A 57,671-nucleotide genomic window follows, 5' to 3' on the forward strand; every position below is an offset into this window, starting at 1 on the left:
TTTAAATGCGGAATAAGAATGTCGTTCAGGCAGGTAATAAAGCCCCACATAAAGAACAGTGTGGTAAGCGAGGCCAGTGCGAAACGGAAGTTACCCGCTCCATCGCCGACCTGGGTAGCTGCAACGCTTGGGCTGGGTGCAGTTGCCATCTTCTCTCCCCTTAAAATTCTTGCGTTTGGCAGTGCTGACCGCATTGGTGATTGACCTTTGACAGTTCTGCCACTAGATTAATGTAAGCGCTTTCATTTTTAACACTGCGTTAACCCTTGTCAACCTATTTTGCCCACGGAATGATGAGCACCATGGGCATAAATACAGGCAATAGCGCCGGGGCCGGGGTCGGTTTCAGGAACAGGACAACAATGACACAAATAATGCCTTTCACCCTGCCGGGTGATTCCGCCATGATGCAGCAAGACTTTTTATTTGGGGTGGCTACCGCGTCTTTTCAGATTGAAGGCGACATTCGCCATCGACAGCCCTGCATTTGGGATACCTTTTGCGCCACCCCCGGCAAGATTGCCGATGGCTCCGACGGCAAGGTGGCCTGCGATCACGTAAACCGCTGGCGGGAAGATGTGGGGCTGATTGACTCACTTGGGGTGGATGCCTACCGATTGTCCATCTCCTGGGGACGAGTGCTGCACAAAGACGGCAGCATCAACCGTGAAGGCATGGATTTTTACAAAGCCCTGCTCGATGAGCTTACCCTTCGCAATATCAAGGTGTTCGTGACCCTGTATCACTGGGATTTGCCGCAGCACCTTGAAGATAAAGGCGGCTGGCTGAACCGCGACACCGCGCTCGCCTTTGCCCAGTACACCCGCGCGGTGGTGCAGTCCCTGGGAGAGCGGGTTTACGCCTACTCGACCCTGAATGAGCCTTTTTGCAGTGCCTTTCTGGGTTACGAAGCGGGCGTGCATGCCCCTGGCCAACAAAGCCGCAAAGCCGGCCGGGCAGCGGCGCACCATCTGCTGCTGGCCCACGGTCTGGCGATGGCTGAAATCCGCCGGTTTGCCCCCCAGACCAAAGCGGGCATAGTGCTGAACTTCAGTCCCGCCTACGCCTTTGGCGACAACGAAGCTGACCGGAATGCGGCCCGTCTGGCCCATGAATATCACAATCTGTGGTACCTGATGCCGCTGATGGAAGGTCGCTACCCTGACATCATTGATGCACTCGACCCCGACCAAAAGCCGCCGGTGCTGCCGGGAGACATGGACATCATTCAAACCACCATGGACTACCTTGGCATTAACTACTACACCCGCAACGTCTATCAGGCAGGCGGCGATCTGGGTTTTGAAGATGTAAGGGTAGCCAATGTGCCCCGCACCGCCATGGACTGGGAAATCTGCCCCGGCGCCTTTACCGACTTGCTGAAAGATCTGTCGCGCTCCTTCAAGCTGCCCCCCATTTACATCACCGAAAATGGCGCCGCCGAAGACGATGTGCCACTTAACGGCGAAGTACACGACCCGATGCGACTCGACTATTTGCAATCACACCTGTTGGCAGTACACAGGGCAATAGAAGAAGGGGTTAATGTAAAAGGCTATTTCGCCTGGAGTTTGATGGATAACTTCGAGTGGGCAGAAGGCTACCGCAAACGATTCGGCCTGGTGTATGTGGATTACGACACCCAGAAGCGCACCCTCAAATCCAGCGCGAAAGCCTATCAGGGAATGCTTGCACACAGGCGCGCGCTGAGCCAAAAATAATAAAGGAGGTCGCCATGTTGAGCGTCAGAGAAAAAATTGCCTACGGGCTTGGCGATACTGCCAGCAATATAGTGTTCCAAACCGTCATGCTGTTTCTGACGTTTTTCTATACCGACATCTTCGGGATCTCCGCTGCTTTTGTCGGCACCATGTTTTTGGCGGTGCGCATTATGGATGCGGTGACCGACCCGCTGATGGGCTACCTTGCCGATCGCACCAACAGCCGTTGGGGCCGCTACCGCCCTTACCTGCTGTGGTTTGCCTTTCCCTTTGGTGCCATCAGCGTGCTGGCGTTTACCACCCCGGATTTGACCGAAAGCGGCAAGGAAATCTACGCACTCATCACCTATGCCCTGTTGATGCTGGCCTACACCGCCATCAATATCCCTTATTGTGCGCTCGGCGCGGCGCTGACCACCAATCCGGCCGAGCGGGTCTCTGTGCAGTCTTACCGTTTTGTGTTTGCCATGCTCGGCGGCCTGATGGTCAGTGCGCTCACCTTGCCTTTGGTGGATTTTTTCGGCCAGGGTGATAAAGCCAAGGGCTATCAACTCACCATTCTGGCCATGAGTATCATAGGCACAGTGATGTTTTTACTGTGTTTTATTGGTACCAAAGAGCGGGATTTCAGCACCGATGACAGCAGCAGCGACATGAAGGCCGCAGTCAAGGCGCTGTGGGCAAACGATCAGTGGCGGGTGCTGTCGGCGGCAGCCATCTTTTTGCTGACCGGGCTTGTGCTTAAATCCACCCTCGCCATCTATTACGTCAAGTACGTGCTTGGCCGTGAGGACATGATAAGCCTGTTCGTCACCAGCGGCGTGATAGGCAATATTTTTGGGGTTGGGCTAGCCAAGAAACTGGCCGACAAAGTCTGTAAGGTGAAGGCCTATATCCGCCTGCAACTGATAGCGGCCGCGCTGTGCCTGCTGGCCTGGTTTGTGCCCGGCGAGCAATACCTGCTGGCACTGGTGCTGTATATCGCCTGGAACTTCACCATCAACATGGGCACCCCGTTGTTGTGGGCCAAAATGGCAGATACCGTGGATTACGGCCAGTACAAAACCGGTGTGCGCACCACGGGCCTGGTGTACTCGTCGGTGATTTTCTTTATCAAGCTTGGCCTTGCCATTGGTGGCGCCCTCGCCGGTTGGCTGCTGGCCGCCTACGGCTATCAGGCCGATGTCAGTCAGAGTCAGCAAACCCTTGATGGCATGGTGCTGTGTTTTACCCTGTATCCGGCGCTCGCTTCAATCGCGGTTGCCTTTGTCATGCGACACTATACACTGGACAGTCAACGCGTTGCGCAAATCAGTGTGGCGCTGGAACAAAAACATTCAGGCACATAGCAGTTCAAGGAAAGCCAGCTCTTATGGCCACAATTTATGACGTTTCCTTCCTGGCAGGCGTGTCGCTGGCGACCGTCTCCCGGGTAGTCAACAACACCGGTAAAGTCAGCGAAAAGACCCGCCAAAAAGTCCACGATGCCATGGCGCAGCTGGACTACCGCCCCAACACCATCGCCCAGTCTCTGGCGTCCAATCGCTCCAACAGCGTTGGGGTATTGGTGTCCCAGCTCGATGGTCCGTTTTACGGCCCCATGATGCGGGAAGTGGAGTCGGCGCTGCGGGCGGCCAATAAGCACGTGATCATTGCCGCCGGCCACAGCGACGCCGCCCAGGAAAAAGAGGCGGTGGAGTTTCTGCTCTCCCGCGGCTGTGATGCCCTGATTGTGGATGCCGAAATCCTCTCCAATGAATATTTACAGGAGCTGTGCAGGGGCAAAACCCCGGTGGTGCTGATTAACCGTCATGTGGACGGCATTGAAGAGCGCTGTGTCCACCTGAACAACCTGCAGGGTGGCCTGCTGGCCAGCCGTCATGTACTCGCCCACGGCCATAGCCGCATTGCTTACATTTCCGGGCCGCTGTTTAAACTCGATGCCAGAGAGCGCCTCGAAGGGCATAAACAAGCGTTGGCGGAAAAGGGGCTTGAGTTTGATGATGCCTTGTTCTTCGAAGGGGATTTCCGTGAAGAAGGCGGCTTTGAAGGTATGGCGGCGCTGCTCGAGCGCGGCGTCCCTTTCAGTGCTGTGGTCTGTGCCAACGATCAGATGGCCTCAGGAGCTATCGCGCTGTGCCTTGAGCGAGGCCTGCGGGTGCCTGAGGATATCTCCTTTGTGGGCTTCGATAATATCCCCTTCCCCCGCTATATCTCGCCCAAGCTCACCACTGTGTGCAACCCCATCCAGGACATGGGCCGCATGGCCGCCAACTGGGTATTAAAAGAGGTTTACGATAACAGTGAGGTCAGCTTTCACCATCGCTTTGAACCCGAGCTGGTTGTGCGTGAATCTGTGCAGTCACCGAGCGCAACCTAGACAACAAATGAAAGCGCTTTCAATTTTTCAGGCGAGCCAAGGTGCTCGCCTGATTCATTAAAAAACAAAATAATTACAAAAACCTGCGCCAAGTTCGCTTGAATCTTCCCACCACGGCAAATAAACATTTTTTCAACAATTCAACTGAGAGTGGTTGACATAAAAATACCGGCATCATAATTTATGTAAGCGCTTACATTTACACTTGCAGGCGAAGTGGTATGCAAACCTGTAAGCTTTACAACAATAGCGTCCCGGGCTGCACTGCGGCCACGGGTCTCTGGGAGAGGAACCTGATGCGACAATTAGAATTCAAAAAATCAAAGCTGGCGACCGGGGTATCCCTGGTGCTGGGCTTGCTGTCTGCCCTACCCGCCATTGCCGAAGAAGCCCCTGCGGCTGAAGGCGATATCGAAGTTATCCAGGTCACCGGGGTGCGCGGTTCACAGGCCAAGGCCATGGAACTCAAGCGCCAATCTGCCGGTGTGGTTGATGCCATTTCCGCCGAAGACATAGGTAAGTTCCCCGACACTAACCTGGCCGAGTCTTTGCAGCGGATCACCGGTGTATCCATTGACCGAGTCAATGGCGAAGGCAGCAAGGTAACAGTGCGTGGCTTTGGCCCTGACTTTAACCTGGTGCTGCTCAATAACCGCACCATGCCTACTGCCCAGGTGGCTGGCGAGTCGACCCGCTCATTCGAATTTGCCAATCTGGCATCCGACGCCGTCAGCGGCGTGGAGATCTACAAAACCGGCAAAGCCGATATCAGCTCAGGCGGCATTGGCTCTACCATCAACATCCGTACCGCCCGCCCCTTCGATACCCGCGATCTGGTGGCCAGCGTTGGCGTGAAAGCCCATCACGATACCAGCGTGGAAGATGGCAGCTCCATCACCCCGGAAATTTCCGGTATTTTCAGCAACACCTTCATGGATGACACCCTGGGCCTGGGGTTCAACGCCTCTTATCAGAAGCGTGACAGCAACACCAAAAACGCCAATATCTCAGGCTGGCGCCAGAACATCGATGGTGAACTGAACCCCAACGCTGTGGTGGTAAACGAGAACAAAAACCCCTACGGCAACACCTTCTATGCCCGTAACATCGGCTTTGCCAGCCAGGACACAGAGCGTGAGCGCACCAACGCCCAGCTGGTGTTCCAGTACGCGCCATCCGATGCGGTGGAAATGACTCTGGATTACACCTACTCCAAGCTGTCTGACGTATCCAACACCGACACCTGGGGCCTGTGGTTCTCGGGTCCAGGTAACGCCACCTATGCCCATATCAACGAAAACGGCACCTTCGATTATGTGACCGAAGTGGGCGGCGACTATTCAGGCACCATGCATCAGAATGCCTCGGACAACATCAACAAGTCGCTGGGCTTCAACATCGAATGGCAAGCCACAGACAATCTGCAGCTGAGCTTTGATGCCCACAACTCCAACGCCAGCGCCGAAGGCACCCTGGGCAACAGCGCCGACAATGTCTTTTTCATCCTTGGTGCCCTGAACGTAGCCGACAAGACCTATGACGCCACCGGCACCGAGATCCCGCTGCTTAGTGCAAACTATGCCAGCCTCAACCCCAACGGTGAGCCGCACCTGCTGCCCGAGCACTATGCGTCCCTGTTTGCCGGGGTGCGCGCCGGTCGTAACGAAACCGACGTAGACCAGTATCAGTTCGATGGTCACTGGGTAAATGAAAACAACGACGCCCTGTCTTCAATCGACTTTGGTGTGTCTTTCACCTCCATGGAAACCCATGCGCAGGGCTCTTACACAGGCCCCATCAGCGCCGGCTGGTACGGTAACATGGGGCTGTGGAAGGATGATGTAAGCTACGTCGGTCTGGGCTCAGACTTCCTGTCTGATTTCAGCGGTGGCGGCAACGACATGCTGATCCCCTACTACTACACCTACGATCAGCAGGCTGCCATGGACAAGGCTCAGGCCCTGTATGATGTCCAGTACGTGGCTGCCCCCTGGCAGGACGACCACCTGATCAAAGAAGACACCGCAGCCGCCTATGTGCAGGTAAACATTGACAGCGAATTCAACAACATGCCTTTGAATATCGTTGCCGGTTTACGATACGAGCAAACCGATGTCACCGCCAGCTCCATGCAAAAAGAAGCGCAGCAACTGGTGTGGCTCAACCCCACCGAGTGGCAGACCGTCTATGCCGATGACTTCTCTTACAGCCATGAAACCCATGACTATAAAGAGTTTCTGCCAAACCTCGACATCAACCTAGAAATGGTCGACAACCTGATTGCGCGCTTCAGTTACAGCCGTACTATCACCCGTCCGACCCTGGGTTCAATGCGCGCTACCACCGCACTGACCCCCATTCCAAAAGTCGGTTCCCGTACCGGTTTCGCCGGTAACCCATCGCTGAAGCCGTTCAGCTCCAACAACATCGACCTGTCGCTGGAATACTACTACGATGACGCCAGCTACGTGTCTGTGGGTTACTTCAACAAGGAAGTGGAAAACTTCCTGATGAACACCATCGAAACCGTGAAATACGATCACCTGCGTGACCCTTATGTTGGCCCTGCGGCCGAGCAGGCCCGCGCCGAGCTGATTGCCAACAACCAAACCCCAAGTGATGAAGCCGTGTTCCAGTGGCTGATTGACAACGGTTACGGCAATGCCGACGGCCGTGTACCTCAGTCAGGTGCCGATCCTGTAGCCGACTGGAACATCAGCAAGCCAAACAACGTTGAAGATCTGAACATCAACGGCGTTGAGCTGGCCTGGCAGCACTGGTTCTGGGACACAGGCTTTGGTTTCGCCGCCAACTACACCCTGGTAGACGGTGACACCGAGTATGACGTGGAGCGCGTGGACGAGCAGTTCGCCCTGCCCGGCCTGTCTGACTCGGCCAACCTGTCGGTGTTCTATGAAAAAGAAGGTTTGCAGGCGCGTCTGGCCTACAACTGGCGTGACACCTTCCTGTCAGGCATGGGTCAGGCAGAAGCCGGTGGTCCTGCGCCTCAGTTCACCGAAGCCTATGGCCAGCTGGACGTCAGCGTGAGCTACCAGCTCACCGACAACCTGTCCATCTTCGCCGAAGGCATCAACGTGCTTGAGCAGGAAAAACGCGTCTACGGCCGTTACGAAGAGCAAATGCTGCTGGCGCAGCAGAACGCCGCCCGTTACTCCATTGGCGCACGTTACAACTTCTAATCCTTTGTGTACTGAAGTGGGAAAACCCCGGGCCAACACCGCAAGGTCGCGGCCCACGGGTGAGGTCTTTGCCGCGGCATCTGCCGCGGCTTTTTTTATCTTCGCCGCCAAGGCTGGTACACTCTGGGCAAAATCAGAAAGAGCCAACGCCACCGCGGACGGCTCCATTGCAATTGAGAGTGTCATGCAAGGAACATTGAGAAAAATGCGCACCGGGCTCGATGAGCAGGGCCTGGCCAGTTACCGCTTGCCGGTAGGCGATGCAGAAATCGCCCTTAACCCATTGATTGGCAAACCGCTTAAGCTTATCTATTCCGGCAATATCTACTGCTGCAACTGCGGTAAAAAGACCAAAAAGAGCTACTCGGAAGGTCACTGCTATGTGTGCATGCAAAAGCTTGCCAGCTGCGATATGTGCATCTTAAAGCCCGAAACCTGCCACTACGATCAGGGTACCTGCCGCGAGCCTGAATGGGGCGACAGCCACTGCTTTGTGCCGCATTTTGTGTATCTGTCCAACACCTCGGGGCTGAAAGTGGGTATTACCCGCCACACCCAAATTCCAACCCGCTGGATAGATCAGGGGGCCACCCAGGGCCTGCCAATCCTCAAGGTGGCCAGCCGTAAGATTTCCGGCCTGATTGAAGTGGAAATTGCCAAACACGTGGCCGACAAAACCCACTGGCAGGCCATGCTGAAAGGCAACAATGCGCCAATGGATTTGGCGGCCGAGGCGTCGCGTTTACTCGCCGAAGTGGCGCCGGTTATCGAGGCTATCCGCGCGGACTTTGGTCAGGATGCGGTGCAACTGCTGGGCACTGAAGCACAAGCCATTGATTTCCCGATTAATGAATTCCCGACTAAGGTAAAGTCTTTCAACCTCGACAAAGAGCCGCTGATTGATGCAGTACTGACCGGCATTAAGGGCCAATACCTGATTTTTGATAGCGGCGTTATCAATATCCGCAAATACACGGGTTACGAAGTCAGTTTCGAGTACTGAACAGAAACCTTGAGTGCTGAACTGAAATCTTGACTCAGCAATAAAAAACGCCGGGCAATGCCCGGCGTTTTTTTATTGCCAATCGGCTTTTCGGTCAGAACCGCACCCGCGCCCCCAGGGAGTAACGGCTGCCATACTGACGGGCAAACAGGAACTGCTCTTCAAAGCGGCCATAGCCCTGCTCGGTTTCGTTGTTGAGGTTAATGCCCTCAAAGAACACGGTCAGATAGTCGTTCACATCGTAGTTGATGCTGGCATCCAGCTGGCCAAAGGCCTTGGCATACTGCGGCGGCGCATCGGCTGAACCCTGGGACTGCCCCACCCCAATCAGGTAGCTGTCACGCCAGGCGTAAGTGAGCTTCACTGACAGACCATCTTTCTCATAAAACGCCTGGAAGTTGGCCGAATCGCCGATACCACTGAGAGGATTTTGCGGCGCCAGACTATAGGGGTCATAGGTCACATCCCCTTCGACGAAGGTCCCGTTTACCCCCACACCAAAACCGCTTTCACCGAACACATGCTGCAGTGCCAGCTCTATCCCCTGCACTGTTTTGCTATCGCTGTTAAAGGGGCTGGTGATATCCCATACAATCAGCGGATCTGTATCCAGCGGCACTATCTGACCATCAGCATTGCCGTGACCATTGGCTATCATCTGCGCAAAAATGCTGTTTTCGCTCACAGGCGTGCCGGCGGCCTCTAGCTGGCTGATGGCCTCCTGATAGCGTGGGCTGTTATAAACGTCGTGCAAACCGTCAATGGTTAGCTGGGTGGTCTTTTGCGACACATAGTTATCGGCGTACTTTTTAAACAGGCCTACCGATGCGTAACTGGCATCGCCATAGTAATACTCAAACGACAAATCCAGATTCACCGATTCCAGCGGCAGTAGCCCGGGGTTCCCCAAACTTCCGCGGCGGGCACCGATTTTAGGGCTGCCGCTTAAGCTTCTGCCAGCCACCATATCGCCAAGCAACGGCCGGGAAATGGTCTTGCCTGCCGAGAAGCGCACCACCACATCCTCCAGCGGCTCGGCGCTGATATCCAGCATTGGCAGCCAGACATCATAGTCGCCGCCCTGGGTGAAGTAGTTATCATCACCGCCGGGGGCATATTGCATGATCCACTCAGTGGGACTGGCCCACACCACCTGGCTCTCAACCCGCTGCTTCACTGTGCTTGAAGCGTCTGTCTGTTCGTACCTGAGGCCGAGATTCACAGTCACAGGAACATCACCAATATCAAAGCCCCATTGGGTGGCGAGATACAGCGCCAGGGTCTTTTCTTCCACCAGGCTGGAACTGTCTATGCCATCGAAATAGGGGTCGATAGAGTAATAGTTGTCTCCGGCCACCTCGGGGGTGATAAACGCAAGCTGCCTCGCCACCGCTTCATCAAAATTGAAGCTGTAGTAGTAATTGGGCATAAGCTCGCTGCCACCGCCACCGAGGGCATCCAAAAGCCCGGAAGCATCCTCAAGCACAAACATGGCATCGGGGAAGATTTCGGCGTAGGACGGATTAAAGCCCGGACCGCCGCGCAGCCCGCTCCAGGCCGTGGTACCCGAAATCGTCTGCTTGGTGTAGGCCGCACCAAAGTCCACCTTCACCAGATGCTCGCTGAACTCGGGATACCAGTTGCTGTTGAACTGCAGCTGCTCGATTTCGCTCTTGCCAGGAGAGTGAATAAACTGACTGAAGTTGGAGTCGATATCACCCGCATCCAACTGATTGGTGCCATTGTTCCAGTTAATCAGGAAGTGTGGCACTTCCCCCGAGCGATAATCATAGACTTTGGAAATCAGCTTATCTGAACCCAAAATCACCTGACCTGCGCTGCCAAGGCCGGTATCGGCACCATTATCGATTTCGTTTGAGGAGTTGTGGTAGTCCAGGGTGAAGCGCCAGGCTTCGTTGGGGCTCCAGTCGATATTCAGACCAATGGAGTCGGCATTCACCTCAGTGGTGCTGCGATTGGCGGTAAATGAGCCATCGCCACCGCGGATATCGGAGTAAAGCGCAGTGCCGTTGGCATCCAGCTCATAGCCAATCACGGGGGCGCCGTCGGTGGACGAGTTCCAGATACCCCAGCCAAATCCGTTTGCAGCGGTCAACGCCCGGGTCACCACATAATCGGCGGTCAGAACCAGGTTATCGGTGGCCACAAACTGCAGCGTAACCATGCCGTTGGTGCGCTCACGCTCTACGTCATTGATGCTGAAGTTCATATCCCGCGGGAAAAAGAAGGGGGCAACTTCATTACCCTCTGCATCTCTGAACAAAGACACCAGATTGCCTTCACTGCCGCGGGCGCGGTTATCGATACCCCGGTCGGCTGCCAGTGTTGGCAAACGGCCGTTGTCGGTTTGGGCAATCCAGCCCTGACTGTTGGCGGTTTGCTGCTGGAAATCACGCTCCTGATGGGATACGGAAACCATAACGCCAAAACGGTCGTCCATCAGGGTGTTACTGTAAATCGCCGCCAGCTCGGGCGTCACATCATCCCCAACGACATTGGACTCGTCGTAGATGCCTTTGGCTGAAAAGGTAAAAGCCTGGCCTGGGTTATCCAGCGGTTTGTGGGTAATGATGTTAACTGTGCCACCCAGGCCACCTGTGGGCACATCGGCGCGGGCGGTTTTCACCACTTCCAGGGTTTTTACGCCCTCGGATGACAGATTCTCAAGGTTGTATGAGCGGGTGTAGCCGGTGCCCGGCATCTGGCGCCCGTTAAGGGTGATAAGGTTAAACTCGGGCCCAAAGCCGCGCACCGTGATTTGGCTGCCCTCACCGTTGGCACGGCTGACCGTGACCCCGGTGATCCGCTGCAAGGATTCCGCGAGGTTGGTGTCGGGGAATTTCCCTAGCTCCTCGGCAGAAATCGCATCCACTACGCCATTGGCACCACGCTTTAAATCCATAGAGCGATACAAACTGCCCTTAATACCACGGATTTCAATCACTTCGATAACAGCTTCGCCGGCGTTGTCGTCACCTGCCTGCAGCTCATTGGCCTCGTCTGCGGCCAGGGCAAGTGGCATGGCACCCACGCCGAGAACCGCTGCCAGCACGGCGGACAACCGGTTACGCTTGAATTTCGTCTCTAACATAATTGCCTCGTATTCTTTTCGCTGTGGCCTTGCCGGGCGCATTCGTGGCCCGGCTGGCTTAACCCATTGATGGACTGAGGAGAAAGCTCTCCTTAAGGTGTGCCTATCAGCGCATTGTCGAGCCGAAATACAGCGCCGTTACCTGTGCCCCAGGCAGGGAACACCATCACCACATCGATGGCACTCGCATCCAGTCCCGCATCCGCCAGGGTTTGCAGCGGGAAGGTGTAGGTCTGCCATTGACCCACCACAGGCGCCACGCCTTCCTGACTGTCGGAAAGATTAAGCTCCACCGCCGTGGTGGCATCACCGGACTCAATCTTGAATTTCCACACAGACGTCGGGTCGCTCGGCGCCGACACCAGCTTCATCTCAAAGCGCACCACGCCACTTGCTACAGCTGCCGCCGCATCGTAATAAACGCCATCATCGGCAAAGAAACCCACCACGGTTGGCTGCGAGCCAATCACGTACTCGGCCACGGCGCCATGGGCAGCATCATCGGCTTCCACTGTAGGAGTTGAGCCGCCGCAGCAATCCCAGATGGACCAGGCATCGGCCACATTATCGGCAAACAGGGTCAGCGCATTCATGGCAGCGGCCGAACCCGGCTGATGAATTTTCACGTTATCGATGCGATACACAGCCCCTTCACCCTGTCCCCAGGCAGGAAACACCATCAGCACATCAATGGCACTCAAATCCAACCCGGCATCGGCCAGAGTCGATAAACGGAAGCTGAAGGTTTGCCACTCGGCACCCGGTGCCACCCCTTCAATGCTGCTGGTTAATGGCAGCTCCACCGCGCTGGCGGCATTATCAGACTCGACTTTGAACAGCCAGGGCGCATCGGCCACATTAGGGGCGCTCACCACTTTCAAATCAAACTGCACCACGCCGTTTTCATACAGAGACGATGCATCAAAGGGATTGCCACCTCCGCCAAGCTCAGTGCGATTGATAAAGCCCATCACTGTGGGGCTGGCGCCAATGCTGAACTCGGACACAATGCCGTGCTCAGCATCGTCGGAGACCACCTGAGGGGTAGAACCGCCGCAGCAGTCCCACAGCGGCCAGTCGGGGTTTTCGTTGTCAGTAAACACGGTCAGCGACGACAGACTGGCATCGGTGCGGGCAATCTTGACTTCATCGAGCAGGTATTCTGCGCCATTGCCAGTGCCCCATGCCGGGAACACCATCACCACGTCGATGGCCGACAAATCAAGGCCTTTTGCTGCAAGTTCAGACAGCGGGAAGCTAAAGGTTTGCCACTGGCCCACTGCAGGCGCAACGCCTTCACTGCTTGCCGTCAGCGGCAGCTCGACGGCGGTGGCGCCCTCGTTGCTTTCAGCCTTCATCATCCAGGTCGAGTTGCTGTCTGCCGGTGCGCTCACCACCTTCATGGCAAAGCTGAGTACGCCTGTGGCCTCAATCGGCGCCGCATCGAAGGGGCTGGGCACGCCGGCGGGGTCGGTAATAAAGGCCGAGCGGCTGATAAAGCCGTTAACCGTGGGGCTTTCACCAACCACAAAACGATATACGGCGCCCTTGTCGGCATCATCCACCAGGCTTGGGGTCGAGCCGCCACAGCAATCCCAGGCGGGCCAGTTGGGGTTGGGGGTGCTGTCAAAAATCAGCAGATCTTTTGGCGTGCCATCAGAAGGAGGCACAGGTACTGGCGCCTTACCTTCCACCAGCGCATCGTCTGGATTGTCGTAGCCCGGACGCACGGTTTCGCAGCCCTTGCCGGTATCCGGGTTGGCGGCGCACTGATAAACCCGCACAAAATCAATCTGGTACTTATTGCTTTCGCTAAAGGCACTGTCATCGATACCGGTCTCGTTCACCGACACAGGCCAGTTGCCGCCCACGGCAAAATTCACAATAAGGTGGAATTTCTCATCGAAGGGCGCATCAGACCAGCTCAGTGCCAGCTCACCGCTGGACTGATCGTAATACTCGGTAAACCAGCCCTTGTGGGCCAGACCCACAGCTTCGCCCTTGGCGTTATATCTGAGCTCCGAGCGGCGCTGGGTCGCATAGAGGTAATCGTCCACATACCAGCGAATTTCCCCCTGCTGCCACTCAATGGCATAGGTGTGAAAATCGTCTGCCGGATTCACCCCATCTGGCAATTGGTAAGCCTTGCCGGACTGCTCATTTTTGGGCCATTCGCGGCCATAATGCAGGGTGCCGTGCACATGGGCTTCACTGTTGCCATCAGCGTCGGCGGCCTTGAGATTAACAGCCTCGACGATGTCGATTTCACCGCTTCTGGGCCAGATGCCATAGACATTGTCGCTGGGCAGCATCCAAAACGCCGGCCAGCTACCCTGCCCCGATGGCAGCTTGGCGCGCATTTCGATGCGGCCAAAGGTAAAGTCTGCCTTGCCCTTGGTGCTGAGTCTTGCCGAAGTGTAGGGCTTTTCGGCGCCTTCCGGCGCTTTGAGCGCCACAATATTCAAGATGCCGTCGGCAACGTAAGAGTTTGCCGCATCGGCGGTATAGCACTGCGACTCCTGGTTACCGCCGCCGGCGCAGTCCACCTCATGCGCCCACTTGGCCGCATCTATGCTGCTGCCTTCAAACTCGTCGCTCCACACCAGCTCCCAACCGGTCGCGGGGCCTTCGAGGTTGACCGCATCCAGCTTGGTATCTGTGTTGGTGTCCCCTCCGCACCCCTGCAGCGCCGCCACCAGGAGTCCGAAGGAAAGGTATTTGGTCGTTCCAGAATTCTTCATCATTATCGGAGCCCAACCCACTGTGTTTTATGGATAAAGTTAGCTTTGTCAGCGCTACCTACTGCCGATGTTTCCTTCTGAAACCAAATGTAAGCGCTTACATTTGTATAAATTAAGTAAAGAAACTGTAAAGATCAACCAGAATTTTTAGCGGCAGTCATTCGCTCCGCCACCAAACCGCTGTCGCAGCACTGGCAAGCTCATAGGAAATCGGCCGCACTGAATCGCGAATGGCATGGCAAACGGCGGGATCGGCCTTAGGATTTGCTGACGGCTTGGTGAGTCAATGGCGTTAGTGATATGCGTCAGAGAGTCGTATCCGCAAGTGGCTGCGGTCTGCGCTGATGCAAACGCCCTGATGAAAATGCGCTTGTGAAAATGCGCATATGAAGAGATGTGTGGAAGAGAGCTATGCGGAGGAAGACAATACGGAGGAAATCGATACGATGGAAAAATGCGCTCAAAAGGCAAATAAAGCGACGTTTTTCAAATGCCACAAATACAAATGCCCGCCCCTGAAACAGAGCAGGCATTTTGGCGGAGCCAAGCTACAGTAAAAGGCGTCTTCAGAACCCTATCTGAGCTTATTCGGATTTATCTTTGTCGTCGTTCTTACCCATGATGTCCACATGGGCCTTTTTCGACATGCCAAGCAATGCCATTTCCTGGCTGCCCATGGAGTCGTAATTCAGCTCAATTTTCTTGAGTTTGGCATCGCCTTTTGGCACACCAATCACCCGGCTGGCGAGACCTTTGCTTAGCACACCCAGGTTATCCACCACTTTCACCGAACCGTCAGACATGTGCAGGCTGATCTTATGCAGATTCACTGTGCCCTGGGTGCATACCAGCTTGATATGGGTGACGTTCTTCTCGCCAAACTGTGGAGTAACCTCGTCGGTTTCCGATTTGTAGTTCACCACCTTATCGGCAATCTTGAACCATTCGGCAGCCATGGCTGGCATGGTTACCAGCGAAATGGACAGGGTCAGGGCTGCGGCGAAAATAGATGATGTTTTGCGTTTCAAAGACATAATTCCTCCTGAATGCGGGTATATCCCTTTAAATTCACCAAACCGGGAGTCAATTTCCCGTATCCGATCCTGTGAGAGTAATCCCCAACAGCGCAGATTACCAGTGGCCAAAGGTCGGTTTTCGCGCTGGCTCACATTTGCTTTAAGCCGCTGTAACTGCGGCACAATTTTTTAACCTTTGTAAATAATGTGAATGTATTATTGATAGTGATTATCATTCCCGAGATTTTTATAACGAAGGAATGAGAGATGAAGTACTCCCCTGTTGCCCTGGCCCTGTCCTCACTGGCGGGCCTCGCGACGCTCCCTGTGGCTGCCGAAACCCAAGCTCAGGCCGCTGACAACGCCCAGCCTGTCGAGCGCATGATAGTCACCGGCAGCCGTGTGCCCGAACGCCTCGATGAAGTGCCCTCCTCAGTAACCCTGGTGGACAGCGCAACTATCGCCACCGAAATGAGCATCAGCTCGGAGCTGCAAAATCTGCTGGCGGTGCGGGTACCGGGCATGTCCCCTGCCACCGGCACCTCAAGCAACGCAGGGCAAACTCTGCGCGGCCGTAAAGCATTGATTCTGATTGATGGCGTGCCGCAGTCCACCCCACTTAGAAATGGCTCGCTGGATATCCGCTCCATTGATATGAACGCCATCGAGCGTATCGAAGTCATCAAGGGCGCCACCTCGATTTACGGCAATGGCGCGGCGGGCGGTATCATCAACTACATCACTAAAAAGCCCGGCGCCGGTGGCGGCATCAATGGCACCCTGGGCGTGTCCAGCCGCTTCAGTGCCGTCAAATTTGAAGATAGCGCCGGCAGCCGAATCGAAGGTGCCCTCGACGGCGTCAGCGGCGATTTTGGTTATCTGGTCAGCGCCAGCCGCGAAGAATACGGCCTGCAGCGCGACGCCGAAGGCGATGTGCCCGGCTTGGTTTATGGGCTGTCGGAAACCACCTCACAAAACCTGTTCACTAAATTCCGCTTTGATTTTGATGATGAAAAATCACTGCAGCTTACCTACAACTATTTCGAGTCACAGCAGGATGCCGATTTGGTGGATGTGACCGGCAGCGTCAACACGGGTCAGAAAACCTATGCCATCAAGGCCGAAAATCCCTCGGCCCGCAAAGGTGTTCCCCAGGGGCCCGACGGCAACCACAACCTGATGCTCAAGTACGAAGATCTGGCGCTGTTTGACAACACCCGTCTGGCTATCGATGCCTACGGCCAGAAAATTAACAACGTGTTCTTCTATAGCGCCAGCCTCGCCAACCCCGAGCAGGGATTTGACGGCGGTCAGTCGATTATTCGCTCAGAAAAGCGCGGCCTGCGCGCCAACTTCAACTCAAGCTTTGAGCTTGCCAGCAGCGAACTTGACCTCATCTACGGCGTGGATTACCTGCAGGATGTCTCCAGTCAACCGCTGGTCGACGGCCGCATGTGGGTGCCGGAAATGGACATGCAAAATCTGGCCTTCTACCTGCAAACCAAGTGGTTAATCAGCGACGACTGGGTGCTTAAAGCCGGTGTGCGCCGGGATCAGATGACGATTGCAGTCGAAGACTATCAGACCCTGCGAGTCTGTCGAAGCCAGACCCAGTGCTCCACACCGGTGGATGTGCGCGGCGGCGATGTCGATTTTGATGCCACCACCTATAACATTGGCCTGAGATACAATGGCAGTGAGCTGCTCAGCCCCTTTATCAGCTTCTCTCAGGGCGCCGATGTGTCTGATCTGGGACTGCTGCTGCGCACCGCCACCGTGGACGATTTGGCCAAAATCCAGTCCCAGGCGGCCTTGATTGATAACTACGAAGTGGGCTTCTCCGGCGATTGGCAGGAGCTCAGTTACTCGGCAGCGGCCTTTATCAGCAAATCTGAGCTTGGCACCCGTACCGTGCTCAATCCGGCCACCGGCATTTACGAGCCGGTACGCGCCCCCCAGGAAATCAAGGGTTTCGAACTGGCGGCAAGCTATGCCCTCAGCGACGCGTTGACGCTCGGCGCCAACTACGCCTGGATGGAAGGCAAGGATACCGATCAGGATATTTACCTCGACGGCCAGGCCATCACCCCGCCGAAATTCGCCGCCTTCCTCGACTGGGACGCCTTCGATAACGCCCGCCTGTCGTTAAGCTGGCTGTATGTCGGCGACCGTAAGCGCTTTGAGCCGGTCAACGGCCAGTACACCGGCAGCCAGGGGCCGGTAGACAGCTATTCGCTGCTGAATCTTGCCGCCAGCTATCGTATGGATCAGTTGCTGTTTAGCCTCGGGGTCGAGAACCTGTTGAATGAAGACTATTATTCAGCGCGATCTCAAGCCTTTACCTTCCCCGGTTACAACACCAAGGGTTTGGGTACCACGGTCAATCTGGGCATGAAGTGGTCTTTCTGAGCCTGAGCAATATGTGAAAAAAGCAGCCCCTGGGCTGCTTTTTTATTTGCGTGTTGGCAGCGAGGTTTCTACCATGTGCGTCCAACCGGCAAAACCGAGCCCCAGAGACCAGCCAAGATGTCCGAACAGCAGGAAATTCAGGCCATCACCGATGAGACCCGCGCCTGGGTCACCAAGGTGATCATGAAATACAATATCTGCCCCTTCGCCCGCCGCGAAGTGGAGCGCAACAGCATCCGCTATCTGGTGTGTGAAGAAACCCGCATGGAGCACGTATTGCAAGCCCTGCTGGATGAATGCCAGTTCCTCGATGCCCATCCCGAAGTGGAAACCAGTCTCTTTATTCTGCCGCGGGGATTCGAGGGCTTTTACCTCTATCTGGATCTGCTTGGCATTGCCGAAGACCTGTTGGTTGAAGAAGGCTTTGAAGGCACCTATCAGTTGGCGAGCTTCCATCCTGACTATTGCTTCGACGGCGAGCCGCAGGACGATCCGGCCAACTTCACCAACCGCGCCCCCTATCCCACCTTGCATATCATCCGCGAGGAAGGCATGGCGGCAGCCCTGGCAAGTTACAACGAGCCGGAAAGCATCCCGGAGCGCAATATCGCTTTTGCCCGCCGCAAGGGCAGCGAGTTTTTTGTTCGCCTGCTGCAAGAGTGCAAAAAGCCGGACTGAGTCCGGCTTTTTCATGCTGCGCTCAACCCGCTGGCGGGCTTTGATGATGGTGCAACTCTTCATCCTGAGTGGCCAGCACCTTTTCATAGCCCTTGGGCGGCGGCGTCCAGCCGCTCAAACTGCGGCTGTGACCATCCATCCGGTCTTTGCCCATATCTTCCACCAGCGCCGCCTCAAGCTTCATAAACAGGTTCAGATAGCGCTCGCGCCGGTCAAGGTTGTCCCGCATCTCAAACCAGGCTTCGTACAGCTCGCCCGCATGGGCCTTCTCACGCTCCACCATGGCGGTTTTACGTTGCTCGGCAACAAAAGGATGCAACCCAAGGCGCGTCAGTGCCTCACCGCCCATATTCAGCGCCGAGTGGAAGGTTTCGCTCACCACCCAGTCGGCCCCGGCTTCGGTCAGTGCGTAGGTGTGGCCCCGGTCAAAGGCGCGCGCCAGAATCACCACCTGCGGATAATGATGCCGCACATGGCGCACAAGCTCAGTGGCGCCCTCCACATCATCAATGGCTACCACCAGCATCTTGGCCGACTCAATGCCTGCGGTGTGCAACAGTTCAGGGTTACTGACATCGCCGAAGAAACTCTTCATCTGAATGTCCCTGAGCCGCTCAACCTGAGCATATTCATGGTCCAGCACCACGGTTTTTACGCCATTGGCCCTGAGCAGACGATTGACTATCTGGCCGAAACGACCGATCCCGGCAATGATCACCGGCCCCTGCTCATCGATGGTGTCAGCCTGACGCTCATTGGCACTGCGGGTGACCCTTGGCAAAATCACCTTTTCAAACAGAATAAAGAGCCCTGGGGTTAAAAACATGCTGAGTGCCACCACCATCGACAGCAAGGCCCCAAGCTCGCTGCCAAAAATCCCCTGTTGCTGACTGTAGCCAAGCAGCACAAAACCAAACTCACCCGCCTGGGCCAGCGACAGCGCAAACAGCCATTTATCCGAGCCTGACAGATGAAAGATTTTAGCCAGCACCAACAGCACCAACGCCTTAATCAGCATCACCCCAAGGGCTAATCCCAGCACCAGCGCAAACTGTGACAGCAGCATCTCAAAATCGATGCCCGCGCCCACCGTGATAAAAAACAGCCCCAGCAACAAGCCCTTGAACGGCTCTATGGTGGACTCAAGTTCATGACGAAACTCACTGCTGGCAAGCACCACGCCGGCAAGGAAGGTGCCAAGGGCCGGTGACAGGCCCACCAGGCTCATCAGCGCTGCAATGCCAATCACCAACATCAGCGCAGCAGCGGTGAACACTTCCCGCAGGCCCGAGCGGGCCACATAACCAAAAAGCGGCCGGGTCAGGAAGCGGCCGCCAAATACCACGGCGGCAATGGCGCCAAGCACCACCAGGGCATTGGCCCAGCCCGGCAAACCTGCCACCAGCGACATATCCTCATGGCCGCTTTCGGCGACTGGGGCACTTATTGCCAGCAACGGCAAAATCGCGAGGATTGGGATCACTGCTATGTCCTGAAACAGCAGCACCGAGAAACCGCTGCGGCCACCTTCTGTTTTGGCAAGGCCCTTTTCATTCAGCGATTGCAGCACTATGGCTGTGGACGACATGGCGAGGATCATCCCGAGCGCCAGCGCTATCTGCCAGGGCTGACCGAGCGCCAACGCAAGCCCCGCCACCGCGCCTGTGGTAAGCAGCACCTGCAGTCCGCCCAGGCCAAGTAGCCGCTGACGCATCTGCCACAGCTGCTTGGCATCAAGCTCCATGCCCACCAAAAACAGCATCAACACCACACCAAACTCTGCAAAATGCTGAATACTTTGTGTTTCTTGCCCAACCAGCCCCAGCAGCGGCCCAATGGCGACCCCGGCGACCAGATAGCCAAGCACAGAGCCAAGCCCCAATCGCTTGGCCAGGGGCACCGCCAGCACGGCGGCGAGCAAGTAAACAAATGCCTGCAAAAAAATGCCTGTCATGACAAAGCCTCCCAGCCATTGAGCAGCCCCGCCGCTGCGGCTTGCTCATCCGGCAGCGCCCCTGCCACCAGTTTTTCAAGCAAGCGGCGCCAGCGCTCCAGGTGGGGCTCGAGCCGGTCTTCCTCCAGCGCCGAACGGGCGCCAAATATCGCAAACGGCGGCAGATAAGCCATGCCGGTGAGCGAGGCAGTTTGCTCAAGGGGTGACAGCAAGGTTCTGAGACCAAAATGGTTATAACCATCCGGACTGTAGGATGCTTCGCTGCCACCGGCACTGATGGCACAAAAAAACGGTTTGCCGTGCAGCTTGTCGCCCCTGGCGCCATAGGCAAAGTTGTATTCCAGCACCAGATCCTGCCACTCCTTGAGCAGCGACGGGGTGGAGTACCAAAACAGCGGAAACAGAAAAATCAGTACCTTATGCTTAAGCAGCCGCTGCTGCTCGGCCTGAATATCGATATTGAAGGTGGGATACTCAGCGTATAAATCCACACAGGTGACACCTGGGGTATCGCAGGCAATGCGGTACATTGGCAGGCAGACTTCCGAGCCTGTCTGCCCCGGATGGGCAAACAAGACCAGGACCGAATTGGATGTTGCTTGATTCATGAATGAAAGACCCCTGGGCATCTGCGTGCCCTCAACGGATTGGAGATGGGCTGACAATACGCCTCGTCAGCCCGAAAGCGGAATTACTTGAGCGAGTGCATGCCTATCATGTTGCCTTCAGTGTCTATGGCAAGGGAGATAAATCCATATTCGCCGATGGACATCTTGGCGCGCTGCACCTGGCCGCCCGCCCCCACTACCCGCGACTCCTCCATGGCGCAGTCGTCACAGGCAAAATACACCAGGGTACTGTTGCCGCCCGCATCGAAACCCGGCATATGCACCAGTGCGCCACTGGCGCCGTACTGGCTCATCTCAGACGGAAAGAACCACATTTCAAAGCCATTTTCATCGGGGATGGGGATTTGCTCGAGGCTGACGCCAAACACGGCCTCGTAGAATGCGCGGGCCCTGCCAATGTCATTCACATAGATTTCAAACCAGGAAACGGGATTTTTCGCCATTGGCTTCTCCTAATATGCGAGTGGCGCCGCAGCACAACACGGCTCTTCAACAGAATTTCCTTCCAAACAAGGATTCAGTTAAAGGGATTTTTACTGATAAAACAACCCCACTCGTCAAAGACACTCTGGCTACGCCTAATCTCAGCCACAAAAAAAGCCGGCACAGGCCGGCTTTTTCATCAGCAAAGGGTATCAGTTTTCGATCCCTTTGCTGCGCAGGAACTCATCGTAGGTGCCTTTGAAATCGGTCACACCATTTGGGGTGATTTCAATAATGCGGTTGGCCAGTGAGCTTACGAAGGCGCGGTCATGCGATACGAAGAACAGGGTGCCTTCGTACATTTCCAGCGCGTTGTTGAGTGACTCAATGGATTCCATGTCCAGGTGGTTGGTGGGTTCGTCCATCACCAGGATGTTGGGCTTTTGCATGATCATTTTGCCAAACAGCATACGACCCTGCTCACCACCGGACAGCACCTTGACTGATTTCTTGATGTCGTCGGCGCCAAACAGCATACGACCCAGAATACCGCGAACGGCCTGCTCGTCGTCGCCTTCTTTCTTCCACTGGCTCATCCAGTCGAATACGTTCAAATCGTTTTCAAAGTCACTGGCGTGATCCTGAGCGTAGTAACCGATAGAGGCGTTTTCAGACCAGTGGATAGTGCCTTCATCCTGTGGCAGTTCATGGATGAGTGTGCGTACCATGGTGGTTTTACCGGCACCGTTCTCACCGAGGATGGCAATGCGCTCACCCACTTCGGCAATCAGGTTGAAGTTTTTAAACAGCGGCTCGCCATCAAAACCCTTGGTCAGGTTCTCAACCACCAGCGCGTTACGGAACAGTTTCTTTTCCTGCTCGAAACGGATGTAGGGGTTAACGCGGCTTGAGGCTTTCACTTCGTCCAGCTTGATTTTCTCAATCTGCTTGGCGCGGGAAGTGGCCTGCTTGGCTTTGGAGGCGTTGGCAGAGAAGCGCGACACGAAGGTCTGCAGCTCAGCAATCTGAGCCTTCTTCTTGGCGTTGTCGGCCAGCAGGCGCTCACGGGCCTGAGACGCAGCCGTCATATATTCATCGTAGTTGCCCGGATACACACGCAGCTCACCGTAGTCCAGATCCGCCATGTGAGTACACACAGAGTTCAGGAAGTAACGGTCGTGCGAGATGATGATCATGGTGCTGTTACGCTGATTCAGCATGTCCTGCAACCAACGGATGGTGTCGATGTCCAGGTTGTTGGTTGGTTCGTCGAGCAGCAGCACGTCCGGATCGGAAAACAGTGCCTGCGCCAGCAGCACACGCAGTTTCCAGCCGGGCGCTACTTCGCTCATGGGGCCGAAGTGTTGCTCAAGCGGAATACCCACGCCCAACAGCAGTTCGCCGGCGCGGCTTTCGGCGGTGTAACCGTCCATTTCCGCGAACTCCATCTCAAGCTCGGCCACCTTGATGCCGTCTTCTTCACTCATTTCAGGCAAAGAATAGATACGGTCACGTTCCTGCTTCACGGCCCACAGTTCTTTGTGGCCCATGATAACAGTATCGATTACGCTGAACTCTTCGTAGGCGAACTGATCCTGATTCAGCTTACCCAGACGCTCGTTGGGATCCAGATGAACGTTACCGCCGGACGGCTCAAGCTCACCGGCGAGGATCTTCATAAAGGTGGATTTACCGCAACCATTGGCACCGATAAGGCCGTAGCGGTTGCCGTCACCGAACTTGACGGAGATGTTTTCAAACAGTGGCTTGGCGCCGAACTGCATGGTGATATTGGCGGTTGTGATCACGGGCTGGTTTCCGTTTGTCTGTAGGCCGAGGCAGGCGCCTGCGGCGAAAATCCCAAGGGTTAAGCATAAGCCTACCCTCTGATAAAGCGCGGTACTATAACACCCCTGCGTGAATTATCAACCGACTTGCGGCCGCACGCCAAATGCCGCCAATATAGTCGGGTAAAAAATAAAAATCGGCGCCTATATAAGGAGAAGCGAATGGTCCGGCTGGAAAAGATGACTGCATCAACTCGCCCCCTCGCCGAAGCGCTGGAAGTGGCCCCGGAGCAATTGCGCTTTGTGGGCACCATGGAAGAAATCCTCGCCATCGCCGGTGGCGCCATAGTGCCTGTGCTGGTGTGGCATCAAACTGACACTGCCACGACTGATACAGCCGAGACTGCAAACGGCGAACACCTGGTGGGCTTTTTTCTGCTGGATAAGGAATACAGCCTGGAGCATGGCTTTGCCAAGGCCAGCGATTTAGGTTTCAGGGCATTTCTGATTGATGTGCACCACCAGGGCAAAGGCCTTGCCAGGGCGGTAATGCAGGCGCTGCCGCAGTTTATTCAGGCGCGCTACCCGCAGTTTGGGCGCCTGGTATTAACCGTCAATCTTAAAAATATCCCAGCACGGGATCTTTATCTTAAAAATGGCTTTATCGACAGCGAAAGCCATTATCTGGGCGGCAGCGCCGGGCCGCAGCACATTCTTTATTTGCCGCTGGGTTAACCAAGGCGAGCACAAGGCATTTAGCACAAGGCACTTAGCACAAGGACTGTTTATGACAACAACGTCTGCCACCGAGCCGCAAACCGCGGTAACACAGGGCCATGGCCCCAGCCCCGATAACCCGTTTCCGATGGAAGGCTTTCCACAGGTGTGCTTTATCAAAAACACCATCAGCAATCCCAATATTCAGGTGGGCGATTACAGCTATTACGACGACCCAGAGGACAGCGCCAACTTTGAGCGCAACGTGCTGTATCACTTCCCCTTTATTGGCGACAAACTGATTATCGGTAAATTCTGCGCCATCGCACGTGGGGTTAAGTTCATTATGAATGGTGCCAACCACCCCATGGCGGGGGCAAGCACCTACCCGTTTTTCATTTTCGGCAACGGCTGGGAGCAGGCGGCGCCTGAGCCGGGGGAACAGCCCTTTAAAGGCGATACCGAAATCGGCAACGATGTGTGGATAGGTTATGAGGCACTGATTATGCCTGGGGTAAAAGTGGGCAATGGCGCCATTATCGCAAGCCGCTCAGTGGTCACCTCAGACGTGCCCGCCTATGCCATCGTTGGCGGTAACCCGGCCAAAATCGTGAAGATGCGCTTTGATGACCAAGACATTGCCCGACTTGAAGCTATCGCCTGGTGGGAATGGCCTGTAGACAAGATTTCTGCCCATCTGCTGGATATCAAAAATGGCAATCTTGAAGCCCTCAGCGCCGCGAGTTGCCAGTGGCGAACGCTTAAGGCGAACGCTTAAAATGCGCCAACTCAAAGGGCTAATGGTTGCTCCTTTGCAATCCCTTCCACCACAGCAGCGCCAGCATGATATCGACGCTGGCTCAAAACGCGCCCCACCACCAGGGCGCCGCGTCGCTCGCCAGCAGTAAATCGTAAACTCCGTGACCAAGCAGCGCCGCAGGCAGCACAGGCGCTTGCCTTTGTGACCAGAATGCCAGGGCCCCAAACACCAACGTAGCGACAAGTTCATGGCCCACCATAGTCCAAGCGCCCTGTTGCAGCGCTAAAGCCTCATCAAAGCCGCCAGCGGCAGACGTCACAAACTGAGCAAACAGGGCGAACAGGGCAAACACCAGGTGATAGAGCGGAAAGCTTGCCAGAAGCAGCACCCTCGCAAACGGGCGCTGAAGCGCTGAATGGCGGGCAAGCCAATATCCGCTGAGTATTCCTGTAAGAATGGCAAGCAGCATTGTCAGTCAACCAACTTACGGCTTTTAAGGCGGTTGGCATTGGTCACCACGGTCAGGGATGAGGCCGCCATGGCAGCCCCTGCCAGAACCGGGCTTAGCAGCACTCCAAACGCTGGATAGAGCACGCCCGCCGCCACCGGAATGCCGAGCACATTGTAAATAAAGGCACCAAAGAGGTTTTGGCGAATATTGCCAAGGGTGGCGCGCGACAGCGCAAAAGCATCGGCAAGGGCTTCAAGCCGCGGTGAAAGCAGGGTCAGAGACGCGCTCTCAATGGCGACATCCGTGCCAGTGCCCATGGCGATGCCCACATCTGCTTCGGCCAGCGCCGGGGCATCGTTAATGCCATCCCCCACCATGGCCACCACTTCGCCAGCCGCCTTAAGACGGGCAACATGCTGATGTTTTTCATCTGGCATCACCCCGGCAATCACTTCATCAATACCTACCTCGCGGCCAACCGCCTCGGCCGTATGCTGGTTATCGCCAGAAAGCAGCACCAAACGCTTACCCTGAGCTTTAAGGCGCGCCATCGCGGTTTTGGCATCGGGGCGAAGCGGGTCGCCAATGCCCAGCAAGGCCACCAGCTCGCCATCCCTTGCCACCAGCACAGGCGTCAACGCTTCAGCAAAAAGGGCATCAAGTTCAGATTCAAGGGCTTCAAGTTTTGACTCAAGGCCAAGGCGCGCCATTAAACGTGGATTGCCGATGTGCCACTCATGGCTGCCATCTGTGGCGGTGACCTTACCCATGAGGCCTTCGCCGGGCAGGTTTTGAAATTCGCTCACAGTAAGTGAAGGCGCATCCGACAGGGCCGCAAGCGCCTCTGACAGCGGGTGGCTGCTGTGGCGCTCAAGGCTGGCAATAACCTGTTTTATATGAGTTTCATCCCCTTTAAACCACAGGGCTTTACTTACCTTAGGTTTGCCCAGCGTCAGGGTGCCGGTTTTATCAAGCACCACTGTGGTAACCTTACTGGCCCGCTCAAGTGCTTCACCGTTTTTAACCAAAATGCCCATGGAGGCGGCGCGCCCTACCCCGACCATAATCGACATGGGCGTGGCAAGTCCAAGGGCACAGGGGCAGGCAATAATCAGCACAGTGGTGAGCACCACCATGGCATGAGACAACGCAGGCGCCGGGCCAACAAAGTACCAGATCAGAGCGGCAATAATGGCAATCGCCACCACCACTGGCACAAATACCGCCGAAATCGCATCAGTCAGCCGGCCTATGGGCAATTTGGAAGTCTGCGCCTCCTCCACCAAGGCGATAATTTTCGACAATCTACTGTCATCGGCCTCGGCGGTCACTTCAATGACCAGACTGCCATTGCCATTGACCGTGCCGGCAAACACGCTCTCGCCTGCAGTTTTGGCCACCGGCAGCGGCTCGCCCGAGAGCATGGACTCATCAAGCAGCGACTCACCTTCGATAACCTTGCCATCGAGGGCAATCCTGTCGCCCGGGCGCACCCGAATAAGGTCATTGAGTGCGATATCTTCAACCTTAACCCAGCGCTCAGTGCCGTTTTCAAGCCGCAGCGCCTCATCGGTTTTCAGCCCAAGCAGTTTGTCCAGCGCCTCGCTGGTTTTGCCCCTCGCCCGCGCCTCCAGCGCATGGCCAAGGTTGATAAGACCCAAAATCATCACGCTCGCTTCGAAATACACATGGCGACTGCCTTCGGGGAACGCCTGTGGCAGCAGCACCAGCGCCATGGAATAGAGCCAGGCTGTGCCTGTGCCCAAGGCTATGAGGGTGTCCATGGTGGCACTTTTGGCCTTTAATGAGCGCCAAAGCCCTTGGTAGAAGTGAGCACCGGTCAGCAGCATAGCAAAAGCTGTTATCAGCCCCACCAGTCCCCAGCCAAGGCGGGTGGCATCGTTCACCATCATCTCACCGCCAAAAAGTCCCCATAACATTAAGGGCACCCCGAGCCCCAGCCCCACAGCTGCCTGCCACAGTCTGGTTCGAAAATGCTGTCCATCATCGCTGACAGGCCTCGGCTGTGCGGTCAGGAGCTCGCCGGGGTAACCAACACCACTGAGCGCGACCGCCACTGCATCGGCGGATAAGCCTTTTACCCGCACCACCTTACGGGACAAATCGACCCGGCCTTCACCACCGGCTGAGCGCAGCGCCGCTTCTATCTTGGCCACACAGCTGGCGCAGCTCATCGAGGGCACGCTGAAGCGCAGTGCCGTGTGAGCGATTGCAGCCGCAGCCGAAGGCTCCCCGGCTGGCACCTTGCCGGCATCAAAGGCCATTTGGTCAGCATCGGGTGCCAACTCCGGCAGCGCTGCTGCCAAAGGTTCATCCATCATCGTTGCGGGATAGCCACCGGCTTCGAGCCGCGCCAGCACATCATTCACATCAATGGTCGACGCTGCACTGATATCGAGCCGCTTACTGGCGGGATCTGTGTGTATTTTCCAGCCTTCTGTGGCCAGCAGCGAGGTGATTTTTTTGCCGCAGCCGCCACATTTCATACCGGGCACGGTGAGATGTACGCTGTTCATATAGGCTCCTTAGGCGAACTTGCAACCGAAACTGAGTTTGCAGGTGAATTCGAGTTGGCTTCAGGTTAAAGTCTCCAGTAACTGGAGAGTCAAGCACAAAAATGCAGCGGACTTTTTAAGGGTTGCCGAAGAGGGATAACAGATGAAAATTGGCGACGTGGCCCGCATCACAGGGCTAAGCGTTAAGAGCATTCGCTATTACCACGATATCGGGCTGGTAACGGCCAACCGCAGTGACAACGGCTATCGGGTGTATGACAAGGCTACGCTGGAGAGCCTGCGCTTTGTGCATCAGTGCCGTGAAATGGGGTTTTCCATTGATGAGTGTCGCAGCCTGCTGGCACTGCAGCAAAATCCGGCACGGGCCGCCGGCGAGGTGAAGGCGCTGGCGGAAGTTCACCTGAGCACGCTGGCGGACAAAATCCGCCGCATGCAGGCGCTTCATAAACAGCTTGGTGAACTGGTTTCGCAGTGTCAGGGCGGCGAGCAAAGCAACTGCCCTATTCTGGCCTCACTTGCCACCGACAACTGAGGCGTAGCTTGAGATCTCAGCAGCCTAAATGCACAGCCGCTTAAGGGCTGACGGGCACAGATTCGGGGTTTTGCAGATTGAGTGCCGGTAAAGTATCGGCCGGGCTGAAACCAAATACCTGGCCATAGAAGCTGAGTTCGTACTCCAATGCCTTGATAAGACTCCCATCTTTCCAATGATTGTGGTTTTCATCGGCAAAGGTCAATAGTGCCACTGGCACCCGGTTTTTCACCAGCGCCTTGTGAATGTCAAGAGTCTGATTGGGTGGCACCACAGTATCCTGCAGCCCCTGCAACAGCAGCAATGGCTTGTTCAGATGATCGAGCTGATGGATAGGCGAGCGGTGACGGTACACATCTCTGTGGGTCGCAATTGGCCCAATGAGTTGATCAAGGTAGTTTTTCTCAAACTTGTGGGTTTCTCCGGCAAGCAGCTCCAGATCGCTTATGCCCGCACGGCTCACCCCAGCCTTAAAGGTGCCGTCATGGGCCAGTGCCGATAATACGGTCAGGCCTCCGGCGCTGGAGCCGGTAATAGCCATCCGGCTGCCATCGACCCAGCCTTTATTCACCAAAAAACGGGCAGCGTTGATGGCATCATCCACATCGGCCTTGCCCCAGTTTCCGTACAAGGATTGACGGTAGGCGCGGCCAAAGCCACTGCTGCCGCGGTAATTCAAATCCAGCACCGCAAAGCCGCGGCTGGTCCAGTATTGAATATCACTGCGATAGGCAAGGCTCGCCTTGGCAGTAGGGCCACCGTGCAACTTAACCAACAGTGGCGGACGTGAGTCCACCAGCCCTTTAAATGATGGATTACGTGGCCAGTAGAAGTATCCCCAGGCACGCATATTGTCGCCAGTGGCAAAGCTGATGCTTTGTGCCCGTGAAATGTACCTTGGATCGAGGGCGGCCAGCTCCGGGGTAAACACCAGCTCCACGCCACGGCCACTGACCCGGTAGATGCCTTTCTCAGTGGTGACCTTATTGCCAATGAAATACACACCGTCACGGCCACCGGTCAGCTGTTTGATTTCACCGAAGTCCACCGCAATGTCTTCGGCGGCGCCGGTATCCAGATGCAAGCGGATAAGCCCGGCTTCACCATTGTGAATATAGCTTGCAATGATGTTATTGTCGCCTTCAAAGGCATAATTGCGCTCACCGAGACGCCAGGCAGGTCCGGCAAAGTCCGCCGCCTTTTTCAGCAGCAGCTCAGGTTTGCCATCCTCTCCCAAGCGGTAAAGGTTCCACCAGTCATCAAAATCGGCAATAAAATACAAACGACCATCGGGGCCGAACATCGGCTGGGTAATGGCCACATTGCCCTCAGTGCCAGCGACGATTTTGGGACTGTGCAGCCGTCCTTTACGGTCAAGCTCACCAAGCCACAGGCGGGTGTTATCCCATGGCATGGCCGGGTTTTCCCAGGTAAGCCAGGCCAGCTGACTGTTATCGCTGTTGATGGCAGGCGAGCTGATAAAATCATGGCCCTCAACGAAGGTGTCGCCTTCTCCGGCAAAGTTCAGGTTGATGGTGACCAAACTCGCTACCGGGGTGCCGGGCTTGCGGTGATCTTCGCGCACACAAATAATGCGCGACCCCTTGGGGTAGGAAATACAGTCGCCATGGCGGGTGCCATTGGGGGTAAGTGCCAGAGGAGGCTGATTGGGGGCAAAGCGGTAAAAGAGTTGATCGCCCTTGGCGGACGCAAACAGGCTCTGGCCAATGCCAAGAAAATCGCCGCCGCCGTATTCGTGTACCCGACTGCCAACATCAAAGCCATCGGGCACTACCGCCGTGACCTTACCGTCGTTTTCCAGCCGCCGAATGGTGGTGGTGCCGCTGTTGCCGTCAAACAGGGAGAAATAAATGAGGTCACCAACGGCTCTGAGTTCAAGCAGCTCATCGGAGCTGGCATAGACGTCAGCAGCCAACAGCGGCGATGCCCAGGTGCCATATTGAGCCGCAACCGGCTCGAATTCAGCACTGACAGGCACAGCCAGCTCTTGCTTCGGCTCGCAGCCCAAAATCAGCCATGTCAGCAGAAACGCCAGCAGGCGCTGCCCGGTACTGAGCCTCATGTCTGTGCTTCCCCCCAAGTCTTCGCTTAGCGAAGTATAAACACCGGGCCGGTCAGCGTTTGAATTTAGTTAGAAACCAGCCCACTACATCTTTTTGTTGTTTGTCGCTCAGGCCAAAATACACGCACACCCAGGGCGACAACAAAAAATACCAGGGGATCACCCGGGTATCTCTGCCGCTGAGCAGCAGATAAAGAAAACCGCCGTAAATCACGACAACACCTGCATAACCTACCCAGAGCATCATCTTTCTGGTGTAGTTTTCCAACCTCGACATCTGCTTTAAGCCCTAGAACAATGACCCAGTGCAAGCGCTTTCGCCTTGCTTTTCAAGACGATTCTACGTCGAATTTCACCCGGCATTGTTCAATTTGGCCAAGCTGATGTCAACGTTATCGCTGAAAATAAAGTATGACAAAAAATAACGGCACCTGCGTCCGTGGACATCAGGTGCCGAAGGCTTTCATCGGGCGAGCAGCCTCATTACGAAGGCCTCACCCCGGCCTGGCGCTTAAAAACGCAGGCCGCCATCGATTTCGAATACCCGGCCGTTCACATAATCGTTTTCGATGATGAAACGCACGGTGGAGGCGATTTCTTCTGCCTGCCCCAGACGACCAACCGGCACCAGCTTCTCAAGACGCTCCAGCGCCTCGGGTTTCATGGCGGCGGTCATCTCGGTGGCAATCACGCCCGGTGCCACTGCCGCAGCGCGGATATTGTGGCGGGCAAGTTCTTTGGCCCAGCCCACGGCCATGGTGGCCACACCGGCTTTGGAGGCGGCGTAGTTGGTCTGACCCATGTTGCCGGAACGCGCCAGGCTGGAGATATTGACAATCACCCCGCCCTCACCGGTTTCAATCATGGCGCAGGCCGCTTCACGGCCGCACAGGAAAGTGCCGGTAAGGTTCACGTTAATTACCGACTGGAACTGCGCCAGCGACATGCGATCGCTGATTACGCCGTCTTTGGCTTTCACCAGCATGCCGTCACGCAGAATACCGGCGTTGTTGATCAGCACATGCACGGCGCCAAAGTCTTCAAGAATGTACTTAAAGCCTGCGGTCACATCTTCTTCGTCGGTGATATCCAGCGCGTAGCCCTGTACCTCGGTGGCATCGCCAATATCGGCGCAGGCACGCTCGAGGCGCTCCTGATCTACATCAATCAGTGCCAGCTTGGCACCGTGAGCGGCCAAGTCTTTGGCCATGGCCAGGCCCAATCCACCGGCACCGCCGGTGATGACCACTACCTTATCCTTCAATTCCATCTTGTATCCTTAGGCTCACTCGCCTTTGGCAAAGTGTTCAAAAATGCTTGAGAAGTCTCGCTTGCCGTTACCAGCGCGGGCATGGGAAACGTACAGACTACGTGCCAGCGCGCCCATGGGGGTGCTTGACTGGCTGCTGAGCGCCGCTTCCTGGGACAGCCCCAAATCCTTCACCATCAGGTCAACCATAAAGCCGCCCTGATAGCCCTTGGATGATGGCACTGTGTCCATCACACCCGGGCAAGGGTTGTATTTTTCCAGCGTCCAGTTGCCGCCGCTGGACACCTTCATGATGTCAGACAGCACCCTGGGATCGAGCCCATGGTCAATCCCCAGCGACAGCGCCTCGCTGGTGCCCACCATCAATACCGACAGCAGCATGTTATTACAAATCTTGGCCACCTGACCGGCGCCAGGGCCACCAGCGTGGAAAATATTGGCGCCCAAATTGCCCAGCACTACTTTGGCTGCCTCAAATGCGGTATCTGTGCCACCACAGATAAAGGTAAGGGTGCCCGCCGCCGCGCCTGCAGTACCGCCGGAAACAGGCGCATCGATAAACTCGAGCCCCTTGGCAGCAGCTGCTTCGGCCACAATCCGCGCGCTGTCGGCATCTATGGTGGAGCAGTCTATCAAGAGACAACCTGCTTTCACCACCTCAATCAAACCTTTAGCTGCATCTGTACCCAGGTAGAGGCCACGTACATGCTTACCGGCAGGCAACATGCTCACCACCACATCGGCGTCACTGGCGATATCCTGAGCAGAATCCCCGCTGCCCGCGCCCTGTGCTTTTAAAGCCTCAACGGCGGCGGGATTTAAATCGAATACCTTCACCTGATGGCCGGCTTTGAGCAAATTGGCCGCCATAGGGCCACCCATATTACCAAGGCCGATAAACGCTACGTTTGCCATACACTCACTCCTTGAAATCATCACCCAAGTGCGCACCGCGCCGCTCGGAAAAACCTCCACCGCTTAGCTTAGCCAGCGGATTAAAATCGATATTACAGATTGTCCAGTGGATGGGCGCCGCCCTCCCAGGGGGAGGTCAACAGCCGTTCCAGCACGTCCTCGGGCACCGAGGCCACATCGGCAAACTGCCACTTGGGATTACGGTCTTTGTCTATCAGCAGCGCACGCACCCCTTCGACAAAATCGCCATGGGCGCAGCAATTGACACTGACACCCAGCTCCCAATGGAAGCAATCATCCAGCGGCAATTCATCGCCGATAATCGCCTGATGCCAGATGATATGGGCACTTAAGGGGCTGCCAGCCAGGAAGGTGTCACGGGCACGCATAAAGTGCGGCGCGCCCTCTTCATCCAGTGCCTTGAAGCGCTGGGCTATGTCGGTCAACTCCCCTTCACACAGGGCCGAAATCGTCTCGTGATGGGCCTTTAAGAAACTCTCCTGCGCCGGCACCTCACGGGCACACAACACTGCTGACAAACGGCCGTGGTTGGCGCTGGCGTCCTCATCCCACATGACTTCGGCGAGGGCGTCGAGCAGTGGCTCTTTATCATCGCTGCGAAGCAGATAATTGGCAGTACCGGCAAACAGCGCATCGGCGCCATTCATTTGAAATGCCGTCAGCCCCAGAAACAGGCCGATTTTCTCTGGCATATGAGCCAAAAAGAAGGTGCCGCCCACATCGGGGTAAAGACCTATGGTAATTTCCGGCATCGCGATGCGGGAGCGCTCGGTAGCAATACGATGGCTGGCACCGGCCATCAGGCCAAGGCCGCCGCCCATGACTATGCCATCGCCCCACACCATAAGGGGTTTGCCGAATTCATGGATAAGATAGTCGAGGCGATATTCCTCTTCGAAAAACACCTTGGCCAGGGTATCGACACTGCCGGGGGCCTCTTTGCTGGCCTGATACAGCGCCCGCACATCGCCACCGGCACAAAAGGCTTTTTCACCGGCGCCGTCGAGCAGCACCATGGCAATGTCATCATCGGTTTGCCAGGCCTTCAACTGAGCATTCAGGGCCCACACCATATCCAAATCCAGCGCATTGAGGGCGGCTTCCACATTGAGGGTGGCCACACCTATTTGCTTGCCTGAGACGGTGCCCAGAGTCTGAAAAACAACTTTCTGTGTCATGCTGTCTCCTTGCGTATCAGCGTCCAAGGCATGGCCTCAGCGGTTTTTCCATACAGCGGCACGCTTCTCGAGGAAGGCATTAACCCCTTCGGCCTGATCTTCAGTATCAAAAAGTCCGATAAAAAGTTCACGCTCGATTGGCAGCGCCTGGGTACGCGGCATACTGCGACCACTTTGAATCAGCTTTTTGCACACCGCCACGGCCGACGGACTTTGTTTGGCTACCTTGGCGGCCAGAGCAATGGCGGCATCGAGCGCTTCACCGGTTTCCACCACTTCTTCCACCAGCCCAAGATTCAGTGCCTTGGTGGCATCAATACGCTCGCCGCAGAGGATCATGCGCTTGGCCCAGCCCTCGCCCACCAGCGCAGTCAGGTTTTGCGTGCCACCGGCGCAGGGCAACAGGCCCACAGTGGCTTCCGGCAACGCCATCACCGCCTGAATTTCGGCGATACGGATATCACAGGCCAGCGCCACTTCTAGGCCACCGCCCATGGCATAGCCATTGATGGCGGCAATGGACACACCACGAAACGCACTCAAGGTCTCGAACGCTTCACCAAAGGCCTTGGCCATGGTTGCAGCGTTGCCTTTATCACCATCGGCAAAGAGTTTTAAGTCGGCGCCGGCGGAGAAAAACTTCTGCCCTTCGCCGGTCAGCACCAGCGCATAAATCTCGCTGTTGTCATTAAGCTCGAGTACCTTTTCCTTCAGCTCATTCAGGCTCTCGCGGGTCCAGGTGTTGGCCGGTGGATTGCTGATGGTGAGAATGGCGGCGTTGCCTTCGATACGTTCAATCAAAAAAGCCATGGCAATAATTCCTTATTCTGTCGAAGTCTCGGGTCCAAATCAGAGAATGTCGTGGGCGTTTTCGTCCAGCAGGCGACGGGAGATGATAAGGCGCATGATCTCGTTGGTGCCTTCCAGAATTTGATGCACCCGCACATCGCGGAAATGACGCTCCAGCGGATACTCACGGATATAACCATAGCCGCCATGAATTTGCAGTGCAGCATCGCACACCGCAAAGCCGATGTCGGTGGCAAAACGCTTGGCCATGGCACAGTATGCGGTGGCTTCAGGGTCCTGGCTGTCAAGTTTAAAAGCGGCCAGACGCACCATTTGACGGGCAGCCACCAGCTCGGTGGCCATGTCGGCAAGCTTGAACTGCAGCGCCTGGAAGGCCGCCAGAGGTTTTCCAAACTGTTTGCGCTCGTTCATATAAGCGATTGAACGCTCAAGAGCAGCCTGTGCCGTGCCCACAGAGCAGGTCGCGATATTGATACGGCCGCCATCCAGGCCCTTCATGGCAAAGGTAAAGCCCTGGCCTTCATCGCCCAGCAGGTTTTGTACCGGCACCCGCACGTTTTCAAAGGTAATAAGGCGGGTTGGCTGGGCATTCCAGCCCATCTTGTCTTCGGCCTTGCCGTAAATCACCCCTTCGGCATCGGCGGGAATGGCGATGGCAGAAATGCCCTTGGGACCGGCTTCGCCGGTGCGGCACATCACCACCAGAAGCTCGGTGGCACCGGCGCCTGAGATAAACATCTTGCTGCCGTTTATCACATATTCGTCGCCCTCACGCACCGCCTTGGTGGTAAGCGAAGCGGCATCACTGCCGGCACCGGGTTCGGTGAGGCAATAGGACGCGAGCTTGGCACCCGTGGTTAAAGCCTCGGACCACTCGGCGCGAAACGCTTCAGTGCCCCAGGTCGTCACCATCCAGGTGGCCATATTGTGAATGGTCAACATTGCGGTGGTGGCGGTACAACCTTTTGAAAGCTCTTCAAAAATGATGGAAGAGTCGAGCCGTGACAGGCCCATGCCACCTTCGGACTCGGGTGAGTATAGTGAGCAAAAACCCAGCTCACCGGCCTTTTGAATAACGTCTTTCGGGAAATGATGTTCTTCGTCCCACTTACCGGCGAAGGGGGTGAGCTCATCTGCGGCGAACTGGCGGGCAAGTTCGGCGAACTGGCGTTGATCTTCGTTTAAATTGAAATCCATCTTGACTGCTCCCGTGACTCTGGGGTCACTTCATGTGATGGCCGGCGATAACGCCGGCCTGCCTGTTTTTAAGTTGCTGTCTTGTTGTCTGATAGGTCTGCACCAACCCCGGCGCTTAGCGCAGGGCGATGGTCATATTGGGGCCATGGGGAATATCGTCTTCAAACCAGCGACAGGTGATGGTCTTGGTCTCGGTAAAGAAACGCACCGCCTGCTTGCCATAGGCGTGCTGATCGCCGTAGAAGCTGCCTTTCCAACCGGTGAAGGAGAAAAATGGCAGCGGCACAGGGATAGGCACGTTAATCCCCACCTGACCCACTTCGATTTCGTGCTGGTATTTACGGGCGGCGGCGCCACTGGCGGTGAAGATAGAGGTGCCGTTGCCGTAGGGTGATTTGTTCACCAGCTCAATGGCCTCTTCCAGTTCGTCCACTTCCATGCAGCACAGCACAGGGCCGAAAATTTCTTCTTTGTAGATGCTCATGTCGGTGGTGACCTTGTCGAACATGGTAGGACCAACCCAGTTGCCGGACTCATAGCCTGCAACGGTGAAATCAGAGCCATCCAACAGACACTCTGCGCCCTCGGCCTTGCCCTGGGCGATAAGTTTCAGCACCCGCTCTTTGGCGGCAGGGCTGATAAGCGGGCCGTAACCTGCGTCTTTATCATCCCACAGACCCGGACGCACCTTGGAAAGCGCCTCTTTAAGCTCGGGGATCCACTCTTTGGCGGCGCCCACAAATACGGCCACAGATATCGCCATACAGCGCTGACCGGCAGCGCCCACTGAGGCGCCCACCAGGTTATTGATCACCTGCTGCTTGTTGGCATCCGGCATGATCACGCAGTGGTTCTTGGCACCGGCAAAGGCCTGCACCCGCTTTAAGTTATCGGTCCCCGTCTTATACACGTACTGGCCCACACCCACAGAGCCCACAAAAGAAATGGCCTTTATATCAGGATGGGTCAGCAGAATGTCCACAGCACTCTTGTCGCCATGAACCAATTGCAGCACGCCCTTGGGGGCTCCTGCCTGTTCAAACAGCTCGGCCAGACGCTGAGGGGTCATGGGGTCTTGCTCGGAAGGCTTGAGCACAAAGGTGTTACCGCAGGCGATGGCAAGCGGGAACATCCACAGCGGGATCATCGCCGGGAAGTTAAATGGGGTAATACCGGCGCACACGCCCAGCGGCTGGGTGTAGGAATAGGTGTCGATTTTACGGGCCACGTTTTCAACGGTTTCGCCCATCAGCAGCGAAGCGATATTGCAGGCATGCTCGGCCACTTCAATGCCGCGCCACACATCGCCTTTTGCATCTTCAAAGGTCTTGCCGGTTTCCTTGGCAAGAATGGTGGCCAGTTCGTCGTGGTGCTCTTTGAGCAGCGCCTGATAGCGCAGCATCACCCGGGCACGCTCTGACACAGGTACTTCCTTCCAGCTTTGGAACGCCGCCTTGGCACTGGCAATAGCGCCATGCACTTCGTCATCGCTGGCACAGCGCACCTGGGCAATCGGCTGATTGTTGGCCGGGTTGGTGACTGTAATTACCCGTTCACCTTGTCCCAGGGTGAACTCGCCATCGATGTAATGCTTAACTTGTGTGGTCATATCGCTTCCTTTTGAGGGTCAGAGGTCGCGGCGCGCCTTATAGGAATTATGAATGGCTGCGCCCGCTCGCTCCTGATGTCTTGTTGATTGCTGCTTGCAAGAGTCCTGAATAATTACACTTCGATGGCCATGGCAGTGGCTTCGCCGCCGCCGATACACAGCGAGGCAACGCCACGCTTAAGGCCTCGGGCCTTAAGGGCGTGAATGAGGGTCACCAGTACCCGGGCACCGGAGCAGCCGATGGGGTGACCAAGGGCACAGGCACCGCCATTGACGTTTACCTTGGCGGCATCGAGCTGAAGTTCGCTGATGGCCAGCATGGTTACCATGGCGAAGGCTTCATTGATTTCAAACAAATCCACCTCATCCTTGTTCCAGCCCACATTGGCCAGCAGCTTGTTCATCGCGCCAACCGGCGCTGTGGTGAACATGGCGGGCTCCTGAGCGTGGGTGCTGTGGCCCTTGATAGTGGCAAGTACGCTCAAGCCCAGGGCATCAGCCTGTTCACGGCTCATCAGCATCAGCGCGGCGGCGCCGTCGGAGATGGAGGATGAGTTGGCGGCTGTGATGGTGCCGTCTTTGGCGAAGGCCGGACGCAGAGTAGGAATTTTTTCGGGGCGGGCGTTGCCTGGCTGCTCGTCAACTTTCACTTCCACATCGCCTTTGCGGCTGGACACAATCACGGGTACGATTTCTGCTTCAAAAGCACCTGAGTTGATGGCGGCATTGGCTTTTTCCAGTGAGCTTAACGCAAAGGCGTCCATCGACTCGCGGGTCAGGCCATAGTCGTCGGCTGTCTTTTGGGCGAACGTGCCCATGGCACCGCCGGTGTAGGCGTCTTCAAGGCCATCGAGGAACATATGATCCAGCACCTTGCCATGGCCCATGCGCATGCCACCACGGGCCTTATCGAGCAGGTATGGCGCCTGACTCATGCTTTCCATACCACCGGCAATCACCACATTGGCGCTGCCTGCTTTGATAAGGTCATGGGCCAGCATCACGGTTTTCATGCCCGAGCCACACACCTTGTTGACTGTGGAAGCACCCACAGACAGCGGCAAACCGGCACCCAGTGCAGCCTGACGCGCAGGCGCCTGACCCAAACCTGCGGGCAGCACGCAGCCCATCAGCAGCTCGTCGACTTTGTCAGCAGCAATGCCGGTGTCATCCAGCAGGGCTTTCACTGCGGTGGCGGCCAGTTTGGGTGATGCCACCTCTGACAAACTGCCCTGAAAACCGCCCATGGCAGTACGCTTTGCCGCGACAATGACGATATCCGATACGCTCATTTTCTGACTCCAATTGCTTGTCGTGCCCGATCCAAAACAACGGGCAAATGTGATTGCTGTCGCAGTTTGCGACCCGATGCATTGAATGTGACGTTTACGCGAACGTAAAGCAAGTGGAAATTGGTCTAAGATTGCGCTTTTTCTGGCAGAGGCTTTGTCACTCTGGATTTACACCCGGGGTTGCTGTGGCGCGGCGAAGGAGAGCAGATAAACAAAAAGGCCGGTATTCACCGGCCTTTTTGTTTATCTATCAGGACCTTTCGCCCTCTTCCCAGGGGGTAATGGCGCTCATGTCCGACAAATCATAGGGCGTCAACTGGTACACATAGTAGTTAAGCCAGTTACTGACCAGCAGGCTGCCATGGCCATGCCAGCGGGCCACCGGCGCCTGGGCCGGGTCGTCGTTGCGAAAGTAATTTCTGGGAACTTCCGGGTCGATACCGGCAGCCAAATCCCGATGATATTCATCACTTAAGGTGGATTTTTGGTATTCGGGGTGACCAATCACAAACAGATTGCGATTATCGCGGCTCAGCACCAGATAGGCACCAGCCTCTTCAGATTCGGCCAGCACCTGCAACTCAGGATGAGCATGCAGCTCGGCCACCGGAATTTCGGCATAGCGGGAATGGGGCGCGAAAAACTCTTCATCGAAACCGCGCAGCAGCGGATGATGCTCACAGCTTCGGGTATGAACAAACACCCCGGAGCGTTTGGTTTCAAGCAGTTGCCGCTTAACGCCATACAGATGATACAGCCCGGCATGGGCCGCCCAGCACAGGAACAGCACTGAGGTCACATGGCTTTGCGACCAGTCGATGATTTCGCGAATATGGTCCCAGTAAGTCACATCTTCAAAATCGAGCTGCCCCAGGGGCGCACCTGTGATGATAAGACCGTCGTAATTCTTGTGGCGAACATCCTCAAAGTCGCGATAAAAGGTGTTCATATGGTCGACTGAGGTGTGGCGGGACTCTTTGTCGTGAATACGCAGCAAGTCCACATCCACCTGCAAAGGCGTGTTGCCAAGCAGGCGCAGCAGTTGGGTCTCAGTCTCAATCTTATTGGGCATCAGATTGAGAATAAGCACCTTCATCGGACGTATGTCCTGATTGGCCGCCCGAGTCTCGGACATCACAAAGATATTTTCAGCTGACAGAATTTCTGCCGCTGGCAGGTTATCTGGGATCTTAACCGGCATACCGCGCCTCTCGATTGATTAAATCCGCGGGCGCCGCTGCCGGTTACCCCGGCTCAACGCCCTACTTTCTCCAGCATCACCGACATACCGGTGGGCTGATTGAGATCCACTGTGTAGCTTTGCGTGTTGATAAACAAAAGCTTATCGTCTTTGGTTATCCGCGCACCTATGGCATAGGTGTGCCCTGGCTTAAACTGATCGCGCTTGAACACGAACAGAAAGTCCTTTGGCACCGCCTGCACAGTTACCGCCATCTCACCCAGCACTTCGGCAGCCACATCCATACGGGATACATCCTGCACCTGTACCGTGAGCACAGACTCCGGCGGCAGCGCGATACGCTCGCGAAACCACACACTGCCACTGATCTCCACATTGTTGTCAGTGGAGGCGCAACCTGTCAGTCCTGCTGCCCCTATCATGGCAGCCATTGGCAGGGCGGCGCTCAGTAACCATTTCTTCATCATTGGATCCTCCCAGATCATACATCAAGACTTCCGGATGTCTATACATCCATTATTGAATCTTGTTCACCTGTGGCTTTAGCCCTATCATGTTAGCCTCAGTTCACGGCAAAAATACTTTATGACTCAAGCAACTGCGATAATTGTGGGCGCCAGCTCACAACTTGGACGCGAATTAGTGATCCAGCTCTCACAGGAAGGCACCCGCCTCGGTCTGTTGGTGCCGGAACCCGACGCCATGAACGACTTTATCGGTTCACTCCCAGAACAAAACCGAGCCGATATCACTGTGGCTGCCTTGCCTATCACGGAGCCAGAGGCCGCTGCCCACGCCATTGAATCCCTGTGGCAACAGCTTGGCGGCGCCCATTTGGTGCTGGTCAATACCGGCCTCAACAGCTACCACCCGGATCTGCCCTGGCAAATGGAAGCCGATATCATCAAGGTAAACGTGCAGGGCTTTGCGCTGATTTGCAATACGGCCTTTCGATTACTTCGCGAACAAGGTTACGGCCAGTTGGCGGCGATTAACTCCATCGCCGGTCAGCGTGGCGGCCCGGCAGTGGCTTACCATGCCTCCAAGGCCTTTGCGCAAAATTACCTTGAGGGCCTGTCGATGCATGCCCAGCGGCTGAAGCTGCCGATTACCATCACAGATCTGCAAATGGGCCTGCTGGATAAAGCGGCGATGCAACAAAGCCAGTTTTGGTTGCCGCCACTGCCCAAGGTGGCAGCGCAAATCATCCGGGCACTGAAAAAAGGCAAGCGACGGGCCTATATCACCCGCCGCTGGGCGCTGGTGGCCTGGCTTACCCGGCTACTGCCCGAGTATATCTACAACACCCGCCACTGGAAGAAAAAGGCTAAGCACTAATCCCTTTACTCTCTGAAAAACAAACACAAAAAAGGCGCCATCGGCGCCTTTTTTCTCCAAGGTTTGCAGGGAAGGGAAAACCTTAGAACTTGTAACCTACGCTCACCATGTAAACCCATGGGTTGATGTCGGTCTTCACAGACTGTGCTTCGCCGCCCAGGTTGAATTTCACGTCAGTGCTGATGTCGGCATACCATACAGAAGCGTTCAGCATCCAGTTCTTGTTGAAGCTGTAGTCAAAACCGGCTTGAGCAGCCCAACCGATAGAGGTGGACAGGCTCAGATCAGTCAGGGCGCCATCCAGATCGTTGGTGAATTCGTTGTCAAAGAAGTTGGTGTAGTTCACACCCACACCCACATATGGGCGGAAGGCAGAGTTGGCATTGCCGAAGTAGTACTGAGCAACCAGAGTGGGTGGCAGGTGCTTGGTTTCAGCGATTTTGCCCAGCGCGCCCAGAGACACGTCGTGGCTGAATGGGGTAGCGGCCAGCAGTTCGATAGCCCAGTTGTCGGTCAGCATGTAGCCGAAGTTCAGACCCAGCTGAGTGTTGTTGCTTACGCCAAACTCGGCCACACCGGCAACCACAGGGCTTGATTCTTCAGGGGCAACAGTCACAGCACCGGCACGAACGATGATATCACCGGCCTGATGCGCCATGGCAGAAACAGAAACAACAGACAGCAGGGAGGCGGCAATCAGACCAGACAGATAAGATTTCTTCATCATTTACTCCATTAACCACGTGGGCTTTGTTATTTTCAGTTACATCCGTAACAATTGGGGCCTAGCCTGCCAGACGATGACGTTAACTTTCTTGATCCAAATCAACGCCCAAGCCTGATACCCCGTTTGAGGTATCGCCCACGCGATCCAGCTCACACAATCAAGCCAAAATGTCTGGCTGATTTTATTGCCTGATGACCTGAAAAGCCCTCATACAACATGGCGTTCCATATAATTTGTTCGATTGCCTGTTCGATAGCCCAGTCAATAGCCCTTTCAATAGCCCATGCGCGGCAACATGGCGTTAGGGTTACCAGAGCAATGCAGCAGTGGATAAATGCGGGAGCGTGAAAAGCACAGCTGAAAGGCGCAGGAGACCTGTGCAAGCGACTTATGTAAAAGACTTATACAAACGACTTATACAAACAAAATGTGCAAACGAAATGTGCAAACAAACTGTGCAACCGCGGCGCGCCGGAGTCATTCACTCAGCAGTAAGGGGATATTTATTTAGCCCTTAGCAACATCAACCGTGAGTCTGGGGAAGCGTCTTAGCCAGTCTTTTTGTGCCAGGCGCTGCTGGAATACGGCCAGAGACCGCCCGGGAGCAGGAGTCAGCTTGAGGGCAAACAAGGACTCAAGCCCCCAGGCTGATTGAAACTCAAGCTCACCATCCGGGTTTAACCTCACCCCCACCGCGGTTTCCTGCTCCGGCCAGGCGGCCATGGCTTCGACGAGTGAAGCATAAGGGGCATCGCCATGCTTCAGGTGCATGCGGCTCTGATTTTTAACTTCCCAGGGAATGTCGACAGTTAGGTTATCAGGGATTTCAGCGGCTGACGCCCGGCTCCGGGTCAGGGCTGCGCTTTTGAGTGCCAACAGCAGCCGCTGCTCCTGATGCTTTGCCGTTTGGCTATTGCCATCATCTGGCCTCTCGGTATTAAGCGCGCTGTTTTCCCTTTGCGACAAGCCCATAAAAATCAGGTCGACGTCATTGAGGGGCGAGTGGGCAGCGTTATGCAAGTGGTCCCACACGGCATTTCGCACAAAGCCTGCCGCCAGCAGGTAGTCGCTTATCCCCTCGGCAAGGCAGGCCTCCCGCGCAATCTCGAGGCAGGCAAGACGCCTGGGATCGGCCCGTAAAATGGCGCCAAGCCTGGCCTCAAGGGCGTGGGTCATACTCAGTTATTCACCTGCTTCATCACCACCTCAGTGGTGAACTTATTGTTGTGGATCACCGGGAAGCGGTCATAGGTTTGGAAAATGACCTGATTGTTGTGCTTAATCAGTGCCACCACCCCGTAGTTAACCTTGGGATCTATGGTTTCCGGCGGCAGGATAAATTTAAAAGGCACTGGCGTGCGCACCACGTTAAAGGTCTTCTGGGCGAAGATAACCCCGGGGGTGTCCAAATCGATAACGGCAATGGTAATGGCGCTGTTTGGTGGCAACGCCACCCGCTCCAGATAGCCCGCGGCTCCATTAATAATCACCGGCTTGGGCTCTTCTACTGTCACACAGCCACCAAAGCTGCCAAGGGTCAGCAGCATGGCAAATACAGAGACCAGCCTGGCTGCTGGCCTGAACATAGACTTCAACATCACTTTGTTTCCTGTTTCATCCGCATCAGCCCTTCCTGGGTCGCCGATGCCACCAGTTCACCCTGGCGATTGAAAAAATGTCCCTTCACAAACCCCCGTCCGCCACTGGCGTTGGGGCTGTCGATACTGTACAGCAGCCAATCGTTCATATCCAAGGGCCGATGAAACCACATGGCATGATCGATAGTCGCCATGCGCATCCCGGGCGTGAGGAAGGACACGCCATGGGGCTGAGCCGCCGTCACCAGAAAATTAAAGTCGGACGCATAGGCCAGCAGTGCATCGTGCACATGGCTGCCGCCCTCGACCTTACCATTGGCGCGCAGCCACACATGACGCACCGGCTCACGGGAGCGCGGCGCTACCGGGCTGCAGGGGTCGACAATGCGCATCTCAATCGGCGCATCGGCCATGAATTTTTCCAACATTTTCGCCGGGATCTTGTCTCTTAAGGTCACCGCCAGTTCCTGCTGGTTCAACAGCCCCTCTGGCCCAGGTACCTCTGGCATGCTTATCTGATGGGAAAAGCCCTCTTCTTCCGCCTGGAACGAACAGGTCATATAAAAAATCGGCCTGCCCTTTTGAATCGCCTTCACCCGACGGGCGCTGAACGAGCCGCCATCGCGCATAATTTCCACATCGTAAACAATGGGTAAAGACTCATCTCCCGCACGCAGAAAGTAGCTGTGCAGCGAATGCACCTTGCGGCTCGGTTCGACGGTTTCGCGGGCGGCGCTCAGGGCCTGACCCATTACCTGGCCACCAAACACATGACCAAAGCCCAGATCCTGGCTCTGGCCACGGTAAAGGCCAATTTCGAGGGGTTCCAGCGTCAGCAAAGACAGGAGGTCGTTTAACACCTGGCTCATGTTATCTCTCTGATTTAAGGTCAATTGCCTTCAGAGTAACAAAAACCGCCCGCCGCTGGCGAGTCTCATTCCAGCTTTATGCCCTGCTCATGGGCGGTGCGCCGTGCCCAGGCGAGGATTTGATCTTCTCCACTGGCGTGTTTGTGGATGGGCCAGGCCGAAGCAATCTCCCCCCAGTGGGCGGCGATGGCTTCGGGGGTGCGGGAGTCAGAATCAAAGTACCTGTGGCTATGCTCACCAATGCAAAGCTCGCTGACACTGCCACCGGCGGAAAGCAGATGCCGGCCACAGGGCGCTTTGGGACCGAGCAGGAACAATAAAGTAGCGGTAATGATTTCTTTGGAGAACAGCGGCTTAACCTGCGGCGCCAGGTGGGCCTCGGTCATCTGGGTATGGGCCAGAGGGCACAGGCTATTGACCATCACATTGCGCGGCAGTCCTTCGGCGGCAAGGCCATTGACCAGGCCCACCAGCGCCATTTTGGCGCAGGCGAAGGCACTTTGATGCAAATCGCCATAGAGGGCACTGACCCCTGTGGTCATCACAATCCGGCCATAGCCCCTGTCCATCATGCCGCGCCATAAACCGTGGGTCAGCGCAAAACTGCCACAGAGGTCGACCTGAAGCTGGCGATGGAATTCGATTGGAGTCAGGTGCTCGAACGCGCCATGGGTATGAATACCGGCATTGTTGATCAAAAGGTCGATACCGCCGGTCAACCGCTCGAGATCAGCAAACAGGGTACACAGCCCGCCCTCATCAGTGACGTCCACGCAAAGATAGGTGGCACTGGCGCCCGCCGATGTTAACGCCCTCAGCAACCCATGCACCTCCGGTGCCTCCCTTGGCAGGGTATCCACCAGAAACAGCCGTGCCCCCCTTTCGGCCAGCGCCAATGCATAGGCCCGTCCAAGCCCGGACGCCGCGCCCGAGATCAGGGCCGACTGCTTGTCGAATCGCATCTTTGCTATCCCCCAACATCTGAAATCCTTGTAAACGCTCGTTCAAATAAAGCACAGCGTACGTTGGAAAACTTTGACAATGCTGGCAAATTCTCACTTTGGCTCACTGACTGCTGTGCGCCTTCTCCCAGTCTGGTAAATGCGTGATTTCGATTGTGCTAACTTTCGTGGCATTTCTTGGTATCCTTAGCCAGTTTTGTGTTTTATCAGCCTAAGGACGTCATGAATCCCTGGTTACTTGCTATCAGACCCCGTACTTTACCGGCCGCCGTCGGCCCCTTGTTGGTGGGCAACACCCTTGCGCTGACGCTGGACAGTTTCAGTGTGCTTATTGCTATGGCTTCAATGATTTGCGCGCTGCTGCTGCAAATTGCCGTGAACCTCGCCAATGATTATTTCGATTTCAAAAGCGGCGTGGATACCGAAGAGCGCCTCGGCCCGGTGCGGGTTACCCAAAGTGGCTTGATTGCTCCGGCCATGGTCAAGGCCGCCATGATAGCGGCGCTGCTGGCGGCACTTGCGGTTGGCTCTGTGCTGATTTGGCACGGCGGCTGGCCCATTGCCATTTTGGCCGCAGCATCGATTCTGGGCGCCCTGTGTTACAGCGGCGGCCCCTATCCCCTCGCCTCACATGGCCTGGGTGAAGTCGCCGCCTTTGTGTTTTTCGGCCTGGTAGCCGTAGTCGGCAGTTATTACCTGCAGGCAGGTACCACCTCGGTGGACGCCTGGATTTTGGGGGCGGCCATTGGTCTTTTTAACGCCGCCATCATGCTGGTCAATAACACCCGTGATATCAGCACCGACACCAAGGCAGGTAAGCGCACACTGGCCGTTCGCATCGGCGAAGCCCAGTCACGGGTGCTGTATCAGGCGCTGGTGTACCTGCCATTTGGACTTATCATCGGCAGCTTTTTAATGGGCATTCTGCCGGGCTGGCCGGTGCTGCTTGCCGGGCTGTCGATTGTGATTGCCAGACGGCTGTCGCGGGAATTCAGCGAAATCAGCGGCGGCGCCTTAAACCCACTGCTTGGCCGCACTGCTCGCCTGACTCTGGTATTCAGCGTACTCTTTTCCGTTGGCTTACTTATTCCCGTACAGGCGTGATAGCGGCCAGCGCATCGGCCATTAAAAAGGCTTCCCGGGGGAAGCCTTTTTATTTATCTGACAATTTGCTTAGAGCTTAATCAGGTCGCGCTCGGCGCTGCTCCAGTTGAGGTGGTATTTCTCCCCGGCCGGGGTATCAATACGCTCAAAGCTGTGGGCACCGAAATAGTCACGCTGACCCTGCAACAGATTGGCAGGCAGGGTTTCACGGCGGTAACCATCATAGTAAGCCAGCGCCGAGGTAATGCAGGGCGAAGGCACACCGGCCAGCACCGCCTTGGACACCAGACGGCGCCATGACTGCTGCGCCTCACCCAGTGCTTTGGCAAAGCTTTCTGCCATCATCAGGTTGGCGAGTTTAGGCTCAGCCTCGTAAGCCTCGGTGATGGATTGCAGGAAGGTGGCGCGGATGATACAACCGGCACGCCAAATACGGGCAATCGCGGCAAAGTCCAGCTCCCAGCCCTGCTCGGCGGCATTCATCGCCATCAGTTGGAAACCCTGGGCATAACAGCAAATTTTGGCACAGTAGAGCGCCTGTTCCAGCTCATCAATGAAACTTTCTGCATCAACGCCTTGCAGCGGCTCAGCGCCACCAAGACGGCTGGCAAGCTCGGTGCGCAGTGCCTTTTGGTTAGACAGGGCGCGGGCGTAAACGGCTTCGGCAATGGTCGGCGCCGGGGTGCCGATCTGCAGGCTGCTGACCGCAGTCCACAAACCTGTACCCTTCTGGCCGGCTTTATCCAAAATCATTTCCACCAGTGGCTTGCCGGTCACTGGGTCGGGCTGTCTCAATACTTCGGCGCTGATGCCCATCAGGTAGCTGTTGAGCTTGCCCTGGTTCCAACGCTCGAAAATGGCAGCAATTTCCTGGGCAGACAGCGACAGCACGTCCGAGAGCAAATGGTAGGCTTCGCAAATCAGCTGCATATCGGCGTATTCAATGCCGTTGTGCACCATTTTCACGTAGTGACCGCTGCCCGCAGGGCCGATGTAAGCGGTGCAGGGCTCGCCTTCCAACACAGGGTTACCCGGCTCGAAACGCTCAATGGGAAGACCTGTGGCATTGTCGACCTTGGCGGCAATCGCACGCCAGATAGGGGCGACCCTGTCCCAGGCCTCTTTTTTACCGGACGGCATCAAAGAGGGGCCAAAACGGGCGCCCACTTCACCGCCGGAAACGGCAGAGGAGAAAAACACAAAGCGGCCAGCGTAGTCCTGTTCACGCTTAACGGTGTCGGTCCACAGGCTGTTGCCTGTGTCGATAACTATGTCTTCCGGCTTGATGCCGGCATCCATCAGCGCCGAGCAAACACCGTCAACTGGCGCGCCGGCAGGTACCGACAGCAGCAGCAAACGCGGAGAGCTTAAGCAGGCCAGCATCGACTTGAGGCTATCGACGCCGGTGAGCTCAGTGGCGTTGCTGTGGGCCGGTTTGGCAGCAACTTCGGCGGCAGACTGACTGACAGCTGCGCGCACCTTGGCGCCGTCCAAATCAAAGGCAGCCACGCGATAGCCGTTGTCTGCGATATTGAGGGCAAGATTTTTGCCCATGACACCCAGGCCAATGACCCCGATGTCGTGCAATTGGGTGTGGTTTTGCATTTATATATTCCACGGGTACAGAAAGAGGCAGAATTCGCCGCGGATTATAGCTACTTTGGTAAATGAATTACAGCTGTGGCCGGAAAATGCATAGGAATGCACTGTAAAACTGTTGCTAAATGACGACCTTAGCAATAAAAAAGCCCCTGAAGATATCAGAGGCTTTTCCATCAAATGGGTCGTCAGACCCTGGCGTCACCATAGCCCATGCGGGTCAGGGTGTTGCGCACCAGCTCCAGCGTGGCCGGATCTTCAATGGTGGCGGGCACAGCATATTCCTGATTATCAGCAATCTTGCGCATGGTCGCCCGCAGGATTTTACCTGAGCGGGTCTTGGGCAATTTCGGAATAGCGCTCACCAGTTTAAAGGCGGCCACCGGACCGATTTCGCTTCTCACCAACGCCACCAGCTCTTTATTAAGCTGCTCTTCGGTAATATCCACCCCGTTTTTAAGTACCACCAGCCCAAGTGGCAACTGGCCCTTGAGCTTGTCTTCCACCCCAATCACTGCCGCTTCGGCCACGGCGGGATGCTGACACAGCACTTCCTCAAAGCGTCCTGTGGACAAACGGTGACCGGCCACATTTATCACATCATCGATACGGCTCATGATGTAAAGATAACCGTCTTCATCCATGTAACCGGCATCCCCGGTGAGATAACAACCCGGGTACATGGACAGGTAACTGTCGATATAGCGCTGGTCGTTCTGCCACAGGGTTGGCAAGGTGCCCGGCGGCAGCGGCAAGCGGATAACCACATTGCCGTACTCGCCCGCGCCGACGCTGTTGCCGGCTTCGTCCACCACATCCACCAGATACCCGGGCACAGGTCGCGCAGGCGACCCTGGTTTAATAGGCGTTTGGGCAATCCCCATCAGGTTGGCAGCCACAGGCCAGCCGGTTTCGGTTTGCCACCAGTGGTCAATTACCGGCTTGCCGAGAATTTGCTGCGCCCACACCAGGGTATCAGGATCGCAGCGCTCGCCAGCCAGAAACATCTGTTTAAGGCAGCTCAGGTCCACCGAGGTGCATTGCAGGCCTTCAGGATCTTCCCGCTTGATAGCGCGAATGGCGGTAGGCGCAGTAAAGAAGCTCTTAACGCCGTACTTTTTAATGGTGCGCCAGAAGGCACCGGCATCCGGCGTGCCCACCGGCTTGCCTTCATACAAAATGGAGGTGGCGCCCGCTATCAGCGGCCCGTAGACAATATAAGAGTGCCCCACGACCCAGCCCACGTCTGACGCCGCCCAGAAGGTATCACCGGGTTCGATGTCGTAGATGTAACGCATCGACCAGGCAAGCGCCACCGCATGGCCGCCGTTGTCGCGCACCACGCCCTTGGGCTGCCCTGTGGTACCGGACGTATACAGCACATAGAGGGGATCGGTCGATTTCGCCGGCACCCAATCGGCATCCGGCGCACTGGCCACCGCCTGCTGCCAATCGAGATCGCGCCCAACTTGCATCGCCGCCTCATACTGAGGACGCTGCAAAATCAAACACTTGCTGACTTTATGACTCGACTGTTCCAGGGCGGCATCCAGGAGTGGCTTATAGGCCACTACCCCGGATGGCTCTACCCCGCAAGAGGCCGACAACACCATCACCGGCTTGGCATCGTTAATCCGGCTCGCCAGTTCATTGGCGGCAAAACCGCCAAATACCACCGAATGAATGGCGCCAATGCGCGCGCAAGCCAGCATGGCATAGGCCGTTTCGGGCACCATGGGCATGTAAATCACCACCCGGTCGCCCGCCTTGACGCCCTGGGAAACCAGCAGCCCCGCCAGGCGCTTCACCTGCGCCAGGCACTCATAGTAACTGATGGAGTATTCGGTTTCGGTCACAGGGCTGACGTAATGAAACGCAGTCTGCGCGCCGCGACCGGCAGCGACCTGACGGTCAAGCGCGTTGTAGCAGGTGTTGATTTCACCGTCTGTGTACCAGCGGTACAGCGGCGCCTGACTGTCGTCAAGAATGGTGCCGGGCGTTTTATGCCAGTCGACCAGGGTCGCCGCCTGGCGCCAATAGTCGGCTGGATTGTCTTTCGCCGCCAGACGCAGTGCCTCAGCGGGATCGTCAATAGGGTTGCCCGTGCTCGTGCTTGTTATCGTTGTCATTGTCTTATTTCTCCAAATTGGAGTGGCGCTGAGGCCGTAAGGTCCCTTCCTTATTGACTGCATTATTGCGCGCCAATAGCCGCTTCCCCATTAGACAAAAGCCTAGGGCACCACAAAACTGTGAAACTATTGCCTGACAAGCTGTGACGAAAGCAGGATCCCTGACCGACAAACGTTGAAGAGATCCTGCGCCAAGGTTAGGATTTTGCTGACACTTTGTTCACGGAAGACACCCCAAGATGACCAGACGACACTCAGCCAACCTGCTGCTGCCAGCCGTGCTTGCTTTGCTGCTTGCCAACACAGCCGCATTGCCGACAGCCTATGCACTGGAGCAGGCACAAACCGCCTCCGCCACAGCGGCCGAAAGCGTTCAACAAAATACCCAGCAAGCCACCGCTCCAACCGAAGTGCCATCAGCCATGCCACTTAGCGGCAGCGCGCTGAAGCTGTCGCAGCTGCTCGAACCCATCAGCCTGGGTGAGTCAGATACCCTGGGCGCTGCAGTGCTCGGCAGCCCCGAACTGCTGGTGCGCTTTTACCAGAATCGTCAGTTCACACCGCTGTGGACTGACCCTGACTACAGTCGCGAAGCCATTGGCATTCTGGATGGCGCCGCCGATGATGGCCTGCTGCCTGCCGATTACCATGCAGAACTGCTAAAGGCGCTGCAAAACGATGACAGCAAGGCGCTGGAATATGAGCTGCTGCTCACCGACGGCATCATCACCCTGGGCACCCATTTGATGAACGGCAAGGTGAACCCGCAAGACCTGGGGCGCACCTGGAACTATGAAGAACTCACGGTCAATTTTGGTTATTTGGCCAAGGAACTTGACCGCCATGTGCGGGAAAAATCACTGGCACAGGCGCTGGATAGCCTGCGGCCCCAGTTTCAGCCTTACCGCGATCTGAAGGCGCACTTAAAACGCATGCAAACGTTGGCGGCGAACCAGCCCTTTGCGGTTATCCCCCTCGACGCCACCATACGTCCGGGCAAGCCATCACCCAGCCTTGCAGCCATTGCCGAGCGTCTGACGCTGCTTGGCTATCTGACCAAAGACACGGATGCACAAACCGATACTGCTGCAAATAGCACCACTGCCAGCACCTCCTCAGCCTTAACCCTCAGTGGCGAACTGCTGCAAGCGGTGAAAGAGTTCCAGGCAAGTCATTCGCTCAAACCCGACGGCGTTATTGGCAAGGGCACCATGGCGGCCTTAAACGTGCCTTTTGCCGAGCGGGCCAAGCAAATTCAGGTCAATCTTGAGCGGGCCCGCTGGTTGTCGGCTGACTTGTCGTCTGACTTTTTGATAGTGAATCTGGCCGGTTACCAGCTGAAGCTGTTTCGTGAAAACCGCCTCGATTGGGAAACTGACATCATTATCGGCAAGGTGAGTTCAAAAACGCCGCTGTTCAAGTCGCGCCTCAAATACATGGTGGTCAACCCCACCTGGACTGTGCCGCGCTCCATCAGCCGCGAAATCATCTGGCACCTGAAAAAAGACCCTGAATACCTGCAAAAGAAAAACTTCGTGCTGCGCACCGCCTCGGGCGCTCCGGCCGACAGCAGTGGTATCGATTGGCAAACGGTTAACCCAAGAAGCTTCCCCTACTGGTTCGTACAACAGCCATCGGAGAATAACGCCTTGGGGCAAATCAAGTTTATCTTCCCCAATGCTCACTCGATTTACCTGCACGATACCCCGGCCAAAAGCCTGTTCAGTCAGGAAGACCGCGCCTTCAGCCACGGCTGTATTCGGGTAAAAGACCCACTGGTGCTGGCCGAACGGTTAATGTCGCCTGCCCCCAACTGGTCACCGGACAGCCTCAATCAGTCGCTGGCATCAGGGGAAACCAAGCAAATCTTCCTCGCAGAGCCACTGGATATCCTGATCATGTACTGGACCGCCGAGCCTCGTGACGGCAAGCTTCAGTTCTATAAAGATATTTATAAGCGCGATCAGGCTGTGGCCGATGCGCTGCTGGGTCAGCGTCACTCCAGAATTGCCGCCGCAGGCGATCCAAACCTGCTGTAACCTAAAACCTCAACAACTTTCAGGGCGCCAAAAGGCGCCCTGATTATTTCAAATCCTACGCCACCGCGATTGGCGGCGAAGGTTTCGCTCAGTTTAAGCATCCGTCAGCCACGGCAAGCCCATGTAAGCCCATGTAAGCCCATGTAAGCCCATGTAAGCCCATGTAAGCCCATGTAAGCCCATGTAAGCCCACGCTGACAGTGGCGGGATGAAAAAGCCAAACACCACCATGACACCAGCTTTACCTTTACGTAAACTTCATATATCTTGCTTGCAATTGAAACAAGTAATATCCGGTGTCGAAATGAGTTCAAACAATAACGCACAAACCAGCTATTCCATCAGTGACTTGTCGAAGGAATTCGACATCACTACCCGCTCTATCCGCTTCTATGAGGATCAGGGGCTGTTGAAGCCAAAACGCCGCGGCCAAACCCGTATTTACAGCCTCAAAGACCGGGTGCGCCTCAAGCTGATTTTGCGCGGCAAGCGCCTGGGCTTTTCCCTGGCCGAAACCCGCCGTTTGTTTGAGCTTTACGATGCCGACAAGACAAGTGTTACCCAGCTGAACACCATGCTGGCACTGATTGAAGAGAAAAAAGCCTCGCTGCAGCAACAGATGGACGACATCAAGGTAGTGCTGATGGAACTCACCAGCGCCGAGGCCCAGTGCCGCACCGCGCTGGATGGCCAGCAAAAGGCATAAAGGCCAACTAGAACCGCCCGGCGTTACCTAAACTCATTAAACACAATAACAAAGATAACAAGACAACAAGCAGATTTAAGGACACAAGCACATGAGCCACCTGTACTCTACTCTCAACTTTGGACTCGGTGAAGACGTGGATATGCTGCGGGACGCAGTATACGAATTTGCCAAGGGTGAAATTGCGCCGCTGGCCGAAAAGGTCGACCGCGACAACGCGTTCCCCAACGAGCTGTGGGCAAAATTCGGCGACATGGGCCTCTTGGGCGTCACCGTGGCCGAAGAATACGGCGGCGTCAACATGGGTTACCTCGCCCACGTGGTGGCGATGGAAGAAATCAGCCGCGCCTCGGCCTCCATTGGCCTGTCTTACGGTGCTCACTCCAACCTGTGCGTTAACCAAATTCACCGCAACGGCACTGAGGCTCAGCGCGCCAAATACCTGCCAAAACTTATCAGCGGCGAGCACATAGGTGCCCTGGCCATGAGCGAGCCCAACGCAGGCTCCGACGTGGTATCCATGAAGCTGCATGCCCGCAAGGAAGGCGACCGCTATATCCTCAACGGCAACAAAATGTGGATCACCAATGGCCCTGACGCCCACACCTATGTGATTTACGCCAAGACCGATCTCGACAAAGGGCCACACGGCATTACCGCCTTTATCGTTGAGCGCGGTTTCAAGGGTTTCTCCCAGGCGCAGAAGCTCGACAAGCTCGGCATGCGCGGCTCCAACACCTGTGAGCTGGTGTTTGAAGACTGTGAAGTACCGGAAGAAAACATCTTAGGCGGCCTCAACAACGGCGTGAAAGTGCTGATGAGTGGCCTGGATTACGAGCGCGTGGTGCTCTCTGGCGGCCCACTGGGCATTATGACCGCCTGTATGGACATAGTGGTGCCTTACGTGCACGAACGGGTGCAATTCGGTAAGTCCATTGGTGAATTCCAACTGGTACAGGGCAAGCTCGCCGACATGTACACCGGCATGAACGCCGCTAAGTCTTACGTTTATAACGTGGCCCGCGCTTGCGATCGCGGTGAAACCACCCGTAAAGACGCCGCAGGAGCCATTCTCTACGCCGCCGAATTTGCTACCAAGATGGCGCTGGATGCGATTCAGCTCCTCGGCGGTAACGGCTACGTCAATGAATACGCCACCGGCCGTTTGCTGCGCGATGCCAAGCTCTATGAAATCGGTGCCGGCACCTCGGAGATCCGCCGCATGCTGATTGGCCGTGAGCTGTTTAACGAGACTAAATAAGCAAGTAATTCAGTAAGTAAAGCGAACAAGCCAAACTCTTCACATCCCATTCCCCGGCAAGGCGCCGGGGAAAAGGACACAGCGGCAGGCAAGGTGCCTGCCCTTTGGAGGACACAAGACGTGACTCAACTCACCTCCCGCGTGAACCCACGCAGCGACGAATTCAAACAAAAACACGATGCCATGGCGGCCCTGGTGGCTGACCTTAAAGACAAGCTCGCCCATATCGAGCAGGGCGGCGGCCCGGTTGCCATGGAGCGCCACTTATCCCGAGGCAAGCTCGCCCCCCGCGCCCGGGTGGAAAAACTCTTGGACCCCGGTTCGCCCTTTTTGGAGCTAAGCCAGTTTGCCGCGTTCGAGGTGTACGATGAAGATGTACCTGCGGCAGGCATCATTGCCGGTATTGGCCGGGTCAGCGGCGTCGAGTGCATGATCATCGCCAACGATGCCACAGTAAAAGGCGGCACCTACTACCCCATCACGGTGAAAAAGCACCTGCGTGCTCAGGCCATTGCCGAGCGCTGCCACCTGCCCTGCATCTATCTGGTGGACTCGGGCGGCGCCAACCTGCCCCGGCAGGACGAAGTCTTCCCCGACCGTGACCACTTTGGCCGTATCTTCTTCAATCAGGCCCGCATGTCCGCCAAGGGCATTCCGCAAATCGCGGTGGTAATGGGCCTGTGTACCGCAGGCGGCGCCTATGTGCCTGCCATGGCGGATGAATCGATTATTGTGCGCGAACAGGGCACCATCTTTTTGGCAGGTCCGCCACTGGTGAAAGCAGCCACCGGCGAGGAAGTGAGCGCCGAGGAACTTGGCGGCGGCGACGTGCACACCAAAATCAGCGGCGTGGCCGACCATCTGGCGCAAAACGATGAACATGCGCTGGAGCTCGCCCGCAAGGCGGTATCGCGCCTTAATCATCAAAAGCAGGTTGAGCTGCAACTCGCAAAAGTCAAACCGCCCAAATACGACATCAACGAGCTTTACGGCATAGTCGGCACCGACCTTAAAAAGCCCTTCGATGTGAAAGAGGTGATTGCCCGCATCGTGGATGACTCCGACTTTGACGAGTTCAAGGCCAACTACGGCGCCACCCTGGTATGCGGCTTTGCCCGCATCCACGGTTATCCGGTGGGCATAGTGGCCAACAACGGCATCCTGTTCTCAGAGTCGGCCCAAAAAGGCGCCCACTTTATTGAGCTGTGCTGCCAGCGCAAAATTCCGCTGGTGTTTTTGCAAAACATCACCGGCTTTATGGTGGGTAAAAAATACGAGCACGAGGGCATTGCCAAGCACGGGGCCAAGATGGTGACCGCTGTTTCCTGCGCCACTGTGCCCAAGTTCACCGTGCTGATTGGCGGCAGCTACGGCGCCGGTAACTATGGCATGTGCGGCCGCGCCTTTGAGCCTACCCTGATGTGGATGTGGCCCAATGCCCGCATTTCAGTGATGGGCGGCGAGCAGGCCGCTGGCGTGCTGGCCACTGTGCGTAAAGATGGTCTGGCCCGTAAAGGCGAAACCATGAGCGCGGAAGAGGAAGTCAAGTTCAAGGCGCCCATCATCGCCCAGTACGATAAAGAGGGTCACCCCTACCATGCCAGCGCCCGCTTGTGGGACGACGGCATTATCGACCCGGCGCAAACCCGTGACGTACTGGGGCTGGCCATTTCCGCCGCCCTCAATGCCCCCATCGAAGAGACCCGCTTCGGCGTGTTCCGCATGTAAGGAGAAAGAGATGACAACCATGACTTCTATTGCCGAGCTGTCTGCCTCTTTCAGTGCCGTGCGCTGTGAGCTTAAGGGCAAGGTGGGTTATCTCATCTTAAATCGCCCCGAGGTGCACAACGCCTTCGATGAGGTGATGATCAGCGAAATGACCCAGGCCATCAATGCCTTCGCCCATGAGAGCGACTGCGCCCTGATGGTGCTTAAAAGCGACGGCAAGCATTTCTCCGCCGGCGCCGATTTGAACTGGATGCGCAAGCAAGCCGCCATGGACTTTGATGCCAATCTCAAAGATGCCCGTGAGCTTGCCAACCTGATGGATACCCTGGACCGCTTCCCCAAGCCGTCCATCGCCCTTGTTAACGGCGCGGCCTACGGCGGCGCCCTGGGGCTGATTTGCTGCTGCGATATTGCGATTTCGAGCCACAAAGCCAGTTTCTGCCTGTCTGAGGTCAAACTGGGGCTTATTCCTGCGGTCATCAGCCCTTATGTAGTGCGCGCCATGGGGCCACGCCAGAGCCGCCGCTATATGCTCACGGCTGAGCGCTTCGATGCCAGCATGGCGCTTGCCTTAGGCGTAGTGCATGAAATCGCTGAGGATTTGGACGCCGCAGCCTCGCCCATTATCCAAAATCTGCTAAGCGGCAGCCCTCAGGCGCTGGGGTGGTGCAAATCGCTTATCGCCCGACTGCAAAGCGGCGTGATTGATGAGCACACCCGCGACTACACCAGCGAGCGCATCGCCCGCATTCGGGTGTCCGCCGAAGGACAGGAAGGCCTTAACGCCTTTTTCGATAAGCGAAGCCCAGCGTGGGTTAATGATACCGGCAGCAAGGACTAAGGGATTTTCCATGTTTAACAAACTCTTAATTGCCAACCGCGGTGAAATCGCCTGCCGCGTTATTCGCACCGCCCGCGATATGGGCATCAAAACCGTGGCCGTCTACTCAGATGCCGACCGCGACGCCCGCCATGTGGCGCTGGCGGATGAGTCTTTTTATCTGGGTGAAAGTGGCCCGGCAAGCTCGTACCTGCGCGGTGAGCTGATTATCGACATCGCCAAAAAATGCGGCGCCGAGGCCATTCACCCCGGCTACGGCTTTTTGTCAGAAAACGCCGAATTTGCCCGCGCCTGTGAGGCAAACGGCATCGCCTTTGTCGGCCCCGGCTCAGATGCCATCGACGCCATGGGCAGCAAAAGTGCCGCCAAGCTGATTATGGAAAAAGCCGGTGTGCCCCTGGTGCCCGGCTACCACGGCGACGACCAGAGTGATGCCATGCTGCTTGCCGAGGCCAAGAAAATTGGTTATCCGCTCCTTATCAAAGCCGCCTACGGCGGCGGCGGTAAAGGCATGCGCATTGTCGAGGGCGAGAGCGAACTGAAAGCCGCCATCGACTCGGCCCGCCGCGAGGCCGCTTCCAGCTTCGGTAACGATAAGCTGTTGATGGAGCGATATCTGCGAGAGCCGCGCCACGTGGAAGTGCAGGTGTTTGCCGACGCTCACGGTAACTGCGTGTATCTGTCTGACCGCGACTGCTCTATTCAGCGCCGCCACCAAAAGGTGGTGGAAGAAGCCCCTGCCCCGGGCCTGCCGGACAGCCTGCGCAAGCAAATGGGTGAAGCCGCCGTCGCCGCTGCCAAGGCCATCGACTATCGCGGCGCCGGTACCGTGGAGTTCCTGCTTGACGCCCCTCAGCCAGGTAAAGAGCGGAGCTTCTTCTTTATGGAGATGAACACCCGTCTGCAGGTGGAGCACCCGGTGACCGAAATGGTCACAGGCCAGGATCTGGTGAAATGGCAGCTGTTGGTGGCATCGGGTTCGGTACTGCCGCTGGAGCAGCACGAAATCCAAATCCATGGTCACGCTTTTGAGGCACGGATTTACGCTGAAGATCCCAATAACGAGTTTTTGCCCGCCAGTGGCAAGCTTACCTTTTTGCGAGAGCCAGAGCCAAGCCGCCATGTGCGCATCGACTCAGGCGTG

At 56.2% G+C, this 57,671-nt stretch carries 45 protein-coding genes and 1 pseudogene (1 of these 46 running past the window's edge); 18 read left to right on the forward strand and 28 right to left on the reverse strand.

Translation table 11 applies throughout. From position 1 onward, the window contains the following. Positions 1-149: pseudogene (locus MJ923_RS19795) on the reverse strand (glucose/galactose MFS transporter); the annotation flags it as partial. A gap of 225 nt (positions 150-374) precedes the next feature. On the opposite strand from MJ923_RS19795, the gene MJ923_RS19800 reads away from it, so the two are divergent. From MJ923_RS19800 to MJ923_RS19820, 5 genes are all read left to right on the forward strand, one after another. Continuing rightward, complete coding sequence (locus tag MJ923_RS19800) at positions 375-1,721, forward strand: GH1 family beta-glucosidase (RefSeq protein ID WP_240592608.1); 1,347 nt, start codon at positions 375-377, stop codon at positions 1,719-1,721. 14 nt (positions 1,722-1,735) lie between these two features. Next, the gene (locus MJ923_RS19805; protein WP_240592566.1) at positions 1,736-3,070 is read left to right on the forward strand and encodes a glycoside-pentoside-hexuronide (GPH):cation symporter; all 1,335 of its coding nucleotides are present in this window, start codon (positions 1,736-1,738) and stop codon (positions 3,068-3,070) included. A gap of 23 nt (positions 3,071-3,093) precedes the next feature. After that, entirely contained in the window at positions 3,094-4,101 is a 1,008-nt protein-coding gene (locus tag MJ923_RS19810) for a LacI family DNA-binding transcriptional regulator (RefSeq protein WP_240592567.1), read from the forward strand. Between the two features lie 296 nt (positions 4,102-4,397). Continuing rightward, positions 4,398-7,301: a TonB-dependent receptor gene (locus MJ923_RS19815; RefSeq protein WP_240592568.1), complete on the forward strand. Its 2,904-nt coding sequence runs from the start codon at positions 4,398-4,400 to the stop codon at positions 7,299-7,301. Between the two features lie 184 nt (positions 7,302-7,485). Beyond that, entirely contained in the window at positions 7,486-8,304 is an 819-nt protein-coding gene (locus MJ923_RS19820) for a DUF2797 domain-containing protein (RefSeq protein WP_240592569.1), read from the forward strand. 94 nt (positions 8,305-8,398) lie between these two features. Here the strand turns inward: MJ923_RS19820 and MJ923_RS19825 are convergent, their stop codons facing one another. The 3 genes from MJ923_RS19825 to MJ923_RS19835 all read right to left on the reverse strand — a co-directional run bounded on the left by MJ923_RS19825 (position 8,399) and on the right by MJ923_RS19835 (position 15,191). Next, positions 8,399-11,416 (reverse strand): TonB-dependent receptor, encoded by a 3,018-nt coding sequence (locus MJ923_RS19825; RefSeq protein ID WP_240592570.1) that lies wholly within the window; start codon positions 11,414-11,416, stop codon positions 8,399-8,401. 92 nt (positions 11,417-11,508) lie between these two features. After that, a complete protein-coding gene (locus MJ923_RS19830) occupies positions 11,509-14,160 on the reverse strand; it encodes a glycoside hydrolase family 16 protein (protein ID WP_240592571.1) in 2,652 nt (883 codons plus the stop codon). Between the two features lie 581 nt (positions 14,161-14,741). Continuing rightward, positions 14,742-15,191, reverse strand: coding sequence for a hypothetical protein (locus tag MJ923_RS19835; protein WP_240592572.1), 450 nt, complete (start codon positions 15,189-15,191; stop codon positions 14,742-14,744). Between the two features lie 249 nt (positions 15,192-15,440). Between MJ923_RS19835 and MJ923_RS19840 the strand changes: the two genes are divergently transcribed. Further along, positions 15,441-17,582: a TonB-dependent receptor gene (locus MJ923_RS19840; RefSeq protein WP_240592573.1), complete on the forward strand. Its 2,142-nt coding sequence runs from the start codon at positions 15,441-15,443 to the stop codon at positions 17,580-17,582. Positions 17,583-17,699: 117 nt separating this feature from the next. Next, positions 17,700-18,260: a DUF1415 domain-containing protein gene (locus tag MJ923_RS19845; protein WP_126166502.1), complete on the forward strand. Its 561-nt coding sequence runs from the start codon at positions 17,700-17,702 to the stop codon at positions 18,258-18,260. A gap of 22 nt (positions 18,261-18,282) precedes the next feature. On the opposite strand, the gene MJ923_RS19850 is transcribed toward MJ923_RS19845, so the two are convergent. The 4 genes from MJ923_RS19850 to MJ923_RS19865 all read right to left on the reverse strand — a co-directional run bounded on the left by MJ923_RS19850 (position 18,283) and on the right by MJ923_RS19865 (position 23,074). Then, positions 18,283-20,214 (reverse strand): monovalent cation:proton antiporter-2 (CPA2) family protein, encoded by a 1,932-nt coding sequence (locus MJ923_RS19850; protein WP_240592574.1) that lies wholly within the window; start codon positions 20,212-20,214, stop codon positions 18,283-18,285. Then, positions 20,211-20,822 carry an NAD(P)H-dependent oxidoreductase gene (locus MJ923_RS19855; RefSeq protein WP_240592575.1) on the reverse strand — a complete coding sequence of 204 codons (612 nt, stop codon included), beginning with the start codon at positions 20,820-20,822 and terminating at the stop codon, positions 20,211-20,213. The genes MJ923_RS19850 and MJ923_RS19855 overlap by 4 nt, the downstream gene beginning before the upstream one ends. An 83-nt stretch (positions 20,823-20,905) precedes the next feature. Further along, a complete protein-coding gene (locus tag MJ923_RS19860; protein WP_240592576.1) occupies positions 20,906-21,286 on the reverse strand; it encodes a VOC family protein in 381 nt (126 codons plus the stop codon). 192 nt (positions 21,287-21,478) lie between these two features. Next, entirely contained in the window at positions 21,479-23,074 is a 1,596-nt protein-coding gene (locus MJ923_RS19865) for an ABC-F family ATPase (RefSeq protein ID WP_126166498.1), read from the reverse strand. A gap of 201 nt (positions 23,075-23,275) precedes the next feature. Between MJ923_RS19865 and MJ923_RS19870 the strand changes: the two genes are divergently transcribed. Together MJ923_RS19870 and MJ923_RS19875 are read left to right on the forward strand one after the other, a co-directional pair. Then, on the forward strand, positions 23,276-23,788 hold the full coding sequence (locus MJ923_RS19870; RefSeq protein WP_240592577.1) for a GNAT family N-acetyltransferase: 513 nt from the start codon (positions 23,276-23,278) through the stop codon (positions 23,786-23,788). Positions 23,789-23,840: 52 nt separating this feature from the next. Beyond that, positions 23,841-24,548: a Vat family streptogramin A O-acetyltransferase gene (locus tag MJ923_RS19875; protein ID WP_240592578.1), complete on the forward strand. Its 708-nt coding sequence runs from the start codon at positions 23,841-23,843 to the stop codon at positions 24,546-24,548. Between the two features lie 82 nt (positions 24,549-24,630). On the opposite strand, the gene MJ923_RS19880 is transcribed toward MJ923_RS19875, so the two are convergent. Together MJ923_RS19880 and MJ923_RS19885 are read right to left on the reverse strand one after the other, a co-directional pair. Beyond that, a complete protein-coding gene (locus MJ923_RS19880; protein ID WP_240592579.1) occupies positions 24,631-24,999 on the reverse strand; it encodes a hypothetical protein in 369 nt (122 codons plus the stop codon). 2 nt (positions 25,000-25,001) lie between these two features. Next, the gene (locus tag MJ923_RS19885; protein ID WP_240592609.1) at positions 25,002-27,176 is read right to left on the reverse strand and encodes a heavy metal translocating P-type ATPase; all 2,175 of its coding nucleotides are present in this window, start codon (positions 27,174-27,176) and stop codon (positions 25,002-25,004) included. A gap of 484 nt (positions 27,177-27,660) precedes the next feature. Here MJ923_RS19885 and MJ923_RS19890 point away from each other — a divergent pair, with 484 nt between their 5' ends. Further along, positions 27,661-28,050, forward strand: a complete 390-nt coding sequence (locus tag MJ923_RS19890) for a MerR family DNA-binding protein (protein WP_240592580.1) — start codon at positions 27,661-27,663, stop codon at positions 28,048-28,050. 40 nt (positions 28,051-28,090) lie between these two features. Here MJ923_RS19890 and MJ923_RS19895 read toward each other — a convergent pair whose 3' ends face one another. From MJ923_RS19895 to MJ923_RS19945, 11 genes are all read right to left on the reverse strand, one after another. Continuing rightward, a complete protein-coding gene (locus MJ923_RS19895) occupies positions 28,091-30,133 on the reverse strand; it encodes a S9 family peptidase (RefSeq protein ID WP_240592581.1) in 2,043 nt (680 codons plus the stop codon). A 52-nt stretch (positions 30,134-30,185) separates the two neighbouring features. Further along, on the reverse strand, positions 30,186-30,377 hold the full coding sequence (locus tag MJ923_RS19900; protein WP_240592610.1) for a hypothetical protein: 192 nt from the start codon (positions 30,375-30,377) through the stop codon (positions 30,186-30,188). A 267-nt stretch (positions 30,378-30,644) separates the two neighbouring features. Beyond that, positions 30,645-31,403, reverse strand: a complete 759-nt coding sequence (locus MJ923_RS19905) for an SDR family oxidoreductase (RefSeq protein ID WP_240592582.1) — start codon at positions 31,401-31,403, stop codon at positions 30,645-30,647. 15 nt (positions 31,404-31,418) lie between these two features. Continuing rightward, entirely contained in the window at positions 31,419-32,318 is a 900-nt protein-coding gene (mmsB, locus tag MJ923_RS19910; RefSeq protein WP_240592583.1) for a 3-hydroxyisobutyrate dehydrogenase, read from the reverse strand. A gap of 92 nt (positions 32,319-32,410) precedes the next feature. Next, positions 32,411-33,517 carry an enoyl-CoA hydratase/isomerase family protein gene (locus MJ923_RS19915; protein ID WP_240592584.1) on the reverse strand — a complete coding sequence of 369 codons (1,107 nt, stop codon included), beginning with the start codon at positions 33,515-33,517 and terminating at the stop codon, positions 32,411-32,413. Positions 33,518-33,553: 36 nt separating this feature from the next. Further along, positions 33,554-34,327 carry an enoyl-CoA hydratase gene (locus MJ923_RS19920; RefSeq protein ID WP_240592585.1) on the reverse strand — a complete coding sequence of 258 codons (774 nt, stop codon included), beginning with the start codon at positions 34,325-34,327 and terminating at the stop codon, positions 33,554-33,556. A gap of 39 nt (positions 34,328-34,366) precedes the next feature. Further along, on the reverse strand, positions 34,367-35,524 hold the full coding sequence (locus MJ923_RS19925; protein WP_240592586.1) for an acyl-CoA dehydrogenase family protein: 1,158 nt from the start codon (positions 35,522-35,524) through the stop codon (positions 34,367-34,369). A 115-nt stretch (positions 35,525-35,639) separates the two neighbouring features. Next, complete coding sequence (locus MJ923_RS19930; protein ID WP_240592587.1) at positions 35,640-37,133, reverse strand: CoA-acylating methylmalonate-semialdehyde dehydrogenase; 1,494 nt, start codon at positions 37,131-37,133, stop codon at positions 35,640-35,642. A 113-nt stretch (positions 37,134-37,246) separates the two neighbouring features. Then, positions 37,247-38,425: a thiolase family protein gene (locus tag MJ923_RS19935; RefSeq protein WP_240592588.1), complete on the reverse strand. Its 1,179-nt coding sequence runs from the start codon at positions 38,423-38,425 to the stop codon at positions 37,247-37,249. A gap of 250 nt (positions 38,426-38,675) precedes the next feature. Continuing rightward, positions 38,676-39,626 carry a homoserine O-acetyltransferase MetA gene (metA, locus tag MJ923_RS19940; RefSeq protein ID WP_240592589.1) on the reverse strand — a complete coding sequence of 317 codons (951 nt, stop codon included), beginning with the start codon at positions 39,624-39,626 and terminating at the stop codon, positions 38,676-38,678. 53 nt (positions 39,627-39,679) lie between these two features. Further along, positions 39,680-40,090: a YbaY family lipoprotein gene (locus MJ923_RS19945; RefSeq protein ID WP_240592611.1), complete on the reverse strand. Its 411-nt coding sequence runs from the start codon at positions 40,088-40,090 to the stop codon at positions 39,680-39,682. 121 nt (positions 40,091-40,211) lie between these two features. Here MJ923_RS19945 and MJ923_RS19950 point away from each other — a divergent pair, with 121 nt between their 5' ends. After that, complete coding sequence (locus MJ923_RS19950) at positions 40,212-40,964, forward strand: SDR family NAD(P)-dependent oxidoreductase (protein ID WP_240592590.1); 753 nt, start codon at positions 40,212-40,214, stop codon at positions 40,962-40,964. An 82-nt stretch (positions 40,965-41,046) separates the two neighbouring features. Here the strand turns inward: MJ923_RS19950 and ompW are convergent, their stop codons facing one another. From ompW to MJ923_RS19975, 5 genes are all read right to left on the reverse strand, one after another. Beyond that, positions 41,047-41,691 carry an outer membrane protein OmpW gene (ompW, locus tag MJ923_RS19955; protein ID WP_240592591.1) on the reverse strand — a complete coding sequence of 215 codons (645 nt, stop codon included), beginning with the start codon at positions 41,689-41,691 and terminating at the stop codon, positions 41,047-41,049. 507 nt (positions 41,692-42,198) lie between these two features. Next, positions 42,199-42,867, reverse strand: coding sequence for a nucleotidyltransferase family protein (locus tag MJ923_RS19960; protein WP_240592592.1), 669 nt, complete (start codon positions 42,865-42,867; stop codon positions 42,199-42,201). Positions 42,868-42,869: 2 nt separating this feature from the next. Beyond that, positions 42,870-43,238, reverse strand: a complete 369-nt coding sequence (locus MJ923_RS19965; protein ID WP_240592612.1) for a YbaY family lipoprotein — start codon at positions 43,236-43,238, stop codon at positions 42,870-42,872. Positions 43,239-43,288: 50 nt separating this feature from the next. Then, on the reverse strand, positions 43,289-44,158 hold the full coding sequence (gene tesB / locus MJ923_RS19970) for an acyl-CoA thioesterase II (protein ID WP_240592593.1): 870 nt from the start codon (positions 44,156-44,158) through the stop codon (positions 43,289-43,291). A 65-nt stretch (positions 44,159-44,223) separates the two neighbouring features. Continuing rightward, positions 44,224-45,120, reverse strand: coding sequence for an SDR family NAD(P)-dependent oxidoreductase (locus tag MJ923_RS19975; RefSeq protein ID WP_240592594.1), 897 nt, complete (start codon positions 45,118-45,120; stop codon positions 44,224-44,226). Between the two features lie 222 nt (positions 45,121-45,342). Between MJ923_RS19975 and MJ923_RS19980 the strand changes: the two genes are divergently transcribed. Then, on the forward strand, positions 45,343-46,224 hold the full coding sequence (locus MJ923_RS19980; protein WP_240592595.1) for a 1,4-dihydroxy-2-naphthoate polyprenyltransferase: 882 nt from the start codon (positions 45,343-45,345) through the stop codon (positions 46,222-46,224). Between the two features lie 69 nt (positions 46,225-46,293). Here MJ923_RS19980 and gndA read toward each other — a convergent pair whose 3' ends face one another. Next, the gene (gndA, locus tag MJ923_RS19985; RefSeq protein ID WP_240592596.1) at positions 46,294-47,829 is read right to left on the reverse strand and encodes an NADP-dependent phosphogluconate dehydrogenase; all 1,536 of its coding nucleotides are present in this window, start codon (positions 47,827-47,829) and stop codon (positions 46,294-46,296) included. A 182-nt stretch (positions 47,830-48,011) separates the two neighbouring features. Next, the gene (locus tag MJ923_RS19990) at positions 48,012-49,952 is read right to left on the reverse strand and encodes a propionyl-CoA synthetase (RefSeq protein WP_240592597.1); all 1,941 of its coding nucleotides are present in this window, start codon (positions 49,950-49,952) and stop codon (positions 48,012-48,014) included. 239 nt (positions 49,953-50,191) lie between these two features. Between MJ923_RS19990 and MJ923_RS19995 the strand changes: the two genes are divergently transcribed. The 6 genes from MJ923_RS19995 to MJ923_RS20020 form a co-directional block, all read left to right on the forward strand. Continuing rightward, positions 50,192-51,991 (forward strand): L,D-transpeptidase family protein, encoded by a 1,800-nt coding sequence (locus MJ923_RS19995; RefSeq protein ID WP_240592598.1) that lies wholly within the window; start codon positions 50,192-50,194, stop codon positions 51,989-51,991. 304 nt (positions 51,992-52,295) lie between these two features. Then, positions 52,296-52,697, forward strand: a complete 402-nt coding sequence (locus MJ923_RS20000; protein ID WP_240592599.1) for a MerR family transcriptional regulator — start codon at positions 52,296-52,298, stop codon at positions 52,695-52,697. A gap of 91 nt (positions 52,698-52,788) precedes the next feature. Beyond that, positions 52,789-53,958 (forward strand): isovaleryl-CoA dehydrogenase, encoded by a 1,170-nt coding sequence (locus MJ923_RS20005; RefSeq protein WP_240592600.1) that lies wholly within the window; start codon positions 52,789-52,791, stop codon positions 53,956-53,958. 120 nt (positions 53,959-54,078) lie between these two features. Then, positions 54,079-55,686, forward strand: coding sequence for a carboxyl transferase domain-containing protein (locus MJ923_RS20010; RefSeq protein ID WP_240592601.1), 1,608 nt, complete (start codon positions 54,079-54,081; stop codon positions 55,684-55,686). Positions 55,687-55,705: 19 nt separating this feature from the next. Then, positions 55,706-56,527 carry an enoyl-CoA hydratase-related protein gene (locus tag MJ923_RS20015; RefSeq protein ID WP_420854499.1) on the forward strand — a complete coding sequence of 274 codons (822 nt, stop codon included), beginning with the start codon at positions 55,706-55,708 and terminating at the stop codon, positions 56,525-56,527. A gap of 10 nt (positions 56,528-56,537) precedes the next feature. Beyond that, positions 56,538-57,671, forward strand: the 5' portion of a protein-coding gene (locus tag MJ923_RS20020) for an acetyl/propionyl/methylcrotonyl-CoA carboxylase subunit alpha (protein WP_240592603.1). It continues 903 nt past the right edge of the window; only the first 1,134 of its 2,037 coding nucleotides appear in the window; the start codon lies at positions 56,538-56,540; its stop codon lies off the right edge, out of view.

The sequence above is a fragment of the Shewanella zhuhaiensis genome, from assembly GCF_022484835.1.
Classification (GTDB): domain Bacteria; phylum Pseudomonadota; class Gammaproteobacteria; order Enterobacterales; family Shewanellaceae; genus Shewanella; species Shewanella khirikhana.

What these genes read in the sequence shown, in the direction of transcription:
- MJ923_RS19810 (WP_240592567.1), top strand. Translation starts at nt 3,094, where the DNA reads ATGGCCACAATTTATGACGTTTCCTTCCTGGCAGGCGTGTCGCTGGCG.
- MJ923_RS19850 (WP_240592574.1), bottom strand. Translation starts at nt 20,214, where the DNA reads ATGACAGGCATTTTTTTGCAGGCATTTGTTTACTTGCTCGCCGCCGTG.
- MJ923_RS19840 (WP_240592573.1), top strand. Translation starts at nt 15,441, where the DNA reads ATGAAGTACTCCCCTGTTGCCCTGGCCCTGTCCTCACTGGCGGGCCTC.
- ompW (WP_240592591.1), bottom strand. Translation starts at nt 41,691, where the DNA reads ATGATGAAGAAATCTTATCTGTCTGGTCTGATTGCCGCCTCCCTGCTG.
- MJ923_RS19920 (WP_240592585.1), bottom strand. Translation starts at nt 34,327, where the DNA reads ATGGCTTTTTTGATTGAACGTATCGAAGGCAACGCCGCCATTCTCACC.
- MJ923_RS19825 (WP_240592570.1), bottom strand. Translation starts at nt 11,416, where the DNA reads ATGTTAGAGACGAAATTCAAGCGTAACCGGTTGTCCGCCGTGCTGGCA.
- MJ923_RS19925 (WP_240592586.1), bottom strand. Translation starts at nt 35,524, where the DNA reads ATGGATTTCAATTTAAACGAAGATCAACGCCAGTTCGCCGAACTTGCC.
- MJ923_RS19800 (WP_240592608.1), top strand. Translation starts at nt 375, where the DNA reads ATGCCTTTCACCCTGCCGGGTGATTCCGCCATGATGCAGCAAGACTTT.
- MJ923_RS19805 (WP_240592566.1), top strand. Translation starts at nt 1,736, where the DNA reads ATGTTGAGCGTCAGAGAAAAAATTGCCTACGGGCTTGGCGATACTGCC.
- MJ923_RS19830 (WP_240592571.1), bottom strand. Translation starts at nt 14,160, where the DNA reads ATGATGAAGAATTCTGGAACGACCAAATACCTTTCCTTCGGACTCCTG.
- MJ923_RS20000 (WP_240592599.1), top strand. Translation starts at nt 52,296, where the DNA reads ATGAGTTCAAACAATAACGCACAAACCAGCTATTCCATCAGTGACTTG.
- MJ923_RS19900 (WP_240592610.1), bottom strand. Translation starts at nt 30,377, where the DNA reads ATGCTCTGGGTAGGTTATGCAGGTGTTGTCGTGATTTACGGCGGTTTT.
- MJ923_RS19965 (WP_240592612.1), bottom strand. Translation starts at nt 43,238, where the DNA reads ATGCTGCTGACCCTTGGCAGCTTTGGTGGCTGTGTGACAGTAGAAGAG.
- MJ923_RS19990 (WP_240592597.1), bottom strand. Translation starts at nt 49,952, where the DNA reads ATGACAACGATAACAAGCACGAGCACGGGCAACCCTATTGACGATCCC.
- MJ923_RS19835 (WP_240592572.1), bottom strand. Translation starts at nt 15,191, where the DNA reads ATGTCTTTGAAACGCAAAACATCATCTATTTTCGCCGCAGCCCTGACC.
- MJ923_RS19945 (WP_240592611.1), bottom strand. Translation starts at nt 40,090, where the DNA reads ATGAAGAAATGGTTACTGAGCGCCGCCCTGCCAATGGCTGCCATGATA.
- MJ923_RS19870 (WP_240592577.1), top strand. Translation starts at nt 23,276, where the DNA reads ATGGTCCGGCTGGAAAAGATGACTGCATCAACTCGCCCCCTCGCCGAA.
- MJ923_RS20005 (WP_240592600.1), top strand. Translation starts at nt 52,789, where the DNA reads ATGAGCCACCTGTACTCTACTCTCAACTTTGGACTCGGTGAAGACGTG.
- MJ923_RS19930 (WP_240592587.1), bottom strand. Translation starts at nt 37,133, where the DNA reads ATGACCACACAAGTTAAGCATTACATCGATGGCGAGTTCACCCTGGGA.
- MJ923_RS19885 (WP_240592609.1), bottom strand. Translation starts at nt 27,176, where the DNA reads ATGAGCTGCGCCAGCTGTGTGGCCAAGATAGAAGCGGCGCTGCGCTCA.
- MJ923_RS19875 (WP_240592578.1), top strand. Translation starts at nt 23,841, where the DNA reads ATGACAACAACGTCTGCCACCGAGCCGCAAACCGCGGTAACACAGGGC.
- MJ923_RS19895 (WP_240592581.1), bottom strand. Translation starts at nt 30,133, where the DNA reads ATGAGGCTCAGTACCGGGCAGCGCCTGCTGGCGTTTCTGCTGACATGG.
- MJ923_RS19980 (WP_240592595.1), top strand. Translation starts at nt 45,343, where the DNA reads ATGAATCCCTGGTTACTTGCTATCAGACCCCGTACTTTACCGGCCGCC.
- MJ923_RS19890 (WP_240592580.1), top strand. Translation starts at nt 27,661, where the DNA reads ATGAAAATTGGCGACGTGGCCCGCATCACAGGGCTAAGCGTTAAGAGC.
- MJ923_RS19820 (WP_240592569.1), top strand. Translation starts at nt 7,486, where the DNA reads ATGCAAGGAACATTGAGAAAAATGCGCACCGGGCTCGATGAGCAGGGC.
- MJ923_RS19915 (WP_240592584.1), bottom strand. Translation starts at nt 33,517, where the DNA reads ATGACACAGAAAGTTGTTTTTCAGACTCTGGGCACCGTCTCAGGCAAG.
- MJ923_RS19975 (WP_240592594.1), bottom strand. Translation starts at nt 45,120, where the DNA reads ATGCGATTCGACAAGCAGTCGGCCCTGATCTCGGGCGCGGCGTCCGGG.
- MJ923_RS19995 (WP_240592598.1), top strand. Translation starts at nt 50,192, where the DNA reads ATGACCAGACGACACTCAGCCAACCTGCTGCTGCCAGCCGTGCTTGCT.
- MJ923_RS19845 (WP_126166502.1), top strand. Translation starts at nt 17,700, where the DNA reads ATGTCCGAACAGCAGGAAATTCAGGCCATCACCGATGAGACCCGCGCC.
- metA (WP_240592589.1), bottom strand. Translation starts at nt 39,626, where the DNA reads ATGCCGGTTAAGATCCCAGATAACCTGCCAGCGGCAGAAATTCTGTCA.
- MJ923_RS20015 (WP_420854499.1), top strand. Translation starts at nt 55,706, where the DNA reads ATGACTTCTATTGCCGAGCTGTCTGCCTCTTTCAGTGCCGTGCGCTGT.
- mmsB (WP_240592583.1), bottom strand. Translation starts at nt 32,318, where the DNA reads ATGGCAAACGTAGCGTTTATCGGCCTTGGTAATATGGGTGGCCCTATG.
- MJ923_RS19815 (WP_240592568.1), top strand. Translation starts at nt 4,398, where the DNA reads ATGCGACAATTAGAATTCAAAAAATCAAAGCTGGCGACCGGGGTATCC.
- MJ923_RS19905 (WP_240592582.1), bottom strand. Translation starts at nt 31,403, where the DNA reads ATGGAATTGAAGGATAAGGTAGTGGTCATCACCGGCGGTGCCGGTGGA.
- MJ923_RS19950 (WP_240592590.1), top strand. Translation starts at nt 40,212, where the DNA reads ATGACTCAAGCAACTGCGATAATTGTGGGCGCCAGCTCACAACTTGGA.
- MJ923_RS19855 (WP_240592575.1), bottom strand. Translation starts at nt 20,822, where the DNA reads ATGAATCAAGCAACATCCAATTCGGTCCTGGTCTTGTTTGCCCATCCG.
- gndA (WP_240592596.1), bottom strand. Translation starts at nt 47,829, where the DNA reads ATGCAAAACCACACCCAATTGCACGACATCGGGGTCATTGGCCTGGGT.
- tesB (WP_240592593.1), bottom strand. Translation starts at nt 44,158, where the DNA reads ATGAGCCAGGTGTTAAACGACCTCCTGTCTTTGCTGACGCTGGAACCC.
- MJ923_RS19880 (WP_240592579.1), bottom strand. Translation starts at nt 24,999, where the DNA reads ATGCTGCTTGCCATTCTTACAGGAATACTCAGCGGATATTGGCTTGCC.
- MJ923_RS19935 (WP_240592588.1), bottom strand. Translation starts at nt 38,425, where the DNA reads ATGAGCGTATCGGATATCGTCATTGTCGCGGCAAAGCGTACTGCCATG.
- MJ923_RS19860 (WP_240592576.1), bottom strand. Translation starts at nt 21,286, where the DNA reads ATGGCGAAAAATCCCGTTTCCTGGTTTGAAATCTATGTGAATGACATT.
- MJ923_RS19960 (WP_240592592.1), bottom strand. Translation starts at nt 42,867, where the DNA reads ATGACCCACGCCCTTGAGGCCAGGCTTGGCGCCATTTTACGGGCCGAT.